The organism is Vibrio sp. R12-SG2-ISO1 (genome assembly GCF_059834045.1).
Window position 1 is genome coordinate 228,945 of record NZ_JCBDGO010000019.1, and the last position, 57,671, is coordinate 286,615.

Below are 57,671 nucleotides of genomic sequence, written 5' to 3' on the forward strand. Positions count from 1 at the left end.
TTAGGGGCCTGTGCAAAGAACTGACCAAACTGTTTCCCCTGCTCTTGAGTAATATTTCCGGAGATCACTGGTAAGTGGAAATAGGCTAAGCCCTGTTCTTTAGCCAGTCGTTCAATTTCTCTATTCAGAGGCTGACCATTTTCTTCCCCGTCAGGGCGGTTATTGACGATAGACTTAAATCCCATCACAGCAAGACGTGCTACATCGCTGGGCAGAATTTGTGATGAAACGGTAATTGAATCGGTTAGATAGATTGGTACCAGCATAACAGAAACTCCGCTTCAGACTTTATTCAATGGTATTTTCAGATAGCGCACACCGTTATTTTCTTCCGGTGGTAATTCTCCGGCTCGCATATTGACTTGAACCGAAGGCAAAATCAGGGTCGGCATATTCAGCGTGGCATCACGTCCTTCACGCATTTCAACAAATTGCTGCTCAGAAATACCCTGTTTGACGTGAATATTGTGTAAACGCTCATCACCGATCGTCGTTTCAAACAGATACTCTTCGCGGTGTGGTGCTTTGTAGTCATGACACATAAAGACGCGTGTATCATCAGGCAGAGCGAATAATTTCTGAATTGATTGATAGAGGGTCGCTGCATCTCCGCCGGGGAAATCGCAACGGGCAGTGCCGTAATCGGGCATAAATAAGGTGTCGCCAACAAATACACAGTTTCCAATCACATAAGCCATGCAAGCAGGTGTGTGGCCAGGAGTATGAATTGCCTGAGCTTTAATACCGCCAAGGGTAAAACTTTCATGATCAGCAAACAGGTGATCAAACTGACTACCGTCCATTGCAAAATCACTACCGGCATTAAACAGTTTGCCAAACGTATCCTGTACCACCGTGATTTTGTCACCAATTCCCAGTTTTCCGCCGAGTTTCTGTTTGATATAGGGAGCCGCGCTTAGATGATCGGCGTGGACATGGGTTTCAAGAATCCACTCAACCTGTAAGTCACTTTCCACCACAAACTCAATCAGTTTGTCGGCCATTTCGTATGAAGTTCTGCCTGATGCTGGATCATAGTCGAGCACTGAGTCAATCACAGCACATTGTTGACGGTTAAAATCAACGACGACATAGCTGTATGTGAAGGTTTTTGAATCAAAAAATTCGTAAACGTTGGGAGTCATGTTTCCTCCGTTGCTGTAAATATTGAGTTTCTCGGCATTGGAATGATGGGCACCGGAAGGTACCCGTTAAAATGTCATCTCAATATAGAGTGGGTGGAGCTTGCCGATTACAGCGTTTTTTTGCTGAAGTACCAGTCAACATAATTGTAACCTTGATCTTTACGCACTTCGGCTTCTTGAGTAGTTGCTGGTGGTGGAACAATCACTTCATCACCGGGAGTCCAGCTCTCCGGAGTTGCACAAACATTAGAATCTGTAGTTTGCAATGCTTTAACCAAACGAAGAATTTCGGCAACTGAACGGCCGTTGCTCATGGGGTAGTACAACATTGCACGTAAAACGCCTTCAGGATCGATAACGAAAGTGGCACGTACAGCAGAAGTATCACTTGCTCCTGGCTGAACCATGCCGTAAGCGCTAGCAACTTTCATATTCAGGTCGGCGATAATCGGGAAGTTAATTTCTACTCCAAAGTTATCTTTAATACTACGAGCCCACGCGATGTGCGCGTGAACACCATCAATAGACAGCCCCATCAATTCACAATTTAGTGTTTTAAAGTCATCACTGGCCTTCGCAAAAGCCATAAATTCGGTTGTACATACTGGTGTAAAGTCGGCAGGATGAGAAAATAGCACGAGCCATTTTCCTTTGTAGTCTTCCAACTTTAACGTCCCGTGTGTTGTCTTGGCATTGAATGCCGGTGCTGGTTTGTTTAACTGTGGCATTGCTACCATTTGTTTTTCATGTTCGCACATAGGTCACCTTTCATCATCTTACAATCGATTAGTTATCATCAGTTCAGTAATAACTGGCTAGTTAAAAAGCTATGGTTTAATCTGATCGATCTCTAATAATCACTTTAGGAACAAAGTGGACGTATTCGGCTCACTGTATACTGTTTAATAATCGACCAACCATACGCACAGTATACAACCCTCAATGACATAAAACTCACCAAAAAATGACAAGAAACTATCTCAACACGACAAGCCTTCAGCCAAGCGCCAAAGCATATATCCTTGATAGTGCAAAGCCCGTACTTATAGAAAAAAGGCAACTAGAAGCGGGTACTGGCGTTCCTGAACACCAGCATCCTAGAGGACAGTTTATATGGGCTAAATCAGGTACCTTCAGTATCCTTAGTAGTAACAAGGTATGGATAGTACCAACATCATGTGGGATATGGATTCCTAGTAACGTCTTTCATGAGCTATCCAGTGACACAAACACAGTGTTGTTGAGTTTATATGTTGATCCTTTTTATGACGTTCTTCCAGGAAATGAGCAAGCCGTCGTAATGAAACTCAGTAGTTTATTGAAAGATGTTATGGAAAGGCTTGTAAGTGATACGACTAATCAAAACTACAGTCGCTTATTGGGTCTTGTTGTGTTGGAAGAGTTATCTTCTTTAGAGCAAACAACTTATTGGATGCCATCTGGGGCAGACCCTCGTTTGAAAAAATTACTAAGTTTACTAATTAACGAATTTTCTTCTAACCATCAGTTGTTCTCCCTTGCACCTAAGGTTGGCGCAAGCCCGCGTACGATAGAGAGACTATTTGTTAAAGAAACAGGACTAACGTTTAGAACATGGAAAAGTCGGTATAAGTTGATTCTGGCGCGAGATCTTATAGAGCAAGGGATGACAAGCAAAGCCGTAGCACATCAAATCGGATATAAGAGTGTTCCGAGCTTCACTAGAGAGTTCAGCAAATTTTTTGGTGTTCCTCCTCAGCAATGTATCGAGTCCAAGCCCAATGATGGTTAACATGGTGTATCCGGCCTACTTGTACTAAGTAGAGCGGATACAATTAATTAGTGGCTAAATTCGTCCACAGCAGCTAGCGCTTGTGTTCCATAAATAACAGCAGGGCCACCACCCATCAAGATCGCAACATTTATGGTCTCAACCAGTTCTTCTCTGGAAGCTCCCGCTCTAACCGCTGATTCAACGTGGGAACCGATACAGCCATCACAACGGACATTGATGGCAATCGCAACTGCGATAAGCTCTTTATACTTGGTTCCCATAGCGCCCGGAGCAAAAGCTGCTTTGTGAAGGCTTAAAAAAGCGTTGAGAGTATCAGGGCTCTCTTTTCGAAAAGCGGAGCCTAGTTTGCGTTGTTGCTGATTAATTTCTGTATAATTTTTGCTCATAACTTTACCTTAATTGTATATTCAAATTTATTTACTCTGGTTTGCAGATTTCACCGTACTTTATGGCTTTGAGTGTATTAAATGAAAGCCAAAAAATTAGAAGGGTTAGACATCCTAATAGCACTATTCCAATATAGAAGCATTCAGGTAAGTGAACTAGCTCGGCATATCTAAATAAAGCAACATTAAAAGCTGCTACCGGAAATGAAAAAGCCCAAGATGAAAGATAAAAACCACCTTTTCTAAATTCATTGATATTTAGCACCAGTAAAATAGCGGTAAATAGTGCCACAGAAGCAAGTATTCTGGACAAGTCAGTCAGCTCTGGCACTAGTGAGCTATAGGACACAAAACCAATAGATGGTGGTGCTAACAAGATAAACAGCATAGGTTTAAAACGTTTTGGCAGAGCTTCATGAAAAATCAAACGGTTGATAATGATGGTTAATAGTACCATCCAAAAAACAATACCAACGCCGAAAAAGAACCAGCTTACCTCCATATATCCCAACTTAGTTCCAGTGATTGGAGCAATAATGTTACCAACAACCGGAATAAACCAACTAGGATTAGCGTGCTCTAGTCGATAGTGATCGTGGTGTATCCAGCTATGCATAACCAATAAAGTTAACGCTAACTGGACGGCCGCTCCTATACCCCATAAAAAATAGGAAAGCGATTCAAACTTATGCCAAACGACGGAAAGGAGTAATAGGCTGATTGAGAAAGCTGAAAAGAAATTAATCTTGACCGGGTGTTTTGTTTCTGCGATCACTGCATTTGGATAGCGAAAGAGTTTTAGTAGATAAAGGCTGCTCACCAGCAGCATAACGATACTTGCCAAAGCACTGGTGAATGTTGTCACCACAGGAAAAGACATCCCCAGAGCTTTTTGCCATGCGATTGAAAACCCACTCAAACCCATAACGATGGAATACATTGAAATAGGGAAATGTATTAATCGACTTTCTACCTTTGCAGAGGATGAGTGGTTTATGGATACGTTATTCATATCAAGCCTTTTCAGAAACTGACTTTAACTATTAGTTGCATCTTAATATAACCGCATATTAGTGACGCTTTTGACAAAAAATACGACAATTTATATTCCTAATACGACAGCCGGTATTTTAAAAAAAATTAATATTGTAAAGTAGTTGTTAGCCCAGTTTCAGCATAGGTAGATTCCCAAACTATATATCTTCGATAGAGATGCTGATACTTTCTCGCTGAGTTTTATTATTAATCAAGGAGTTACTATGGATACTATCAATATAGGAATTAATGAACTTGACCGTATTACTATTGCTGATGGCCTAAAACGATTGTTGGCAGACTCATACACCCTTTATTTACAAACTCACAATTTTCACTGGAATGTGACCGGTCGCCAGTTCCGCGAGCTTCATTTGATGTTCGAAGAACATTACACAGAACTTGCAACAGCTGTAGATGATATCGCTGAACGAATTCGTTCATTGAATATCATCGCTCCTGGTACTTATAAATCCTTAGCCGCACTAAGCTCCATTGAAGAAGTAGAGGAGATCCCGCCAGCAATGGATATGGTGAAAATTCTCACTCAAAGTCACGAACAAGTCATTAGGACTTGCCGTGAAATACTAACGATAGCTCAGGAAGCCAATGATGAATCATCAGCGGCACTGATTTCAGATAGAATGCGCGTGCATGAAAAAACGGCATGGATGTTAAGAGCTATTTCAGCCGAGTAAAGTAAATTAATTCGCGCCTAATCTGACACTTACGACTTTATCTTAGCACTGTCAGATAATTACTGGCTCAGCATTCTCTCGATTTAATACAACAGGTATCTGTGTCGTTTAACCGACAAATAGGAGTAACTATGATTGACATAGTTGATCTATCACGACTGCAATTTGCCTTTACAGCGATGTATCACTTTTTGTTCGTTCCATTGACTTTAGGTTTAGCTTTCTTGCTCGCCATCATGGAGTCTGTCTACGTAATGACAGGCAAAGAAATCTATAAGGACATGACCAAATTTTGGGGCAAGCTGTTCGGTATAAACTTCGCACTAGGTGTAGCAACCGGTTTGACTATGGAATTTCAGTTCGGAACGAACTGGTCGTATTATTCTCATTATGTCGGTGACATATTTGGTGCACCACTAGCCATTGAAGCCCTCGTTGCCTTTTTCTTAGAATCCACTTTCGTAGGCCTTTTCTTTTTTGGCTGGGACCGTCTGTCTAAGCGCCAGCACTTAGTTGTTACCTGGTTGGTTGCCTTGGGCTCAAACTTTTCTGCTCTATGGATCTTAGTTGCCAATGGTTGGATGCAACACCCTGTTGGTTCAGAGTTTAACTTTGAGTCCATGCGTATGGAAATGGTCAGTTTTGCAGAACTTGTTCTTAACCCAGTAGCTCAAGTTAAGTTTGTTCATACCGTAGCAGCGGGCTACACAACAGGCGCAATGTTCGTACTTGGCATTAGCTCATACTACCTCCTCAAAGGACGTGACATCCCTTTTGCACGTCGTTCATTTGCAATCGCATCATCATTTGGTCTAGCGGCGGTACTTTCGGTAATCGTACTTGGTGACGAATCTGGTTATGAACTCGGTGACGTACAAAAGGTTAAGCTGGCAGCAATTGAAGCAGAATGGCATACAGAACCAGCTCCTGCTGCATTTACTGTCATCGCTTTTCCAAATCAGGAAACGATGCACAATGACTTCGCAATCAAGATCCCTTGGGTTCTAGGTATCATAGCGACTCGCTCCCTAGACGGACAAGTAACTGGTATCGCTGATCTCAAGGTGGAGCATGAAGAACGTATACGTAACGGTATGCACGCGTATGAATTGCTTCAAAAACTGCGAGGTGGAGAAACCTCAGAAGAAAACATGATCGAATTCGATCATGTCAAAGACGATCTAGGTTACGGTTTACTTCTCAAGCGCTACACCGATGAAGTGGTCGATGCTACAGATGAGCAGATTGCGTCTGCAGTTGAAGATTCTATCCCAGCCGTGGGGCCATTATTTTGGTCTTTCCGCCTGATGGTCGCTATCGGATTCACGATGCTGTTCGTGTTTGGTGCCGCGTTTATCCAAACGTGCCGACAGAAAATCACTCAGAAGCCTTGGATTCTCAAAGCATCACTTTTGAGCATCCCTTTGCCTTGGCTTGCCGTTGAACTAGGTTGGTTCGTCGCAGAGTATGGGCGTCAACCTTGGGCTGTAGGTGAAATCCTGCCAGTTGACCTCGCGGTATCGGGCTTGACTGCCGGCCAGTTGTGGGGGTCACTACTTGCAATAGCAGCCTTGTATACCCTATTCCTGATCGTGGAAGTTTATCTGATGGTTAAATTTGCACGTAAGGGACCGAGCATCCTCAAGACGGGTCGCTACCACTTTGAAAAGAACGGTGAACTTGCACAAGACGAAGTTAACCGCCAAGTAGAAATGTAACAAGGGAGAATGACAATGTTTGACTACGAAGCTTTTCGATTTATTTGGTGGGTACTAGTCGGTGTGTTGCTAATTGGTTTTACCATTGCAGATGGTTTTGATATGGGTGTGGGTGCCCTAGTACCAATTATCGGTAAAACGGACAACGAACGCCGTGTGATGATCAACTCCATTGCACCTCACTGGGACGGTAATCAGGTATGGCTGATCACGGCGGGTGGTGCTCTGTTCGCAGCATGGCCACTAATATATGCAGTCTCATTCTCTGGGTTTTACTTTGCTATGATAGTGACGCTGGCAGCTCTTTGGTTACGTCCTATAGGGCTGGATTACCGATCTAAAATCGAAAATTCAAAATGGCGTAGTAACTGGGATATAGCTATAAGTATTAGTGGTTTTATCCCACCGATAATTTTTGGTGTAGCATTCGGCAACTTAATTCAAGGAGTACCGTTTACACTGAATGATCTGATGATGGTTACTTACCACGGTTCTTTCTTCGGTCTGCTCAATCCGTTCGCACTGCTTTGTGGTGCAATTAGTTTGGGTATGTTTCTGATGATGGGGACTACCTGGTTGCAAATGAAGACAACCGAAGAAGTTTATTGTCGTGCACGTAAGTATACGACGCAGTCGTCGCTGTCAGTTGCTGTTCTATTTGTTCTAGCAGGTTTTTGGGTTCAATTTATTGACGGTTATGTAATTGTTGGTGAGCTAAACACTCTAGCTGCATCTAACCCGCTGGCTAAAGAAGTAGTACGTGAGTCTGGTGCGTGGATGGGAAATTTTGCGGACTACCCTGCTATGTGTATCGCACCACTTTTGGGGGTACTAATGCCACTGTTGACCATTTTGGCAACCAAAGTTGAGAAGAACGGTTTAGCTTTCCTGTTCTCTAGCCTTACATCTACTGGAATTATACTGACCGCGGGCTTCTCAATGTTCCCGTTCGTTATGCCTTCTGATCTGGAACCAAATCACAGCTTGACAATGTGGGACTCAACGTCAAGTGAACTGACGCTTCAAATAATGACAGGTATAGCTGCTATATTCGTGCCTATTATCCTTATGTACACTTCATGGGCATACTACAAAATGTTTGGCCGTCTCGATAATGAATTTATTGAAAATAACAAGAATTCACTTTACTAGGGAGCAATTCACATGTGGTACTTTGCATGGATTTTAGGTGTGTTACTAGCGAGCTCATTCGGCATTATTAACGCTTTATGGTTAGAAAACTCAGAAATGATGGATGAGGATGGTTCATGAGCTGCCGAACACGATGCACCGTTATCGAAAGGCGTCGCAAAGGGAACGTAGAGATCCCAAAACATCTATCTCAGTAATTTGCTGTTCCTGCCCCTAGTCAAATCAAGTTCTCTGATGTGAGGTGTATTTGGCCCAGTCAGATCAGGATTTTTCTCGCTAGTGCCATCGTTCTATTCGCGAGAAAGCTAACTGGGTAGTATCGCCAGATCGCAAGTTTACAGGAAAGACATTCTCCATCGTGTTTGAATCACGGGGCAAGCCCAAAAGCATAAGCGTCACTGTCAAGGTGTACTGAATAGCCGCTCAAACTAGTAATACGGTGATGGATCTTAATATTTCACAATTGGTTATTGGCATATGCCAATAACCAATTGTATGGTGTCTTTTATACACAGATAAAGGAGAGCACTATGTTGTTTGCCATTCCCTGCCGCGGATCTTCTCTTTCCAATCATTTTGCTAAAGCCCCTCAAATTATGCTGTGGGACAACCAAGCAAATACCAAACGAATCCTTGAACTGCCTAAGTCATCATCGTGTTGTGGCCATAAGCACTTTTGGCGCGAGGTATTGCAAGATAATCAGGTTCATGCTGTTGTCGTTCGTTCAATTGGTTCTAATATGCTGAGTACACTGTTTAAGCTCAATGTTCGTGTTCTGAGTGCACCGCGTGGGTTCTCTCTGGAGAGCTTTGATGAAAGCCAGCTGACTCCTGTTACTCAAATTGAATTTGCTCGGCCGTCAGCGAATAAAAATAGAGCGAGGTGTTCAAGCCGGAGTACAATACGCGCTACTGCAATTGGTATGCGAGAAACATACAGTGAAGGAAAAGTTACAGGCCCTAGAATAATCACTAGTAAGCTTTCACCACAAACGATGAATCACTTGGTGAAAACGTTCAACTTACTCGATAAACAAGAGAAAAAATAATGATTTACCTAATCAGCTTTGCGACTTTTTTGGCCTTTGTGGTTTTCATGGCGATAGGCGTAATGCTAAAACGTCAGACTATACAAGGCAGTTGTGGTGGGCTGGCTAGTATTGAAATAGAAAGAGAGTGCAACTGCGTCGAAACGTGCGATGAACATGCGCGTACACTTCACCAAATACAGGAACCTCAAGCATCAGGCGATAAGGTTCTGGCTATCACTCTCGACTAAACATGAGTGCCTGACCATGAACTAAGCTCTGAGCTACTTTGGCACGAGCATGCTTTACGATATTGCCAAATGTTTGCCTAGAGACTCCCATACTAGCCGCAGCTTCTGCTTGACTGAGATCTTCGAGATCGGCCAATCGCAGAGCTTCGAGTTCCTCGGCTAACAACTCAACTTTATTGAGTTGAGCAAGAGGCACGCCATTAGGTTTAAAACACTCGTATGGCGCGCCTTGGCAAATGTTGCGCTCTTTTTTTGGTCTTGCCAATTTGTTTACACCTCTAGTCTTATCGTCTTTTCTAACCGAGTAGTATTTTATGTCTATTTATATACCCAAAAATCACCAACAATGTGCGGTTTGCAGCCAGCCTTTTTTCAACGATCATAGTGCCATCCACTTTGAGTTAACGGCTGACGGAGGTGTTTTGGGGCAAATTGTACCAACTAAAAAAGTGCAAGGCTATCAAGGTGTGATGCAGGGCGGTGTGATTGCTACATTGCACGATGCAGCAATGACGCATTGTCTATTTGCTCGTGATGTCTGCGCTATGACAGCTCGACTTGATGTTCGCTATCTCAAGCCAATCCCTCTCAATTCAGTAATTCAGGTTCAGGCTCATTGCTTCATGGAAAAGAGAGGTATGTATTTAATGCAGAGTCGCATTTTAATCGGTGAGGACTGTTACTCATCTGCTGAAGCTAAATTTATGTAATACCCGAGACATACTTGAGATGTCGATAATCGCTTTGTGATACGACTGACATCGTAGTAAACCTCCCTGTAACCATTCAAATGCCATTCTGTGGAGAGTGATTTCGCTTAGATAATATATACCAACTACTAGTTCCAGAATTATTAGCTAATCTAAATTGCTTTGGAGCACTTCTGAGCTGGGAAGTGGCTCTAGTACTAGCGATCTGCCGGTAAGTTTAAATTATGCCATAAATATTGGCCGAGATGCAGCAAAAGTCAGATTAACGGTAAGCAAAAAAAACAGCAGTCAGTGATAGGGTTTAATCGCCAAATAAATTCTACGCAAACTACCATTTTCATGCCGGGCTAAATGACATGGTTCAGCATGCACTCCCAAGGGCCTCAAAGGGAAGATTGAGCACCTTCTGCCCATTTTGTCAGCTTTAAATCGTCCAAAATAAGCAGCACGCAAGGCACAACAATTGACGCTAGTAACGTAGCCGAGACTAAGCCAAACGCAATACTGGCAATTAACGGGATCAGAAATTGCGCTTGCGTACTGGTTTCGGTTAACAGTGGAAGCAATCCTGCAAATGTGGTCAACGAGGTGATAAATATCGCTCTAAATCGGTCACGTACCGCCTCTCGACAAGCGTCTATCAAGCGCTCGCCTTGGGCGATATTCTTCTTAATAAAATTGACCAACAGAATGTTATCGTTAACGACGATACCCGCTAAGGTAGCAAAGCCAACCAAGCTTGGAATAGTCAAATCGAACCCCATGCCCAAGTGCCCCCATACCACACCAATCCAGCCCATAGGGATTGCCAGCAGCACAGCAATCGGTTGAGTGTAGCTTTGTAACAGGAACACTAAAATAAGATAAATCCCCACCACGCCAAGAGCAAAGAAGGTCGCCAGCGAGGAGCCCGTATCTGAGCTTTCTTTATCCTGACCTTGCGAGGTGAAGGTGATGTCTGGGAATTTGTGTTGAGTTTGCGAGACAAATTCGCTATTGAACTGCAGCATGATTTCACGCGCATTGGCAACCCGCGTATCGATATTGCCTTGCACAACCACAGTGTTCATCCCATTAATGCGGTGAATTCGCGAGAAGGCTTGTTTTCTGTCAAACGTCGCAACACTTGATAATGGAACTAAGGTTCCATTGCCTGCCGTCACCATCAAGTTATTCAACTCATACAGGCTAGCTTGGTGCGTAAACTCATCCAGTCTCACACTAATATCCACCAGCTCGCCTTGTTGGAAAACCGTCAGATCAGTACTGCCTTTTACCGCGCTGCGCAGCGTTTGAGCAATGTTGGAAGCATTAACTCCCATCACGCCAGCTTCATCTTTAAGGTTAACGTGAAATTCGGTTCTGCCCTCACGCAGATCGGTGGAGAGGTTATAGATACCGTCAAATCCCTTCAACCATTTCACCAGTGAGCGGCTGACTTGATTGAGCTCTTGTAACGACTCACCCTGAACCCGAATATCAATGCCATTGCCAGCAATGCCCCGTTCTTTATCGGTAAACTTGAGTGAAACCACATCCGCCGTAGGGCCTACTTTTTGTTTCCAATCTTGGATCAGATCTTTAATGCTCTGCTGCCTAAATTGCGCTGGCAATAGATCGGCACTGACGGTTGCCATATGCGGCCCCGACTCATTAGCATCAGCATTTGAGTTGAACATGATCGTGGTGCTCGCGACCAAAGGTTTTGAGCTTGGGTATTTCTCTGCGTATTCTTGGTTGAGTTCATCAAGCGCGTTTGAAACCTTCTCCACCACCGCCTCTGTCTGGCTCAGTAAACTGCCTTGAGGGAGCAAGATACGCGCCTGCAGCACATCACTTTCCAAGGCAGGCATGGCTTTGAATTTCAGCCAACCTGACGAAATGGAAGCGGTTGAAATCATCACCACCATCACCAATATCCCTACTGAAAGATAAGGTGCATTCATCGCCTTGACACTCACTGGCACAAAGAATCTGTCTCTGATGTTTTCAAAACCGGCAATGAACTTGTCCCGTATAGGATTAGAGCGAGATTCAGTATGGCTATGTGCCAAATGAGACGGCAAGATCAAGAAAGCTTCTATCAGACTAACAAACAAGGTAATCAATAACACGATGGGAATATAGCGTAGTACTTCCCCCATCTTGCCTGTGAGAAACATCAGCGGCCCTATCACCATGATGGTGGTAGCAAACGATGCAATCACACCTGGGAAGACTTGTTTGGTACCTTCAACTGCAGCGTCAAACGCGGGTAGCCCTTGTTGCCTCTTGGCAGCGATGTTTTCTGCAATGATCAACGAGTCGTCCATTAGCAGACCAATCGCAACAATCAGCCCGACCAGCGTCATCATATTCAGGGTATAACCGAGAAGTTGTATCGCAAAAATGGCGCCAAGGAATGAAACCGGCAGCCCCATGGTGACCCAAAAGCTAAAGCGAATATTAAAAAACGCCCACAACATCAAAAATGCCAGTGCTAATCCCTGTGCGCCATTGCTGGTGAGGATTCTCAGACGCTCAATAATATTGGTGCTGGAATCTTGGGTGATGGTTAAAGCGACGCCTTCAGGGGCTCTCGCCTGTTCTTTTTCAACGATGCTGACGATCGCATCTTTGACCGTTAAGGTATCTTGAAATTGCGTTTTGGACACCTGAAGCAAAGCGGCACGCTGACCATTGAACAGGATTTGATTTTCATCGCTAGTGAACTTCTGCTGAATAACGGCAACATCACCGAGGCGAACCTGAGTCCCCGTCTCACTGGATTTAATCACGATATTTTCGAAGTCTCTGACGTTGCTGCCTAAGTGGTCGAAGCGGACGCTGATCTCTTCCAAGTCATTACTAAATACGCCAGCAGGAGTGCTGATACTTTGCTGTTGTACTAGATTGGACAAGTCGGACACACTCAGGCCGTACTGCTGCAACTTCCACTGCGATACGCGAATTTCTATTTCTTGATCCGCAAAACCGCTCACGGTCACCTGAGCGATCAATGGGCTCTCTTTTAACTTGTGCTTAATTTGTTGGGCATAGAGATATAAGTCCCTATCTGACATATTGCCGGTAATCGCGACACTGGCCACCGTTGCCACTCGGTCCAGTTTCGATACCGTGATTTGCTCAACTCGATCCGGAAAATCACTGATGGCGTTAACCTGCTGCTGAATATCGCTGGTTAAAGTGTCAATGTCTTCATCATCGCCGATTTCCACATTGGCGATGACCAAACTCTCTCGGGCATCACAGCTTAACTCTTTAATTCCACTCAGCTTATCGAGAGAATCTTCCAACGGGTAACACACTGCTTCCATCATCTCAAAAGGTGACGCGCCCGGATAAACGATCCGAACCTCAATATTTTTGGTCGGCGTCAACGGAAAAGTGTCTTTCTGCAGTTTGGGCAAGGCAAAAGCCCCTAACAGCAGTACCGCCATCATCAGGACATTGGCGCCAGTGGTGTGCCGAGCAAAAAAAGCGATCATAATTTGCCCTCTTTCTGAATCGCGTTTAGGGCTTTAAATCCGCTCTGCGTATCCAACCAAAGGCCGATTTTCTCATCCGGTTTCGGTTGTAAAGCCATCCCCTCAACGGCAGGTGAAAGTTTACTTAGCACAACCACATCACCGAATTCCACGCCAGATTTGATCACCGCAACCTGCCCTTGGACGAAATCTATCCTGACAGGTTTGCTTTTCAGTTTACCTTCAGAGACAGTGTAAACTTTACCATCATGGATGGCGTTTATCGGTAGCAGGACTTGTTGCTCCATCATTGGTGCTTTAATCGTGACTTTAACGAAAGTCCCACGAATAAGTGGTGGCTTCTCCCCGGGAATGGCTTGCTGATAGGGCTGATTGATTTGTGCAACCAGACTTTGGCTTTGAGTCTGGGCATCGATTTCACCGCCGGAGCGGCTGATCTCGGCAGGCCAAGTAATTACTTTATCGCCTGCTTGGAGCTCGACTGTCGCGCTCAAGTTGCTATGAACATCTTCGTCAAGCGAGTCAAAGCGATTGGAAATTCTTAGCGGACGCATTTTACCAAGCGGAAACTGCGCGCGAACCTCAACGGCATCGATGTCATCCGCTTTGAGCAGCAATTCCCCCTTGTTGACATACTCGGCGAGTCCAACCAAGGTTTCGACAATGCGAATATCAAATGGGGCTTTAATTACGGTTTGTTCGAGATCTCGGTTTGCAAGTGCTAGTTCCGTTTGCAAAACCTTTTGCTGCGCTTGATTAATTGCCAGTTGGTTTTTCTGTGTCTGGAGCTGTTGCTGGCTACTGAGCAAGTCTTTGGTCGCGCGGTCTTTCTCTGTTTTGGAGATATGCCCGGTTTCACTCAATTTGATTGAGCGGGCATATTCTGACTGTTGTACCTCAAACTCTTTCTCTGCAATCTTGAGCGAATCGATAATGGTCTGATTCGTTAGCATTAGCACTTCAAGCTCAGCTTGCAAACGGGCAATAGTAAGTTGATAAGAGGTGGGGTCAATTCTAAGGAGTTCGCTGTCTTTGCGGATAATAGTGCCCGTTTTGTATTGCTCAGAAACCCACACAACCGCGCCGTCAAGTTCAGACTGTGCCTGCCAGTCTTGAACAGACTCGGTATGTCCATATCCGATGGCAGAAGGTTGGATATTTCGCGGCTCGACTTTCAACACCCGAACCACCTTTTTAGCAGCCGTATTACTCGCTTTAGGCGGTTCAGCCTTCATCCCTGGTGCGATCACCAATACCGCGATGCCCAACAAAACAGGAGGAACAAACAGAGCCCTTTGTAACCAGCTATACCTAGTCATAGCGATTCCCTTACTATATATTAGCTTTTCCTTAATCAAAAGGTAGCACACCAACATATGCGGATTTGCTTCCTTGATCTCAAAATAAGTCAGGCCTCACAAATGGAGGCCTGATTGAACTAAGCTACTGATTGTTTTTGCCTTTGCCCATGGTATTTTTGGGGTTCACCATGCCTTGATGAGCATTAAACTCTTGTAGAGAGATAGCGCGATCCGCGTTGCTATCTAACGAAGCAAAACTGTGGCTTTGATTGATATTTTTCAACGTACGTCCCTCTTCTGCTCGCTGGGCAATACGTTCTGAGCGTGCTTGATTGAACTCGGCTTCGGTTATCTTGCCATCACCATCGAGATCAAACTGTGAAAATACTGGGCGTGACATATTGTTATTCATGCCTTTATTCATTCCACCAGCCATTGCTCCGAAGGTAATAACGATACCGAGTAACGCGATTATCGTGCTTTTGATTTTCATGACGTTTTCCTTCTCTTTGTTTCACTACTTAAGAATATACTAATGTAAGTAAGATAACGTCATGTGATGTAAAGGCATGTAAAGATGGCCAAGTAGATATCGATTTATGTTCTTATCGGTTTGTAAGCGCAGCGCAACAGAAATTATGAAACTTATGCCGCTAGTACTCTGGTAAGAGTACAGGCATCTCATGTTGGTTTCATGCGCTCTAAACACGTCTTGGGGCAAAAATGAGTCACGCTACTGCCACACCAACCAAACATTTGAACTCCCCCACAAAAACAACGCATACCCCTCCTCCCTACCCGACTTCTTGATTTCACCCCGCCTTGCCTGCGCGGTGAGCTGATATACCTAGGGGCCGGTTGTTAACAATGATAATTATTATGCAGAAAGAAAAAATCCAGAGCATCGAACTTGGCCGTGTGGTGGCGATCATCGCGATTGTTGCTATGCATGGGCAGCCATTTCTCTCCTACTGGCTATCGGATGGCACCCCTTGGTTTGGGTACATTTTCAATCAGGCGACACGCTTTGCTGTGCCGCTGTTCTTTTTGATTTCGGGGTATTTGATAGCCCCTAAACTGGACGCCAACCCCATCGCAACGCTCAAAGCCTACAGCGCGCCACTACTGCGCATTTTTGTTGTGTGGAGTGTGATTTGTCTTGTGATGCCGTTTAACCTCAATGTGGTGATGGAACAAGGGTACTTGGCCGATCGCATGGGCTACTGGCAGTTTTTACTCTCTACACCGCTTAATACCTTGCTTGAAGGCGGACTGGTGCACTTGTGGTTTATCCCGGCGTTGGTGTTAGCGGCGGCGATTGCGGCAGGGTTGGCGCACCTTTCCCAATCCCAGTGGTTGATTCCGTTAGCGTTGCTACTGTATGTCTACGGCGTTTTGGCAGGCAGCTATCAAGGGGTAACGGATCTGTGGTCGCCGTTTATCACCCGAAACGGGCCGTTTTTCTCAACGCTCCTGTTCGCATTGGGCATCGTGATTCGCCGTCAACAATGGCACGTGAGCAGTGCACAGGCACTGACGATGGCGGCACTGGGGATGTTGATTCATTTCGCTGAAGCGTACGGATTGTCGTTTTATGACCAGCCTTTCAACACCAATGATTTTCTGTTTGGGACGGCGCTTTGGGGAACGGGCTGTTTTCTCTGGTTATTGACCAAGCCTTCGCTCGGCCAAGGTCATTGGCTGACGGGGCTCGCCCGCTACGTGTTGCCGGTTTACGTCGCGCATTTACCGATGATGATAGTGATGTTCAACATCGCCGGGGCGTTGGAATTAGAGGGGTTGATGCGAGATGCCAGTATCTTTGTGGGTACACTCACTTTGACGTGTCTACTGGTGAAAGCCGTGGACGGCACCAAACTCAATACTTGGTTGTTCCGTTGATACTCAAGCGCCGCTGATACGCGGCGCTCTTGTTATCTATCCAAGCAGTTTCGAGTACGGCAGCGCGATGAGGTTTAATACCATCAGCGCGGCCATGACGAAGAAGGTCAGTTTCATTCCAGTGATACGGTGCTTTAGCGTATCGGATAGAATCGCTTTCGCGTGCAGCACTCGCCCAATCACAAACGCGATCCCCGCCACATGAATAAAGCCGACATGCACACCGTTGTATTCTGCCAAGGCCATTAAAATCAGAGTGATAGGAATATAGTCGACCGCATTGCCGTGTGCGCTGCGAGCTAAGACCAGCGCTTCGACTCCGCCGTCAGCGTATTTAATGAGCTCTGCACGTCGTTGTTTGATCACTTGCCAAGCAAGCGAAATCAATAATCCGGCCAATATCACCGCATAAAGCGCTGTTACCATAGTGTGTCTCCTTGATTGATGTCATCTCTAACATAATGGGGAACGATGGATTATGCCAGCCGAAACAAAAGGCAGCGCCCAATGAACGCTGCCTTTTTCACATCACCGACCCAGGGTGGCTGTCACATGACTATGACAAGCTTGTTATACCACCTCACACTGATTCCAGTCATAACACAGCTCATGCCACTGCCCATCGCGTTGGTAACGCACGACCACGTGATCCGCTTGCCACTCAACATTAAGCCCTTGGTAGCGCCCGTCTAAAGACAAATCGTGCAGTACCGCAACCTGACACAATGCCGCTTGGCTTCTGAGCAGACTGTACGCCAAATCACTGGTGGCTGGGTTGTCTGGGGCGTAGCCCGTGAGCAAGCCTAGCGGCGTGTCGCTGGCGATGAATTGAGTGAATGTCGGCTGACTTTCAATCTCATAACGTAGCGTTAAGCCGCTTTGTTCTGCCAGCCACTGGGTGTCTGTCATGCGGGCTAATGGGCCTTCAAGTGGATTGTCGATGACCTCACCACGTTGCGCCAACTCGTGCTGACCGCGCACGTGATAGGTCAAGTCTAGCTGCTGTTGGTGCGGGTTATCGATGCGGTTAAGCTCGATCGCTGCATCGCCTAGCCAGAGTAAGGTACGACGAAAACGCACATCTTGGTACGCTTTGCTGTCCCAATGCTCCAGCGTGTGGCTATCGACTTGCGCTGGCGGCTCAGACCAATCCACTTGCGTATCAATCACCGTCAGCGCATCGCTCTGCTGATAGGCCAGCAAGGTCGGATTGATCGGAGACTGGTTTTTCTGGTTCACGACTAGGGTGTTGTGCGTCGCGCTGTTTTTGTAGTAGCCGTAGTGCAGCTCAGCGCCGTAACCTGTGGTGCCAAGATCTGGCAGAATCTCTTTGCCTGCGCGGGTTAAAATCATGCCAAGGCGGTCATAGTGATCGTGCTCACCACCATAGGGCGCGTGTTTAAGTAGCAAGGCGTTGTCTTGTTTGTCATCGTACACCAAGCTGATCCCAGCCTCTTTGGCGTGTACCGTGTGGCAGGCAAGCGGCGTCGCCTCCGGTAAGGTGTCTACGCCATAAAGCAGCGCATCAATGTTATCGCGCTCAATGTTTTGGTAGATGCTGCTGAGCATGCGTGCAAACGGCTCGCATGGGGTTTGTCGGTAAGCAAACTCAAAAATGTGCGCATGGGTGAGCTGCTCTTGCCCTGCGATACAGTCATTGAGACGCGGAAACGCGCCGGTGTTCATCACCAAACTGAGCGGGAAAGTGAGCAACTTGAGGTAGTTCGGGTTTGAGGCAACCGAATATGGCGTGTTGCACGCGATCTTCTCAAAATTCATTAACGCTTGCAGCGCGTAGTAGTGGTAGTGAATCGAGCCTTCGAACCACATCCCCTCACCCAAGCAGCCATGATCGAGCTGATAGTGCAGGCCATAATCAGTATTGAGCGCGAAATCGAGGTAACGCGGATCATCGAGAATCAGACCAATCACACCCACGGTGGCGTTGATTTTCATCTCATGGTTGTGCAGCTGCGGGGTACGGTATTCCATCAGGAACTCGGCACCTTCACGCAACAGGCGCGTCTCAATCACCGCTTGTTGCTCTGCGCTGAGCGCTTCGCGGATGAAGTCATAACCTCGTGCCATATCAATATGGCAGTTGGCCTCACACAGGGTTTGCGCGTTGGCTTTGCCTGGGCCGTTGTACGGAATGCCGCCGTGAATTTCGTAATCTGGGTAATACTTAGCGTATTCAAGCAAAATCGCCGTGACTTTCTCAAGGTAGAGCGGCTCTTTGGTGATCTGCCACAGTAAGCCAAGGTCGTAACACGCTTTGGCGTTCAGGCCATTCATCCAGCGCCACCATGCGCCATCGTATGGTTCGCCGGTAAACTCTTTGCCGTCCACTGGGCAGCAGTGTGAGAGCGGCTTGTCGCGATCCCACGTCAAACGCACACCGTGCTCTGGGCAGTAGTAGTAGAGGTTCCACGTTGCGCGGCCATCGCACGGCACGAGGATATCGTTCTCGAGCACAATCTGATTATTGGATTTGAGCGCGTCAATCACCTTAGGAGTAGCGCGCTCGCGGATGAGGTCCATGTCAGTGTGAGAAAATTGAATCATGAAGACGTCTCCATCTGAGTCGTTGAGAAGCTGAAATAGCGCTTGGCGTTGTAATAGCAAATGTTTTCAATCGTAGTTTTGAGCAGTGACTCATCGCAAGGAAGCTCACCCTCGCTGACCCACTTCGCCAACAGATCGCACAATACGCGGCGGAAATATTCGTGGCGGCTGAAAGAGAGCACATTGCGTGAGTCGGTCAACATGCCGACAAATCGCCCTAATGCGCCGAGGTTTTTCAGCGTCGTCAGCTGAGCCACCATGCCATCTTTGTGATCGTTGAACCACCACGCCGCACCGAACTGGATTTTACCTGCGGCGCGATCGCTGTCTTGGAAAGCGCCAGCCATGCAGCTCAGCACCGCGTTGTGGTTAGGGTTGAGATTGTAGAGCACGGTATTGGGCAGCTCGGCACTTTCATCCAGCGCACTGAGCAACTGCGCCAGTGGCTGAGCAATCGACAGATCGTTGATGATGCTAAACCCGGTGCCGCCACCCAGCGCCTGTTTGCGCCTTTGGTTGACGTTGACCAACACGCCGATGTGCAGTTGCATGCTCCAGCCATAGTGGTGATAACGTCGGCCAAGCTCAATAAACAGACGAGTGCGCAGCGCCACTTGCTCAGACTCGCTCAGCGCTTGTCCACTGAGCAAGGTCGAGAACGCTGCTTTGGCCTCTTCTGGCGTGCATGGTGTAAACGCCACCTGCGTTAACCCGAGATCAGACAAGCGGCAGCCGAGCGCATGGAAAGTCTCTATGCGCGCGTCTATGGCAGCAAGGTAGTCTTCCCATCGTGCGATTGGATTACCCGTCAGAGCCGCCAATTTACCGGTCACCGTCTGCAGCGCAGCAGGGGTATCGAACGCCAGCAGCTCATCGGCGCGAAACGTCGGCAGCACTTGTACGGAAAAATCAGACTGCTTGAGCGCGGCGTGCGCGCTTAAATCGCTCAGCGGAGAGTCGGTAGTACAGAGCGTTTTAACCTTGAGCGAGGTGAGCACCTCGCGGGTGGTCAACGGCTGAGTCGCCAGTCGCTGTTGGCAATGTTGCCAAATCGCTTGCTCGTTGTCAGGGTTTATCAGCAAATCACACTCAAAAAAGCGCTTTAACTCAAGATGCGACCATTGGTAGAGCGGGTTACCGAGCAAGTACGGCACAGACTCGCACCACTTGGCAAATTTCTCAGCATCACTCGCCGCACCGGTAATGAAGTGCTCATCCACGCCGTTGCTGCGCATCGCACGCCACACATAGTGATCGCTGTGCAGCCAAGCTTCGGCCAAGTTTTGAATGGGGGTGTTGTCTAAGATGTCCTGCGCTTCCAAGTGATTATGATAATCAATAATGGGCATGGGCGCGGCGTAGTTGTGATAGAGGTGCTGAGCGAGTGTCGAGTTGAGGAGAAAATTGTCGTGAATATAGTGATTGTTCATTGAACCAGCCTTAAGTGTTGAGCCTTAAGTTATGGCATCCCCCTTCCGCGTGTGCGAATGGGGTGAAAGCAACGAAAAGGCCAACCGATCGGCGGCTGGCCTTGGATTCGTCAGTCAGAATCAGTTCTTGTACTCTTCTGGTAGGTCTGCGATGTAGATTGCAGGTACACCTTCAAAGTCACTGGTGAACAGCACGCCATCGTCGTTTGGTGTGAACGATGGGTGTGGGTGAGTGATCTGACGGTCACCGTCTAACACGTCCCAAGAGGTACTGTGCTTAGCCAGTTTCGCAAAGCTCTTCTTCTTGGTGTTCATGATGTATAGGAACGGGTCGTTCTCGATGTTGTAGCTTTCTGCGTCTGCCACATCCACCGGCGCATCACAGCCGTCACCCACCATCAAAGAACCGTCGAAGTTACTCATTAGGTGAGAACATGGTGGCATCACCATCACTTCTTCATTCTCAAGCGTTTCTGGGTTCGCTTTGTAGATCACGCGATCCGTTTGACCTTTGAAGTAAGACACGTAAGCCATTGCGCTGCCATCTGGAATCCAGAATTCGTGCGTGCAAGATTCGCCTTCTTCATGCTCTTTGATCTTACGAACGTTTGAGCCATCTTCGTTCACTAGCCACATACGTGCGTCAACTAGATCGTGTGGACCTTCGTGACAGAAGCCAACGGTTGAATCATCAAATGGACGGTAGATTGGGTGGCCTAGCCATGCGTTATCTTGGTGAACCACTTCCAACTCACCCGTTTCGATGTCCACTTTGATTAAGCGACAGGTTGGGTTGGTGTGGTAAAACTCAGCGAATTTTTCCCAAGAAGTCAGTGGTTGCCAATCCGCTTTAAGGATCTCAATGCCCACCAGCTTAGTGCACTCTGAGTTTGCTACCCAAGTGCCGTAGCCTTTCCACTCTTCATCAACGGTGTAAACGACAGTTTCGTTTAGTGTTTCGAGGTCAACCTTCATCAGGTTAAGTTCGTTTTTCACGTAGAAGAAAGAGCGGTCGTCGTCAGAGATGAAACCGCCAAATGTGTTATCGCCCGCACCTTCTGTCAGCTGAGTCGCTTGCTGAGTTTTTAAGTCCAATAGGTAGTAGTTGCGGTTGCCGTCAAAATCGCCAGCAAATAGGAGCTTTGTGCCATCCTTGGTGAAGCATTTCTGGTAGAAGTAGTTACGGTGACAGATCACATCAGTCGGTGTCAGACGCGTTACCTTCACTTGGGTATCGCTATCAACGAAGGTTTCAAAGCCTAGTTGAATCACATTACCTTTGGCCATTTTAAATTCTCCTAAATTCTTAAGTGGTATAGCCACCTCCGAGGAGGTGGCTAATCATGATTTAAACGTGATTAGTTGGTTTGCTCAGTGAGCTTTTTTTCGTCACCGACCTTAGCGCTTTGCTTCAGTGCGTAACCAACAGCAAAGATGGCAGCCGCACAGCAGGCAAACACGAAGCGTCCCCACAGTGGGTTTGGAATCAATACCATCAAGCTTAAGCCACCCGCCATGAACATAACCAATGTACCTAGCTTGTTGCGCTGCATGCGGTCAACAATGTCTTGACCTTCAGACGCGACTACTTCAGTTTCAACGTCGTTGAAGAACTTCTCAGTTTCTGCCAACTGCGTGTCTGTCTCTTCTTTGTAGAACAAGGTGGTTGCCCAGAAGAAGCCCGCGGTTAGGACTAGGTGCGCGGCGATAGTGATCATCGTACGCATTTCAGAGATTTCACGACCTGTTAGATCCGTCATGCCGAACCAGCCGCCAACCACTTGTGGTGTGAACACGTTGATCACAGACCAAGAGACCAAGCCACCGAATACTACGGTTGCCCACGGTGCCCATTTTGGCGTTCTACGGATAATCATACCGAAGAATAGAGGAACAAGAATTGGACCTTGTAGCAAGGTAGACACTTGCATCATTAGGTCAAATAGGCTGAGTTCTTTTAGAGATGTGAAGAACTGCGCCATCATGATAACCATTAGGCCGTTCGCGACACACACTAGCTGACCCGCGCGTAATAGTTCTTTGTCAGACGCTTTACCTTTACGAACGATCGTTGCGTAGAAGCTGCGGACAAAGATACCTGAATTACGGTTTAGAGCTGAGTCCATTGAAGACATGGTCGCAGCAAATAGACCCGCCATCAGTAGGCCAACAGTACCCACAGGCATGATTTCACGAGCAAACACTAGGTATACCGCATCGCTGGCTTTCGCGCCAAGTGCTGGGTATTGAGCCGCTGCATCTGGGAACACAATCGCAGTTACCCAAGGTGGGATGAACCAAATCACCGCACCTGCAAGCATCATTGCGCCTGCCATCAACGCCGCTTTAGTTGCGTTGTTTGAGTCTTTTGCGTTTAGGAAACGGTAAGAGTCTTGCATGTTGTTGATACTTTGTAGCTGTTTCACCACAAAGAACAAGAAGGTACATACCATCAACAGCGGGTAGTTCATGTCAGGACCAATGAAGAAGCCTGATGGGAACTCAGTAATGATCTCACCTGGACCACCGATGTAAACCAGCGCCACGATAGCACACGCAATCGAGATGATCGCGATAACCAAGGTTTGAATGAAGTCTGATGCCACTACGCCCCAAGCACCACTCAATAGAGAGATGATCAGAACCGCAATACCGGTTGCCCAGATAGTGGTGATGATGTCAGCGTCAAATACCGCTGAAGCGAATACGCTCAGACCGTTTAGCCATACACCGCCGTTGATCACACTAAGAGGGATGATAACCCAAGTGAAGAACTGCTCGTTGGTGTTACCAAAGCGACGACGAATACCTTCCGTTGGGGTATCGACGCGCATGTTGCGAAAACGCTTAGCAAAGTAGAGGTAAGCCACGACGTACGCCATGATGTTACCGAAAAATACGCCCAGTACCGCAAAACCATCGTTAAAGGCTTTACCGGCTGCGCCTGTGAACGTCCAAGCAGAGAACTGCGTCATAAACGCGGTTGCACCTACCATCCACCACAACATTTTACCGCCCCCGCGGAAGTAGTCACTGGTGCTGTTGCTCGCCATCTTTTTGAATAGCAAACTGATCGCCACCATTAGGCCGAAATAGCCCACGATGACAAGATAATCAAATTCCATAGTAGAACCTCGAAACACTGTTTTAATTTAAGTGTATTGTAGTTTTGTATTACGTTTAGTTCCGTGACCAAAATCGAAACATCGGTTCATAAACAAAATAATCGCGTCAAACATGATCTAGATCACTAGCTATCCGACGCTAATTAAGTTTTTTATTTATCAATAACGGTTAAAACGTCATCACTTGATGTCAAAGGTAAGACAAAAGGGGCGGCGATACCCCTTATTCAGTCACAAATGTGGCTTATTGCATGAGTTTTTTCAGCTCAAGTGCTTCAGCCATGCCTGGTACCGCTTGCTGAGTATCCACCACGCTTAGGCGACGCATCTCAGCCAGTGTTGCCATATCCACCGCTTCACCCGCTGCGTTTTTCGTTACGCCCTCTTGGATGAACAGGTTGTCAGTAGAGAAGTCACTGTTAACCACATCGTCATAGCGACTTTCAGTTTGGAAACGGTAAGAAACGTTGCCAGTAAACTCGCCTTGCTTGATGCTGTCTGAGTATGGGCTCTTACGGAACAAGTAGTTGAAGCGCTTGTTATCAATCGCTAGGTTGTTGCTCAGCGTGATCGCACCTGGGTTAAAGTTGTCCGTAAAGCCGTCCATGTTGTTGTTGAACGACAAGCTGTTCTTCACGACGTGTGGAACAGGGATACCTTCACCACCCAACTTGAAGCCGTTACCGATGGTGCCGCCTTTGTTTGGCACATCAAGGGTACGACCATTGTTGAACGCGATAGAATCGATAATGGTCACGGCACCATTCGGGCCATCTTCAACCTTGTTGAACAAATCCCAACCGTCATCGATGTTGTGGTGAGAGATACAACGAATGAAGGTGTTGCCATCACCGATACGCATTTTCGCAGCAAAGCCGTCCGCGTTGATTTGTGATGGGTCCATGTTGTTGTAACTTTCACTGTCGATCACTGTGTTGTAGCTCGCCCATAGCGCGCGACCAATGTTCTCTGGTGAGGTGATTTGGAAACCGGTGTCTGGCGCGCTGTGCGTCACGACTTTCTCAAACGTGTTGTGGCTGCCGTGAACAATCAAACGCGCACCCGCCACTTCAATGCCTTCTACGTGCCAGTGGCTCGCGTCATGGTTGAAATCACCCACAAAGCGAACTTTGCCTTCTGGCGCAGTGAGGTACTTCATTTTCTCAGCGGTACCGCTGACCGTGATTGGCAGAGTGATCTCTTGGTAGTCACCCGGTAGCAGCGTAATGGTGCCACCTGCTGGAAGCAGCTCAACTGCGCTCGCCAGATCCAATGGTGACGCTTGAGTGCCCTTGCCGTTCGCTTTGCCATTTGGCGCAACAACAATCTGCTCTGCGTTAGTGAGCGCTTGCTTAGCGACTGTGAAGGTTTCAGTCATTGCTTCTAGCGATGGGCCTTCGATTGGCGTGTACGTCAACGTGAATTCAGTGTTCGCCGCAGCCAGTTTTACCGTGTGGTTGAACAGCTGACCCGCTTCGACTTGCGCAGAGGCAATCACTTTGCCCGCTTGCGCTAGCTCAAATTGGCCAGTGTAGTTCGCACGCGCTTGCACTGGGTAAACGTCGCTGGCTGTACGTGGTGAAGACGCCACTTCTAGGCGCGTTGCCACTTGCTTGGCTTGGTAGGCTGGCGCATCAATGGTTTGCGCAGGAGAAAGTGCGAGCTCAACGTTGCTAACGTGAATCTTCGCATTACGTGAAGCAAAGAAACCGACAAATTGGCTCTCGCCATTTTGCATTTCAACAATGTTCGCATTGGCACCTTTCACGTCATACTCTTCTGAGATATGACCGTTTTGGTAGCCCACTTTGAAGCCTTCGTTGGTACGAGTCAGGCTCATGCGGTACGCATCTTTGCTCACGTAAGGCACGCCTTCCACGTAATCCACGCGGCTCAGGCGGTTACCTGCAGTGCCCCAAGGTTGGTAGACACCTTCACGGAAAGACGCGTTGATGTTGGTCATACCATCGTTGGTGCGCGTGTGTGAGCGCATGAGGTTCATCACCATGTTTGACGCCGAAGGGAACTCTTCGTGGCCCTCTGGTTGTGGCATCAGACGCTCTGCGCCTACGATGTCACGAACCATGATGCCTGCGCCTTCCTGGCGGTTAGGTGTTGCGCCCGTCTCTGGGCCTAATTGTTCAAGTTCGATGTCAGCAGTCAGGGTGAAATTGTAATCGGTTGGAATTTCCGTGTAGTAGAAAGTGATCCCTTCATGCGAGTTCGCCAGTTTGCCGCCACGGCTTTCCACCGTAAATTGGTCAGCGACTGGGCCCGGTTGAACTAACTCGCCGTTAACTGTTACTTGGTTCACGCCGACCTTCTCAGGCAGGATAGTCGAACCAAAGTTCAAGTCTGTCGACTGACCAAAGGTCGCCGCTTTCCAAACCAGTTGGTCAGCAGTCAGTTCACTCGCAATCGCTTGTGGTGCCAACGCCATGGCAACGCACAGGGCAAGAGTCTGTTTTCTCATTTTATTCACCAATATTGAAACATTGTTTTGATTTAGGGTTTCTGGCGCACACTTTACTCGTTCTAGAGAGGGGTGAGAAGCAAAAAACCAATAAAATGTGATATTAGAAACGGCGTTTCATTTTTATATAAACACCACTTATCAGTGGCCAAAAGACATAAAAAAAGCACCCATTCATCTGGGTGCTTATTTAGCTAGATTCGCTGGGAATGGTAGAGCTCAAAGGCTCTCCTCTTCCCTTAGCAATCTGTGATTAGTCGATTAGAGACTTCACGTATTCTGCGATTTCTGGCACTTGGCAGTTAGAGAAGAAACACTCTTGGAACTGCGCGCTGCCCACTGCTTGCTTAACAAGATCTTGGTCAATCGCACGTAGAGACTCAACTACGTCTTTACATACTGCTGCTTTCACGTTGTTTAGGATAGCCGCGTTTGCTTGCTGAGGTGCAGCACGCTCGATTGGGTAACCTTCGCCACGCGCGCCAGTGAACGCTTTTTCGAAGATGTAACGAACGTTCAGTTCACCAGCCCAACCAAAGCCTTTTGCGAACGCTAGAGAAATCGCGTTGCCGTTGTTGATTTGGTTGAATAGGAACGCGTCAGATGGCTCTAGGCAGTAACCACAAACAACACCTGGGTGTAGGTTGCTTGCCATTAGTGCGCCTTGACCTGTACCACAACCCGTTACGATGAAATCCACTGCTTTAGAGTTCAGTAGGATGCTCGCTTGGATACCTAGGTGGATGTACGTTAGGTGATGATCGTTTTCGTCAGTCATACCTACGTTGAATACTTCGTGACCTAGACCACCAGCAACCGTGTTTAGCTCAGCAGCAACCATAGCGTTTTTAGGTGCTTGGCTGTTTTCCATAGTTAGTGCAATTTTCATTGGATTCTCCTGCGGCGAACCGCGTAACTAATTTTAAAACTTATACGAAATCTTTGCGCATTGGCGTGAAGTTATCAATCAACACACCCGCTTCTAGACACACACAACCGTGCTCAATGTTTGGCTCTTTGTACATGGTGTCGCCCGCTTCAACGATTTTCTTCTCATCGCCGATAGTGAATTCGAACTTACCAGACAGTACGTAAGTCAACTGCTCATGTGGGTGGTTGTGCATTGAACCAACAGCACCTTTTTCAAAGTGCACTTCAACGGCCATCATGTTGTCACTGTGCGCAAGCACTTTACGTGAGATACCGTCACCTAGGTCTTCTAGTTGGATGTCTTTGTTGTATACGAACATGGGTCTTCTTTCTCTTCGTTATCGACAAGCTTCACTTTCTTTTGCTCTCTGAGCAATTTTGCTGTGGTCATTAAGTTAACGCTGATCAGCGTCATTTCCAGCAGCGTTCCACCAATCGATCCTATGATGAAATTATTGGTCAGCCAGCATAACGCCCCGACCAAAAAACCGATTCTCATCGCCACGCCCTTGAGGACAAACACCGAGAATGTCCCGATGACAGTGCCCAAAATTGGCCAGACGTCCTGTGGCGACTCCATAATATAGAAACCACTGGCCATACTTATGGCGATGAAGATTGCTGCGACTCTTTTCGATGAAACGTAAATCGCGGTAGCCGTTCGAAGCGCTGAAAGCACTGAACTGACCACCGATACTAAAGAGCCAAGCAAGAAAAAATGCAGTAGATGGTTTAAATGAAAAACCAACATCAAAATCTTCAGCTTCTTATCGTCTTTCTGATAAAAGGTACACACCCCTAAGAAAAAGCTTAAGAATCCAAGAATTTGTGCAATCGTGTTTTGTTCCACGCGATCTACTCATTTTTCAGCGCCTAACCAAGGTTAGGCGCTAGATTGCTAATTAGCGAGCTAACCAACCACCGTCTACAGCAACAGTGTAACCGTTGATGTAAGAAGCAGCGTCAGACGCTAGGAATACACATGGGCCAGCAACGTCTTCTGGTGTGCCCCAACGGTCAGCAGGGATACGCTCTAGGATAGCAGCGTTGCGATCTTCATCCGCGCGTAGTGCTGCAGTGTTGTTTGTCGCCATGTAACCAGGTGCAATTGCGTTCACGTTGATGTTGTGACGAGCCCATTCGTTTGCCATTGCGCGAGTGATACCCATAACCGCACTCTTAGATGCAGTGTAAGAAGGTACACGGATGCCGCCTTGGAAAGAAAGCATAGAAGCAATGTTGATGATCTTACCGCCAGTGCCTTGAGCAATAAACTGACGCGCTACTGCTTGAGACATGAAGTAAACCGTTTTCGAGTTGATGTTCATCACGTCATCCCAGTTTTGCTCTGAGAAGTCGATCGCATCTTCACGACGGATGATACCTGCGTTGTTTACTAGGATATCCACTTTACCGAATTCAGTCACAGTGCTGTCGATGATGCTTGGGATATCGTCTTGTTTTAGTAGGTTAGCGCGAACATCTAGGAACGTGTAACCTGCTGCATTCATTTTTTCGATGGTTTCAGTTGGTTCAACGTAGTTAACACCAACAACTTTACAACCTGCTGCTGCAAGACCTAGTGCCATACCTTGACCAAGGCCAGTGTCACAACCCGTTACGATAGCAACCTTACCTTCTAGGTTAAATGAATTAAGAATCATGTTTATTCCTCAAAAGCTGTCAAATTAACGTTCATTACGATGGCTCGCCATCCTGTGACGTTAATATAGCAATTTTTAAAACTGCATTTCAATTATTTTTAAAACAGACTTTCAAAAAGCATGACCTAGATCGTCTTTTTGTATGACAAATAGCTGCGCGGTTTCAAAATTTTAAAAACGTTTTTTGAAATAATATGGCGACTCATCGTCTCATAGGTATAATCACCCCTAGACAACTATAACTAGGGTAAAGAGATGGAAAAGAACACCCAACCTGAAGCCGTATCCTCGGTTCTCAAGGTATTTAACATTCTTCAAGCATTGGGCGAGCAAAAGGAAATTGGTGTTTCAGAGCTGTCACAGCGTCTGATGATGTCGAAAGCGACAACGTACCGATTCCTGCAAACCATGAAAACGTTAGGCTATGTGGCACAAGAAGGTGAAGCAGATAAATACTCCCTCACCCTGAAGATGTTTGAGCTCGGCGCGAAATCACTCGAATACGTCGATCTGATTGAACTGGCCGATAAAGAGATGAAGTACATCTCGCAGCAAACCAATGAAGCGCTGCACTTAGGCGCTCTTGACGAAGACGGCATCATCTATATTCACAAAATCGACTCCAACTACAACCTACGCATGCAATCACGCGTCGGTCGTCGTAACCCTCTCTACAGTACTGCGATTGGTAAGGTATTGCTGGCGGAGCGTGATGAGAGCTTCGTACGCGATCTTCTGGCGGATGTGGAATTTGTTAAACACACAGAACGCACGCACGAAAACGTTGATCAGCTCTTATCTGAGCTTAAAAAAGTGCGCGAACTGCATTTTGGTCAAGATAACGAAGAGCAAGAGCCAGGTCTGCGCTGTATCGCTGCGCCAATCTACGACCGTTTCGGCACGGTCATCGCTGGCGTTTCGATTTCGTTCCCGACCATTCGTTTTGATGAAAAGCGCATGTCTTACTACATTGAGCTGCTACACAATGCCGGCCGCAATATTTCTGAGAAGTTGGGTTTTAACGGCTACCCTGTGAAATAGTCCCCGCTACAGACAACAAACAGCGCCCACTCGATTTACACATCCTGTGGGCGTTTTTGATCGCAGCGTTCGTCACTGCAACACTCGGCACGCAAAAAGCGGATCACCTGATCCAAACATTCATACTCCGCAACGCAATACAAAGTGCGCCCTTCTCGGCGCTGGCTGAGCAATCCCGCCGATGCCAAACTAGAGATATGATGAGACAAAGTAGAGCCCGGGACAGACAACCGCTCCTGAATCGCGCCCACAGCCACCCCTTGATAACCCGCCTTAACGATGGTTTTGTATATCGCCAATCGAGTCGGATGGCCCAATTCTTTTAGCGCTTTGGCAACCGATTCCAGTTCCATAATTCACTCCACAGAAAAACATTTCCATTATTGTGGAACTATTGCGTATTTGCAATCGCAAAAAAGGCAGCGAACGCTGCCTTATGACTGAAATAGCGACTAGCACTACAGTGCTCGACTGCGGGTCGGTAAGAAGACCTCACCCAGCATGCAGCGTACGCTGCCGCCACCGATGGATTCGATGGTCGAAACATCAAACGCCAGCACCTTACCGTGGCTAGAGAGTTGCGCCAGTTGCGCGGGCTCAAACGCCTGATAGGCCGATTGCGACATGGCGATCACCTTGTCGCCATTGACGGTTTCAAGCTGAAGAAGGTTGCCACAAAACTGGTTCATCTGTTCCAAGCTGATGGAAATCACCTGTTTGTCTTTTGCCAAGGATTTCAAAACAAAACGGCGCTCGAACTCAGGGATCACTTCATCACAGATGACGCAAAAGCCTTCACCAATCGCCATCATCACATTGGTGTGATAGATAGGATTACCTGACGGCAACGCGGTTTGAAATGACACCACTTTGGGGTAACCAATACGCTCCGCGTAATCCTCCAACACTTCACGATCGCAGCGCTGCGACAATGCCGCATAAATGGTGCGATTGATGTGATCCATCACCATGACACCCGTACTTTCAAGGTGCGCGCCATGCTCAAGGTAGCTCACTAAGCTATCTTGTTGAGTCACGCTTCTTCCCGCAGCTTGCAGCGCCTCGACCAGCGCTTTGGGTCTTACTTCCTGTTGGCGATTTTGGCAAGCCATTGGGAACGTATAGAGCGTGCCCTCAGCTGTGGTGCTGAACCAGTTATTGGGAAAGACCGCATCTGGCGTCTCAATCTCCGAGGTGGGGTAGTCAAACTCAATCACCTGAACGCCCGCAGCACGAAGCTTCGCCACCATAGCGTTAAACTCCGCCATCGCCTTGCGGCGAATCGCGCTCGTTTCAGCCTGGATGACATGCTGAAATTCATTGTCTTTGGCGGTTTGCGCGTTAAAAGCAAACTCTTTCGGTGGCACCATCACAACGCAGTTCGCGTTCTGTGCCCGTAACATGTCGTTATTCGCTAAAGAATTCACTACAGATTGCTGTTCCAACATGATGACCAACTCGCATTTTTTCACTTGATGAAGCCAATTGTAGACATAATGTTAAACAAAAAATCACTGAAATCAGGCAGCAAAATGAGTGTAAATCAGTAATATTTGCTGATTATAATTTTCAATGCAGCAAATATTACTGCCACCAGCGCCACTCAGAGTTTCAGCATGAATAATATGCACAAATAAGAATATCGCACTGGTTACATTCTGATTACTAACGCGTTACCATTGCGTATCCTTTCATATTGAGCCATTTTTGCCTTTAGGAAACACGCATGTTTAACAAGTTTGAGCAGTGGACACACCCTTTTCCACGTCAAGAGCCCGACCAGCCGCCAATGGGCATTTGGGCCTTTTGCCGCCACTACACCCGAGGCTTTGAAAAGCCACTGCTGTTCATGTCAATTCTGTCAATGATCGTCGCGGTGGTAGAGGTATCGCTGTTTGGTGCGATGGGCAATCTCGTCGACTGGTTGACACATAGCGACCCTGCGACATTCTGGCAAGAGAACCAAACGCAGTTGCTGTTTTACGCGGCGCTGCTTCTTATCATCATGCCATTGCTGATCTTGGCGCACTCTTTGGTCATCCACCAGTCACTGCTGGGTAACTACCCTATGGCTATCCGCTGGCTAGCTCATCGCTATTTACTCAAACAAAGCCTGACCTTCTATCAAGATGACTTTGCCGGCCGAGTGGCAACCAAAGTCATGCAAACGTCCCTTGCGGTGCGCGAAACCGTGATGAAAACCATGAACGTGTTTGTTTATGTCGCGGTCTATTTTACCTCCATCGTCGTGCTCCTCGCTCAGGCAGACTGGCGCTTAATGATCCCGATGCTGATTTGGTTATGCTGCTACGTGGGGATTCAGCTCTATTTTGTACCAAAGCTGAAAGACATCGCGTCACACCAAGCCGATGCGCGTTCCACCATGACAGGACGCATCGTCGACAGTTACACCAATATCGCCACCGTCAAGTTGTTCTCCCACAGTCAGCGGGAAACCGACTACGCCGAAACCGGGATGCGCGGCTTTTTGGATACCGTCTATCACCAGATGCGTTTGGTCACAGGGTTCAATGTTGCGGTGGAAATCACCAACTATGTGTTGGTCTTTACTATCAGTGCGCTCTCAATCGTACTGTGGATGAACGATGCCGTCAGTGTCGGGGCGATCGCCATCGCCATTGCCCTCGCGCTGCGCATTAACGGTATGTCGATGTGGATCATGTGGGAAGTGGGCGCGCTGTTTGAAAACATGGGCACCGTGGTGGATGGGATGAAAACCCTCTCAAAACCGGTGGATATCCAAGATGCGCCTGACGCCAAAGCGCTCACTGTCACTGACGGTGAAATCAAGTTTGATAACGTGAGCTTTCATTATGGTGATAAAACTAAAGGGGTGATCTCTCACCTTAATCTGACCATCAAACCGGGTGAAAAAGTGGGTCTGGTGGGCCGCTCTGGCGCAGGAAAATCCACCCTAGTGAACCTTCTGCTGCGTTTTCATGATGTCGAAAGCGGGCAAATCACCATTGATGGCCAAGCGATCAATGCGGTAACCCAAGACTCGCTGCGCAGTAACATCGGTATGGTGACGCAAGACACCTCCCTGCTGCATCGCTCTATTCGTGACAACATCGTTTACGGCAACCCTGAGGCCAGCGAGGAAGCGCTGTTACGTGCCACTCAACAGGCGCACGCGCATGAGTTTATTGAAACCCTGAGTGACCCTTTTGGCAATACGGGTTACGACGCGCAAGTCGGTGAGCGAGGGGTGAAACTGTCTGGCGGGCAACGTCAGCGTATCGCTATTTCTCGTGTACTGTTAAAAGACGCGCCATTACTGATTTTAGATGAAGCCACCTCGGCGCTTGATTCGGAAGTCGAAGCGGCGATTCAAGAGAGCTTGAATGAGTTGATGGAAGGAAAAACCGTCATCGCTATTGCGCACCGACTCTCAACCATCGCTGCGATGGATCGCCTTATCGTCCTCGACCAAGGTCAAGTCGTCGAGCAAGGCACCCACCAAGAGTTGATCAGTGCCGGAGGGATATACTCGCAGCTGTGGGCACATCAAACCGGCGGATTTATTGGCGATAATGACACGCTTGATGCGGCCTCATCACAATCACTCGCTCATTGATTCTCTTTGCGACTTATTCCCTAGCGGACCTTATCTTTTACGGGATGTGTCTTTAACGGGATTTCGATTGCTTATCTTGATACATGCGCTTGTCGGCCAGTTCGACAAGCTCTTGTATCGACAGTTTAGCGTTAGAACTGGCAGAGGTAATGCCCACGCTAAACTCTATCGCATAGGCATGACCGCTGCGTTGATTGTGCGCCTCTATCGCCTGCTTAAACCGCTCTATCACCACACCCGCAACCGGCTCTGACGCGCCAGACATCAACACAACAAACTCATCACCGCCAATACGAGCAAACACATCGGACTCACGAAAAGAGTCTCGCATTGTCGCAGCAAACGCTTTGAGTAGCGCATCCCCGGCACTGTGACCGTGGGTATCGTTGATGTGCTTGAAGTTATCGAGATCAAAATAGGCCAGGGAGAGGGGTAACTGCGCCGCGCGGCAGTAATCGACCGACTTTGCGCCCAAGGCAAAGAATCCGCGCCGATTTGAGATCAGCGTTAAAGGGTCTAGGGTCGCGGTTAAACTGTTCGACAGCTCCTGCTCGGCAATTTTGGCCAAATCCAGCAAGTCGTTGATCTCATCCGGTAAGAAGTGTCGCGGTTTGGTGTCGATAATGCACAGAGTACCGAGCTTGGTGCCATCGTGATACACCAAGGGCACGCCAGCATAAAAGCGAATATGGGGCGCATCGGAGACCAAAGGGTTATCAGCGAATCGCTCATCTTGCGTGGCATCTTCAATCACGAACGGCGCATCGCCCAAAATCGCATGACCACAAAAAGAGACATCACGCCCGGTTTCTTTCGCCTCCAAACCAAAACAAGATTTGAACCATTGACGGTTCACATCCACCAAGCTGACCAAGGCCATCGGCACGTCAAACAGTCTTCGAGCTAGGCGCGTCACGCGGTCAAAACGCTCCTCCGGTTCCGTGTCGAGAATCTGAAGCTGGTGAAGGCTTTGGATGCGTTGCTGCTCATCGGGTGGTAAATCAGGCGCTTTCATCTCTGGCTCGTGTCTTATTGATAAATGAGTAAGGTACCTTAAAGAATAGCACCGAAAGTTCGCCTTGCTTGCTCCGCGACAAACCCGTGGTTCCCCCAAGCGAAATACTAGCGCTTGACATGGCCCAAGGTGAGCTTCTCTTGCCATCTAAATGGCACAGTTAACCGCGGCACCAACATGTAAATCAACGCGGCCACCGCCACAGATCCAACAAGGTCAATGGGTCGATGCATACCAAGCCACAGACGGCTGTAAGCGACCGCTAGCGCCCAAATCAACACACCCGCAGCCAGAGCATAGTGCTTACGCTCAGCAAACAGGCCGCCAAAAAAGGCCACGCACACCGCGACAAACAGCGTATGGCCGGAAGGAAAAGAGTAATCTTTCTCGCCATGCCAATGGCGCGTACGCCAATCACTCACCCGAGTATCCAGGGCATCAATCACCTGATCTTTTTGCTCGGCATCGAGCTTATAAAAGTGCGCGGGCTGGGGAATCAACAGCTGATGACTTAACAGTTCCGTGTAAGGACGCGGGCTTTCTGTCGCGAGCTTCAAGCCACTTTTGGCAACAAAGGCAAACACCAGCAGCAGCGCCAGTTGCGCCGCTTTTCCTATCAGCGACACACCAAGCTGACGACGAGGTGAAACGCTTGGACGAGGTGGAACGCTTGAGTAATCCGTGGTCAAAAGAGAACGATGAGAAAAAGAATACCGAGAAGAAGCCGTACGAATGACCCAAAGAGCCAAACCCACTAGCAAAGCGAGAGTAACGAGAAAGCCTTGCGATCCCGCGGAGTAAGTCAGCCATGTCATCCCTTGCCCGATGGGATCTGAGACGTCACTCAGCAAATCCACTGAGCTAAACATCAGGCTCATCAGCGCAATGGCACCCGACAGCACCATCAACAGCCCTAACCCTTTTTGCTTCTCACTAACTCTATGTTTCACACTCGCCTCTCACCTCGACTCTCGAGAGATGATCTTAGGCGTGTGGCGTTAATGATTTTATCAACCGCGTGTCAATTCGCTGCAAGTTCGCATCATGCCAAATTATCGGTGTGCAACAGTTGATAAGGGCAAGCGCATAACTAAGACCATCGGGTCATAGGCACCACGTTTCCACGCTCTCTGAGGTACGCTTCTGGAGCAAGCAATTTGGCTAGCGCCTCTGCATTTACCGGTTTAGTGAGATAGAAACCTTGGCCAATCGCGCAACCCATTTTGAGTAGATCCCGCTGATGGGCAGCGGTTTCAACGCCCTCAGCAACCACAGAAACACCAAGCTCGTTGCCAAGCGAGATAATGTTTTTCAGCAATACCGACGAGGTGGCATTATTGGCATAATCGATAACAAAACTGCGATCGATTTTGAGCGTTTGAAACTCGAAATCTTTCAAGTAAGAGAGTGATGAAAAGCCGGTACCGAAATCGTCCAATGCCACGCGCACACCCAGTTGCTGTAACTCTTTGAAAATCACCTGCGCGAGTTCGGTATTCTCAATCATCACGGTCTCGGTGATTTCCACCTCTAAGTAGCGTGTCGGAACGCCGGACTGAACAATGACCTTTTTCAAACTGTCAAAAAAGCCCGGATGCTTTAAGCTCTTCGCGGAAATATTCACCCCCACCACCCCAGTTTCGACGCCGTCATCTAACCACTTTCTCTTGGCTTGCAGCGCTTTGCGCATCACCAACAAATCAAGCAAGCGAATCAAACCGGTGGATTCGGCCACGGGAATAAAATCATTGGGGTACAACCGCCCTTTGGTGGGATGGTTCCAACGCACTAAGGCTTCAACGCCGACCACTTTCTCATCGTTCAACTGCCATTTGGGCAGAAAGTGCAGCTCGAATTCATCACGCTCAATCGCTTTATTGAGATCGCTCTCGGTCTCTTTTTGCGACATCGCAATGCGGTTGAGCTCTTTGGAGTAAAACTGAAAATTGTTTTTGCCCATCGCTTTGGCGTGATACATGGCGTTGTCCGCGTAGCGTAGCAAGCTGTCTTGCGTCGCACTGTCTTCGGGATAGAGCGAAATGCCAATACTGGCGGACACATTCACCGCCACACCCTCTATATGAAACGGCTGCTGCAAGGTATCTATCAACTTGGAGGCGATACGGTTGGCGACACTGATTGCGCTATTGACGCTGTTTAAGTGACTCAGTACCACCACAAACTCATCGCCACTGAAGCGCGCCGACAAGTCGGTGATGCGAATGCTACTCTCAATCCGCTTTGCGACTTGCTCAAGCAAGCGGTCGCCCATCTCATGCCCATAAAGATCGTTGACGTCTTTAAAATGATCTAAATCGATGAACAGTAAAGCAAACGGCTTTTTCGAGCGGTCCGCGTTGAGGATAGATTGGCCTAGTCGGTCTAAAAACAGCGCTCGGTTTGGCAACCCAGTTAAAGGGTCGAAGTAAGCTCGGTTGTGCAGTTGCTCATTTTTCTCCTCTATTGCGGCTTTGGCTTGCGTGAGAGAGTGGAGCAATTGATCGCGGTTTTTCTCATAGCGGTGCTGCAATCGTATCGAGTAGGCAGCAATCACAATCACCGCAATAATCAGGGTGATGCTGGTTTGCGTGTAATTGGAAATCCCAGATTCATAACTGGCTTTGATCACGCGCTGGATCTCATCCGCTTGGCTGGCAAACTCCAAAAATTGCTCGTCGCGTCCGGCGCTTAAAAACGCATCCGCTCGCTGCGCCTGAATTTTTTGGTAGGTGGATTCCACATGAAGGCGAAATTGCGCCAGCGTTTTGCGAAGCTCAACCAGACGCTCACGTAATTCGTTGTCCGTGACTGGCTCATAATTGCCCATGATGCTCTCGCCGCCTTCAAGCAGCGCGACCACATGCCAATCGGCGATTTCTAAATAGTACCACACTTCCTGAATCGACTGAGCGGTATCGCCCGACATGATCTCATCAAACCAAAGGTAGGCCAGCGTACCGTTGACTTTAATTTCAGCGGCCGCTTCCGCAAGCGGGGACTTTTTCACTAAAAGATGGGTCGCTTGGGTCACTAGCGCCGACGTAAACGTGATCACCAACAAGGCGAGAATGGAAGTAAAAATGAATTTGCGCTTCATAGCATCACACGAACGTTTACCCACGTATTTTGCGGGCAGGAATAAAAACATAGGCGAGTCAGCCTAGTGAAGAAATGTTACAACCCCATGAAGATATTCAGCATAGTTATTATTGGTGAGTAATTGATGAATCTTTAGTGACAGTCCACGTGAAGATATTGAGCTCAAAAGTGCTAGCTCGTATAGTCGCGGTATGTTGATTCTTCCTTTGTGCTCAACCATGACTTTTCGATTGCGTTCGACTGTTCTTGCTTCTGTATGCCTAGCGCTGATGAGTACCACGGCACACGGGAAAGATCTGATCAAAATTGAAGGGTCGAGTACCGTGTACCCGATCACTCAAGCCGTCGCCGATCACTTTATGCGTGCCGAGCGGCACAACACCCAAGTGGTGGTGGGCATCACTGGCACAGGTGGCGGATTTCGCAAGTTTTGCCGAGGCCGCACGGATATTTCTAACGCCTCTCGCCCGATTAAAGAGAAAGAGCGAGCGCTGTGTGAGATCAACCACATCGACTATATTGAGCTCCCTGTCGCACTCGATGCAATAACCGTGGTGGTGAACAAAGAAAATCAGTGGATCGATGCGCTCTCTCTTGATGAACTGAAAACACTCTGGGAAAGCACCGCTGAACGCACGATAACTCACTGGCAGCAAGTCAATCCGCACTTCCCTGATCGCCCCATCGTCCTGCACGGCCCTGGATCAGATTCAGGCACTTATGACTATTTTGTTGAGGTGGTGCTTGATGGCAAAGCGAGTCGACAAGACTACACCGCGAATGAAGACGATGAAGCCTTAGTCGCCGAAGTGGCCGCCGACCCCAACGCTATGGCGTTTATCGGCTTTGCCTACTATTTGCAAAATCAAGACAAGTTGAAAGCGGTCGCCATCTCTCCCTCTGGCTTCAACGCGGTCAAACCCAGTGTCGAGAACGTGATTATGGGACGATACACCGCACTTTCCCGCCCTCTGTTTATTTACGTGAACAAACAGGCGCTAGAGAAGCGGCCATCACTGAAACGCTTTGTCGATAGTTATATCGACAGAGACAACATCAACAAAGTTGTCTCCCACTCTGGCTATATTCCTCTCTCCAATGATCGCTATGACGCGGCGCGTTTTATTCTCAACTCTAGCCGCTCTGGCTCGGTCTCGATGCCCAAATAGGGCCATGTGATGTGACTGCACACCATCGCGATTAACGTACATTTTGGTGACCAGAGAAAAAGTGGTGCACAGGCCCATGTCCTTGACCAATAGAGAGTTCATCGGCATGCGCGATGGCTTGTGAGATGTATTGCTTGGCCAAATGGACCGCTTTGTGCAGCCGATACCCTTGGGCAAGATAGGACGCAGTGGCCGATGACAACGTGCAACCCGTGCCATGAGTATTATGAGTGGCGACTCGTTTAGCGCGAATCAATTCACTGCCAGTCGTTTCAATCAGCAGATCGTTGCTGCTTTCGCCCTCTAAATGCCCCCCTTTAAGAAGCACTGTTTTGGCGCCCAAGGCGCGCAGGGCGTCAATCATCGCTCCCATCTCCTCTTCCGATGTCGGCGTTGCTCGCCCAGTCAGCGCCGCCGCCTCGGGTAAGTTTGGTGTGATCATATCGGCAAGCGGTAGCAGTTCTTTCTTGAGCGCCCCCACCGCACTGGCGTGCAGTAAGCTGTCACCACTGGTGGCCACCATCACCGGGTCCACCACTAGAAACTTGGGCTGATACGCCGCCAAACTTTGTGCCACGACACGGATGATTTCAGCGTCAGCCAGCATGCCAACCTTCACCGCCACGACATTGAGATCGCTCAATACCGCATCGAGCTGCGCTTGAACATGGTCGATAGGGATAGGATGAATGGCGTGAACGCCACGGGTATTTTGCGCGGTAATGGCCGTAATAACGGAGCAGGCGTAACTGCCTGTTGCACTGATCGCTTTGATGTCGGCTTGGATGCCCGCGCCGCCGCCACTGTCGGAGCCAGCGATGGTTAGGACAATCGGAGTTTGAGGGTCATAAAATGCGGTTTGGTTCATCGGTGTTCCTCACGCACGCGTCAGGAACTGTGTGCAGAGCGCGTTGGCCAAGCACAACACATAACGGGCGAGATTGTGGCGACCCCACGACACCGCGTTATGAATAGTTCCCTACGTCAGTGCTAACTGAATCAGGTTCAACGGGTCTCGCGATGCGATCTCAGCCTTCCTTCTATGCTTCTACGACAGGCTCGTTAATCAAGCTATCGTTATGATTCGAGCAGAAGGAACGCTCCCCGACTATGTCGCCAACCTTAACCCTGTGGTAGCGCAGATGCAACCTATTCAGATCACTTAAATAACCCGAGTGAATCGAGGAGTGGGCGATACGAACGCGACGTTTGGCACACAGAACATTATCGTTTACTCTTAATTTTATAAATTTTCGTTATTGATTTGACGGTTATGCTCAATCCACTCTGGCTCAAAACGTTTCAAACCTTGGTCGAGACCGGCCACTTTACTCATACCGCAGAAAAGCTGTTCATGACTCAGCCCGGTGTCAGCCAGCACATCAAAAAGCTCGAACAGGCTTGCGGCTACCCACTGATTGCGCGTCACAACAAGAGCTTTGAAGTAACGGAACAAGGCAGACAGGTCTATCAGTACGCAAAGCAGCGCGCCAAACAAGAAACAGACCTGATTGCTTCGTTATCTCAGGATGACGCGCATCGAGGTGAAGTGTCGGTCTCTTGCTCTGGCGCGTTGGCGCAGCTTATCTACCCGCATCTGCTCGATTTACAGTGTGAATTTTCACAACTGGTCGTCAAGCTGGAAGTCGCCCCCAACCGCAAGATCATCGACGATTTGGCTGAGGGACGCGCCGATTTGGGCCTTGTCACCCACATTCCGCTCGACCCGAGAATCGAAGCGCAGGAGATAGGTCAAGAAACCATGTGTTTGATTGTACCGGCAAACGTCGACGAGCCTATCACCCCTGAACTTCTCCTTGAGCTCGGTTTAATTCGCCACCCCGACGCGGAGCACTATCTCTCGCTCTACTTTTCGCAGTGTGGCGACAAAGCGCTGGCGGGGATTGATATTCGCGCCCTGCGCACCTCGGGCTACATCAACCAACTCAGCCAAATTCTTCTGCCAGTTGCCAAAGGGCTCGGTTTTACGGTGCTGCCACACAGCGCATTCAGCTCTTTCACTTTGCGCGATCAACTTGCTGTGCATCAGCCAAAGAGAGCCGTCGTCGAGACCCTGTATTTGGTGAGCAAGAAACAAAGAGCGTGGCCAGCCCGTTTTCATACGGTGGTGGATAAGTTGACGGACGTGATCTCGCTATAACGCAACGCACTGCCATAGCCAAAATTTTCGATAGGCTTGAAACGCAAAATGGAGCCCAAGGCTCCATTTTTGCTGCTGCTTCAACGCTCATTATCGTCGTTTATTTGAGGTCATGCCTCTAAGACGTCTTCGCCAGCGAGTTCAGATATAATCAGTAGATCGGACTCATCCAGTTTAAGCCCCAGCATAGGGAGACCATGCTGAGCACTCCAACAACATAAGAAGACCACACAACCTAATGCTACCCAAAGTAGTGATACCATAGCCTAACCTCCTCCTCCTCAGTTATCATCACCGTACTTGATAACCTAAAGGTGCCACTTCTCTCATCAGAAGGCGCTCAGATAGACTTTATTCTTTTTACGTTGGGGCGTCTGAACCAATAGAAATGGGGTAGATTCGCCGGGTCAATCGCTCAATGTCGTATTGTTATCTGGAGTTTATTCGGATTAGAACACCTTAAGGTTATGCTGAGTACTCTTTCAATATAGGGATTGCGATTGTGAAGCGCAACACTCTTTGCGGTGAACACACGAAACCTTGACGTTTTTTATGCGAGCGATCGCATAAATATGCCAATGTGGAGATCGGCAATAGAAAATGGGCGCTCGTGGCGCCCATCTTGATGCGAATGATTGTTGATGCAAACAGTGAGACAGCTTAAGCGCCAATAACGCCGCCATCTTCACGGGTAATGGCAACAATGGTGGAGCGAGGCTTGCTGTCACCACCACCTGGGTAGTGAGAAGGCGCACCTTTCTCGCCCGGATGCTGAACACCCACAAACATAGTTTTGTAGTCGGCGGAGAAGGTCAGCCCCGTGATCTCACAAGCAATTGGCCCCGTCAAGAAACGTCGCACTTCACCAGTATTAGGATCGCCGCACAACATTTGGTTGTTCCCTTGACCTGCAAAATCGCCCTGATTTGAGTAGTTTCCGTCCGTTTGAATCCACAAACGACCGGCTTTATCAAAGCCGATACCATCCGGGCTATTAAACATGTTGTCGGCGTTGATGTTGTCACTACCCGCGTAGAGCGAATCTTTGTGCACCGTTGGGTTACCCGCAATCAGGTACAAATCCCAATCAAACTCTGCTTGGGTGTGATCGCCCGAGGTCGGTACCCAGCGAACAATTTGTCCGTAGTGGTTCTCAGCACGAGGGTTAGGACCACCGACAGGTTGGCCCTCTTTTACGCCGCGGTTTTTGTTGTTGGTGAGGGTACAGAACACGTGTTGGTTGTCTGGGTGCACCGCCACCCACTCTGGGCGATCCATCGTAGTCGCGCCAACTTGAGTCGCCGCGCGACGTGCAAAAATCATCACCTCGGCTTGATCGTTAAAACCGTTCTCTTTAGTCAGACCATTTTTGCCATAAGTCAGTTCAATCCACTGGCCTTTGCCTTTCAACTCGTTGTCGTCCATCTCGAACTTGGCGACATACAAGGTGCCCTCTTCAAGCAAGTTGCGATTGGCAGCATCATTGCCCGGTTGGTAGCGATCGCGAGAGACAAATTTGTAAATGTGCTCCCCGCGCTCATCATCACCTAGGTACACCACGACATGACCATCATCGTTGATCAACAGTGCCGCATTCTCGTGCTTAAATCGCCCGAGTGCAGTGCGCTTAAGCGGCGTCGACGTCGGATCGTTTGGATCGATCTCCACAACCCAACCAAAACGGTGTGGTTCATTCGGATGCTTAGCGACATCGAAACGCTCATCGGTATCATGCCACTGGTAACTGCTCTTCGCTGCTTTGATTCCGTAACGTTTATGATCGTCGCTCAACTCTGCCGTCGTACTGGTGCCAAAATAGCCGTGGAAGTTCTCTTCACAGGTTAAGTATGTGCCCCAAGGCGTTTGACCGTTGGCGCAGTTATTAAAGGTGCCGAGTGGCGCTAAGCCTGAAGGATCCAATTTGGTTTTCATCAACGCATGACCCGCCGCTGGGCCTGTCAGGCGCATTTCTGTGTTAGCGGTAATACGGCGGTTGCGTTTCCCCGCTTTATCCACTTTCCACTCTCCGCCAGATTTGACGATTTCGAACACCGTCACACCGTGTGCCGCTTGCGCTTTTAATACGTCGTCCGCCGTCATCGCGTTACCGCCATGTTCGAATAAGTATTCGTAATTGGTGTATTCGTTGTTCACCGCAATAACAGCGCGATCGTCACTGATAGGGAATAGGCTCATCCCGTCGGTGTTGTCACCAAACTGACGCGCTTGCGCGGCTGAATCTTGCTTACCGCTTTGATCAAACTCTGGCGCATCAGCAAAAATAGGATCACCCCAAGAGAGAAGCGGCGTGGCTTTATAACCTTTGGGTACGATGATCGCATCTTTTGTCGAGGCAGGCACTGCTTCGAAGTTGAGCAAACGACTATCACTCGATGCCGCTATCGCTTTCGCGATCGGGTTGAGGGAAAGAAACGCCCCTGCACTGACGGCAGCGGTTCCGGCTAAGAAACGACGACGAGATAGTCGCGCTTCGATCATCTGGCTGAATTGTGAATCCTGTTCATCACGATCCCACATTGCTGACTCCTTGCTGAATTATCATTATATAAGCGAGCAAATGTTAGGCGAGCAAAGTTACACATCAGTTAAGGTTTTGTTTAATAAATACAAAGTAAAGATGATGCTTTTACTTCGATTACATGACAAGACCAATAAATGGCGATCTCAGTCACATGTAAATTAGAAATTACGCCAATTTCGCGAAAAATTTGTGATCAAAACACTGGTGTTTCGCGCATTTCGCCGCTAAATTGAAATTGTTCATGAGGAACTAGATTCACATCTGCTCAATGAAGAGCATGGTATTTAACGTGAGGGATTATCATGAAGAAAATGAGAAAAGCACAATTGCATCGTGTTCGTATTCAATACTGGAAAGATTCGAACAAAAACACGAACAGCAAACCTCAATAACTGTGCAACCCCAACAAAGCTGGCTTAACCGCCAGCTTTAGTAGTTTTATAGGCCCCCGTTTTTCACCCACTTGAGCATTACGCTGCTCTATGATGACTGGGAAACAGTGATGCCAAGCCATTCACCACGCCCAACGTCTCTTTCGAATAAATGTGCTTGTCTTTGTAACCGACAAATTGCACTAAGCGCACCTTGCCTGAAAGCAGCACTTGGCGTAACACTCGATTGACCATCTGCACTTCGATCAACGTATCGGATTCCAACCGCGTTACGGGCTGTAAGCTGGCGAGATCAATATTGATCACCACGTCGTCACAATGCGACAAGTAGTGGCTCAACTGCTGCTTCACAGTAAAACGAGAGCGAAAGTGGCACTCGTTGACGGACAACCAATCACAGCCGAGATCTTCTGCATAATCAAGTAGCTTCGGATCTTGATTGTCCGAGTCAACACCAAGGCAGAACAAGCGGCTTTGCTGACTGCGCTGCAAGACAAAATGAAACAGCGAGCCTTTCTCAGGCTCTAGAGTCGGTTTGATATCCAAGCTGCGGCTGATATGGATAAACCCCAACTCTCTGCCTTGACTCGCCACCATCGGCAGCGCATGCAGTAAGCTTTCACCGTCATTGGCAAAGAGCACAGGTAAACTGGCCGATTCCATCAACGCGGCAACGGTATCAAGCAAGCGATGTTTGGCCGCTTGTTGGAGATTGAAATGACCGCCATAGCCAATATTGGTCGAGACTTTGTCTGCCAACCAATCGTAGAGCTCTTCCAAGCTCTGGTTGGCCATATCAAACTCTACTTGGCTCATCGGTTTGATCTGTTCACTGACACTGAGCAAGGTGAGTTTGTCGCAACAGAGCCCAGTAATACTGTGTAGCTTGCGCCGTTGAAATAGCCTAAACATATCCTTTACCTTTCAGGAGGCAGAGCTCTCGCTGCCTGCAATACATGAAGTACAATTTTTTGCTCGTTCATCTCAACGCGATGAGCCGGTGCCATCACCGACACAGCGCCAACAAGTTTGCTGCCCTTTAACACCGGCGCGCTGATACCAGACACCCCGGGATCAATTTCAGAGGTACTGACCGCATACCCTTGGGCTCGAATCGCGTCCAATTTGGTCTGCCAAGCGTCCCATTGCGACTCTTGGCCAAAATAACGCAATATTTTCTCGCAGCGCGCACTCGGCATATACGCCAACATCACTTTCGATGAGGCGCCATGCAGCAGCGGCTGACTCTGCCCTTCGACATAACTGCACCTAAGCGCTTGCATGCTCTCTTTTCGGCTGACGCACAGAGCACGATAGCCAACAGGCACCATGTAAGCGGCCATTTCGCCCGTCTGCTTTTGTAAGCGTCTGAGCACCGCGGACACTGACTCCAGCTCACTTTGACTCGATTGGTAACTGCGCATCAACATCAAAGCTGCCGGACCGATGATCAAGGTCTTGTCGTGCGTACTCTCTTCAATCAGATTCCACTCTTTCAACATTTTGAGGTGGCGATACAAACTGCTCAGTGGTGTCCCGAGCTGATGACTCAAGATTTTGGCGGTCACCGGCTCGTCGTTGACCGCTACCTGCATGAGCAGTTGTAAGATTTTCTCGTTCACTTGGCCGCTGCCGTTTTTCATGGTCAATTCTTTTCTAACTGGGTCATAGAGTGAGTTCAAATTATATTCTTATAAGGCGAGAATAGTGAGCACAAAGAGCACCTACATTTTCACTGAGTGATAAAAAGCACGCCCTACGCAACCTATTCAAACCATCAATAAAACTTTACTTAACGGTAAAGTTAAAATAATCTATGTTGCATAATCATCTCGAGCCGCCCAGCGGCCATCTCGTTTTGGGATCAACGACCACAAGGTTTAGGGATAACATGAAGCCTCTAGCACTTACCCTCAGCGTTCTGTTTGGCGCGGCGGCCACTCTCAGTGTCACCTGCCAACTGTCGAACGCCAGCGAACGTTATCAATCCAACGCGTATCAAGTTCAGTTGCCGATAGAGAAGCAAGCGATCCGGCTCGAGAAGCTCTCCGGTGAATTCCAAGCGTCTGAATACACAAAAATTCTGTCGGATCAGGAAGGCAAGATTACCAATGTCTTGGTCAACGATGGTGCGGTGGTTAAAAAGGGCACACCGCTGTTTGAATTTAATACCACCTTTGCTCGTTTAGCGGTTCAAGCCGCCCAAGAAGAATACCAACGGGCGCTCGACAATATCCTTGATTTAACGAAATCCGGCGTGACGCGCGGCGAACGACTCGACGGCGCTCGGCAAGCCATTGATGCGACGAGAAAGAATCTGCTTGTCGCCCAAGAAGCGCTCGTCGATACCACCATCGTCGCGCCCTTTTCAGGTAAAGTGGGGCAAATTCTGGTCAGTGCCGGGAACTTCGTCACCAAAGGTCAGGAGTTGACGGAGTTGATCGCCGTCTCTGATGTGGAGCTCCATTTCAGCGCGCCCAATGACGTGCTCTACCCCTACCTAACGACACTGAGTAATCCCGCAGCGCAAACGCCACCGACAGTGTCGGTAAAAAATGCCCACGGTCAATTTATTGATGGCACGCTCAGTTTTGTCGACAGCAAAACCACCGAACAGGCCCAGACACTCTCCGCCTATGCGACCTTTACTAATTCTGATAATCAGTTACTGGTGGGAAGTAAAACCGAGCTCTACCTTAACGCCATAGAACGTCAGGCGACCCTGTTTGTCCCTAAACAGGCGGTGCATACCAAAGAGACCCAAAGCTTTGTCTATGTCCTTGATGGGGATAAGAAAGTGCTAGAAGTGCCGGTCGCGCCGCTGATGGTCAAATCTGAGATCGAGGGCTATCTCGCGGTCACCGGGTTAGAGGCCAACCAGTTTGTCGTCAACGATCCTTACGCGTATGAGCTGGTCGGGCGCAAGATTGAGCCCATTGTGAATCTGGTTGAAGGGCTAAACCAAATCCTTAGCCGCGGATAATCTCGGCAATAGAGTGTCGCAATGTTGAGTCAGCTCTCAACTCTCAGCGACGGGCATACTGGTAGGACCATGCTTATGGTAGCGTTAACACAATGACCACATGGAAGAAATTAGAACACTGCTCTGACCTTTGTATGGATAAAAGAAGTCAACGAAGCGAAAAAACTCGGCAGAATATTATTCAGGCAGCAATGGCGTGCTACCAGGATTTTGGTGTGCAAGGCGCCTCGCTTGAAGCTGTCGCCAAATGCGCCGGCACGTCAAAGCCCACCATCTATGCCCATTACGGCTCGAAAGAGAAGCTCTATCAGAATGTCGTCGAACATATTTTGCACCAAGAGCAAGAGACGCAAAAACTGCCGCCATTTGATCCGACCCGTAGCATCAAATCTCAGCTTTTTGATATTTTCGATCAGCAGTTGGATTTTGTCTTGAGCTGCGAGCGCCGCCGCCTGTTGGTGGCCATCACGATTGAAGCCATGTGCCATGGCAGTTGTCATCTCAACGATCTTGAACAGATCAAAACTTGTCCAATGGAGCATTGGCTGAGCGACGCCATGGCACACAACACACTGCCGCAGCAAAATGCGCGAGAACTGGCGACGAATCTGCTGGCCTTAGTGAAAGGTCGCACCTTCTACCCTACATTCCTTGGTATGAATGACGATAATATCGAGCAGCGCCGGGCCAACCTTCACTCCGCGTTGGATTTCTTCCTCCAGACGCAGCAAGCACAATAAGAGGCGCAGCAACGCCCCTTGTTTCTATGTTCCGATGTTTGTGTGCTTATGTGCTTCTCAGTCACTCAATCTTCTAAGCAATCCGTCCTAAGGATGCCGAATACTCCGGCATCCTGCTGACTTCATCACTCTTGAGCCAAGAGGGCCTGCCCATTGGTTTTGATGACCTCTTGATACCAATAGAAGCTCTTTTTGCGCAGGCGCGTCAAGGTACCCGAGCCGTCATCGTGGCGATCGACATAGATATAACCATAGCGCTTGCTCATCTCTGCGGTAGAGTTCGCGACTAAGTCAATTGGCCCCCAGCTGGTAAAGCCCATTAGCTCGACGCCATCTAGTATCGCCTCATGCGCTTGCACCAAATGATCACGTAGGTACGCAATACGGTAGTCGTCGATCACCTCACCTTCCTCAGTCACGGTATCACGCGCACCGAGACCATTCTCAACGATAAACAGTGGCTTTTGGTAGCGATCATGGAGGAAGTTGAGCAGAATGCGCAATCCTTTAGGGTCAATCAACCAGCCCCACTGACTCTTTTCCAGATAGGGATTTGGGACACTGTCGACGATATTGCCCACCTCTTTTTGCTTAGGATCGGCACTCGCACACCCACTGGCGTAATAACTGAAGGAAATAAAATCGACACTCGCCGCCGCCAGGGTCTCGATGTCCCCCGCTTCCATCTCGATGGTGATTCCGTTATCACGGAAATAACGCAACATATAACCTGGGTACTTGCCTCGAGTCTGCACATCGCCAAAGAAGAGCCACTTATTGTTCTCATCCATCGCCGCCAAAACGTCATCAGGATTACAGGTGTAGGGGTAGTTAATCGCGCCGAGCAACATGTTGCCGATTTTCGCGTCAGGGATGATGTCATGACAGAGCTGCACAGCTTTGGCGTTGGCCACTAGCTGATGGTGGATCGCTTGGTAGATCGCCTGTTCGCTCGCATCTTCTTGAAGTCCAACCCCAGTAAACGGCGCATGCAACGACATATTGATTTCATTAAAGGTAAGCCAAAGCTTCACTTTCTCCTTGTAGCGCGTAAATACGCTGCGCGCATAGCGCTCAAAGAAGGTAATCACTTCTCGGCTACCCCACCCGCCGTAATTTTCCACTAGGGCGTAAGGCATTTCGTAGTGTGAAAGCGTGACAAACGGTGTCATCCCGTGGGCCGCCAGTTCGTCAAATAGTCGGTCATAGTAGGCGAGCCCTTCTTCACACGGCTCGGTTTCATCGCCTTGCGGAAAGATACGCGTCCAAGCAATGGATAGACGAAGGCAGTTGAACCCCATCTCCTCAAACAAAGCGATGTCTTCTGGATAACAATGATAAAAATCGATGGCAAGATCTTTGATCCCCTCAGTACGCGCTTCGCGGGTCTGATGTGGGTTTAAGATCCCTTTTGGCAGCATGTCAGCGGTGGAAAGCCCTTTGCCACCAGTGAGGTAAGCGCCCTCTACCTGGTTAGCCGCAATGGCTCCGCCCCAAAGAAAATCGGATGGAAAGGTCATAGTTCATTCTCTTTATTTATGATTCTAGCTTGAGTGTACTCGAACCATTAGGCACTAAATAAGGTTAGATATTTATCAGGATATTTCCCATTTTTAGGCCAGAGCGCAACGACAAAAATCGGCAAAATCTAAATGATAGATCGGTATTTTCAAGCTATTACGAGACCTATCCGACACATCTTTTTCCACAGAAATACTATGCTTATAGGGTAAACAATGACGTAAGAGGGCGTGGTTATGAAATACAAACATATCCTAGTTGCACTAGAGCTGTCTGAAGAGAGTAACGTTCTCATTGAACGCGCCGCGTCTCTCGCTGAGATAGTGGGTGCACAAGTCTCGTTCATCCATATCGATGGCACACATGGGGAAATCTACCCAGATTTGGTCGATATTCAAGCCGATCCTAGCCGTCGACCTTTGAACGAAAACAACAACCAATGGCTAGAGAAATTTCAAACCGATTCACCTGTCCCGATCAAGCACTTCCTTGTCGGCACCGGCGATCTCAGTGAGAAATTAACGTACACCATTAAAGAGCACGGCTTTGATCTGTTGATTTGTGGCCACCATCAGGACTTTTGGAGCAAAATTGTCTCCTACTCCCGCCACCTCATCAATAAGTCACCGATTGATATCCTCGTCGTGCCGATCAAAAGCTAACTGAGATAGCCGCCCTAGGCGGCTATCTTTTTTACAGCTCGGTCAAACGACGAATAATGCGATCGGGCTCAACTCCCCACGGATCAAAAGGCACATCCACGCTACGCTGCAACCAGACGGTTTTAAGACCGGCTGATTGCGCACCCAGCACGTCAAACGGATTGCTCGAAACTAAATGGGTGTCGTTGTCTTGGGTGACCGATAGAAGATGCTGATAGACAGATGGGTTGGGCTTAAAGGTTTTCACATCTTCACAGCTGATTATCTGCGCAAACTCGTCCCGAATGCCCGCGCGGCGCAACAACGTCTCAACACTGTGTTGTTCACCATTAGAAAAAGCGATCAGCCGATGCCCTTTCGCGACCAGTGAGGCTAGGCTCTCTTTGACATCATCAAAACAGGGCAAGCGAAGATAGAGGTCGAGAAGCTGCGCTTTCTGCTCTGGTGACAAGGTTGTTTGATGGGCGGCGCATGTGTAATCCAGCGCTTGTTCGGTGCAGGTTGAAAACGGCACATACTCGTTCATCAACCCGCGTCGAAACGCGTATTCGAGCTGCTTATTTCGCCAAGTCACACTCATGGCCTGACCCAGCCCCGGACGCCACGCTTCCAGTTGAGTCGCCACAAAATGTGTGTCAATCAAAGTGCCATAGACATCAAACGCATAAGTCTTCGTCATTGTTGCCATATCCGTTGTGGAGAGTGTCTTACTATCGTAGACAATGGTGAACGAGTGTTCAATAATGGGACACCCATTCTGAGCGAAAGAAGCGATTAAGCGAATGACCGACTCGATAACAGAAACCCTCGCCAGTTTCACCTCTATCGAACAGGCCTTGGATTATTTTGAGATAGGCTATGACCGCACGTTTATCGAGCAGAATCGTACCGAGTTGGTGAAGCGGTTTGGGGGTAATCTTATTTTACAAAAGCCTGATGATTGGTTTTCAGCGCGACGTGCGCTAAAAAATGCTTATTGTAAAGTACAGCGCAGCAAGCTGGATAAACACACTCGCTCGGCCTGCCGCGGCTGCACATCTTGTGAACGTCGTTAGGCTTCTTGTTCGATATCCTCTTCTTCGAACATAGATGAGCATTTGATTTCAAACTGATTGAACGAGAAGATGCTAGGGCCGTGGATGCGCTTAGTGATCACTTTCTCTTCCCCATATTGCACCGTAACATGGGTGAACACCTTACCTTTTACCTCGATGGTGTTGTCTTCGAGTGCAGAGGTCAATTCCGCTTCATTTCCATCACGGGCACGTTTGACTTTCTCAAGGTGTGCGTTGCTCTCTCGTTTGAGCGTTTCTACCTCTTCTTCTTGCTCTGGCGTCCGTTGAGATTTCGGAATTTTTTTCAACTCCAGCTCTTTACGCACCACCGCCATGGTCGCTTCTTGTGCTTGAGTATATTGTTCTTTGAGTTTAGCTTGGCGCTCTTTGTACATCTGAAAGCGCGCAAACGCCTGAACATGTGTCGCGGTGTCGCCTTCCACACCCAGCTCGACGCAGGTGATTTTTCCACCCACCTTGGCACTGCCGCCACTTAAGGTGCCGTGTTTTTCGCTGCTATCGGCGACAACGAGGTGGCGACCACAGCGAATGGCGTTGTTCATACTGTGGACATTGAGAATAATATCTTGTCCAGCTTGTAACTCACTGAACTGTGCATAATTGGCCTTTATGCTGCCGCCCGACTTCACCACACAGCTCTTTTCTTCGCCTTCAGAGACATTGTGACCAATGATGCCTTTGGCAACTTCAATGTCACCTTGCGCTTGAACATCCGCCGATTCAATAAATCCGCCCACCGTGAGTGATCCGGTTGCCCGAACGACCATATCCGATTCAATGTTGCCAAACACCACCACGTTGCCTTTGAATTTAACATGACCCGTCGCCACACCTATGGTCGGTAAGCAAAGTGCATCTTCCACTTCCACGCTGCGCTCTTTGAGCACCGGCATACCGGATACCTCAGCCAGCAATACATTGGGATTGTTGGGATCCACTTTCGTGCCTTTGCCCGCTTTGAGCATGGCATCGTTACCCGGCTTAGGCGGAATCACCTTACCTTGTACTGTCATGCCTGGTGTCCCTTTCGTCGCAGGTACACGTTTCATAAGGCGATCATTTGCTGAGACGGTGATGGTCTCACCTAAGTTGAGCATGTCCACTTTGCCCCCATCTTGATCAGATTCTTTGGGAGCGAGCACTTGTCTAGCAGGGTCTTTGACTAAAGGAACAAACTTGGCGTCTTTGCCTTGGATGGGATTTTTGCCTTTGGCGACAGGTTGAGTGAAGGTTTCACCGGGTTTGAGTTGATGGCTCATCACCAACACTTTTTTCAGTGCGAGCTTATTGATGCCTTTAGTGACATGGGATTGCGCCAAGGCATGCACGATTTGCGGTCCTTTCAGAGGTTGGCCTTTGTAAGCGCCGGTCACCACCATACTGGCCAGCATGTCGTGTTCTGAGAGCACCACTTCCACCGTCGCGTCACGCACTTCAGCGATAGGAAAGCCCACATACGCTTCACTTTTCGCTTCTCGCGCACACTTGATAAAGCGGTTCACCGCCTCTTCCATCAGATAAAAATCACTGGCGCCAATATTGGCTAACGCAGCATCTAATCCACGCGTATCGAAATTTCCATCCACACTGATGTCTGGCAATAGCTTCGCGACCACTCCCTGCTCATCTTCTGACAGAGATACTAACTTGTCCCACATAACTGACCTGCTTAACCCACGTAACCTGTCCAGTCTATTCAATTTGATACTGACACAGTATGGAATGTGTGACAAATTCAGGCATAGGTCACTGAACTTTTGTTGTAGAAACGTCCATCAACGCTATTTACAGTGTAAAGTTTACCAGTTCCGTTTATCGGCCCATCTTATGGTTGAGTGCGCCATCCACTCATTGGGTGGATAATCAGTCGGCCGCTATGCTTCTCTTCAGGCTCCTCTGCGCATCATGCGGAAAGCGGAAAATGGTGCGGCGCGTTTAATGAATAGATCGCGGTCACTTTGCGCCCTTGTTCGCTATATTGCAGCGAGTCACACAGTTCTGTGGCCAGCACGATACCTCGGCCATAGGTGTGCCCGTCTTGAACTTGCTGGCGTTTTTCGTAGTCAAACCCCTCGCCGTTATGAAACAAAATCATGGTGACCTTCTCACTGTCAGGCTGATAATCGAGCTCAAGTTTGACCCACGCACTGTCTTCAAGCTGCTTGAGTTTGTCCTCTCGCTGCTGGTAATAGGTAAAGAAGCCGTCGGGGTCATCTTTTACGGAGGAATCAAGCTTGAGCAAACCATGCTCGATGGCATTAGAAAAGAGCTCGGAGGCCACCGAGCAAATCAGATCCAGATGTGGACCGCCCGATAACATTCCCTGTAAAAATTGCCTAACTTCGGCCATTACCGACAGGTGGCGCAGCTTATGGCCGTCAAATTGCAGACTGGCATGTATCGGCACTTGACGTCTCTGCTGTTCCACCGTTTGACAAGCCTCTTCTTCCGCGACGGTAATGGGGAAATGCATGGTCAAAATGGATAAATCGTCACGCACCTCTTGATTGCTAAAGGCTTGTACCGCTTCATACAGCGTTGGGATGACCGCGCGCTGACCTGTGAAACAGGCCTCAAGGCGCTTGGCGCCAAACTGTTCATTGTTGGGGCTGGCGGCTTCAATCACGCCATCGGTGTAGCAAACGATCTGCTGATCAGGCTCCAGTTTGTAGTGCACAATGTCGGCTTCAAACTCGTGCGGCTCAAGCACGCCCAACGGCATGTGGCTTGAGACTAAACGGCTGACAATCTCGCCTCCAGGATCGACAATATACCCATCAGGCAAACCGCCTCCCCACCAAGAGACTTCAAAGCCATTGGCTCTTACTTCAAACACGCTGGCGGCAAGCATCATTCCCATCGGAAGAAAACGCACCAACACTTCGTTGATTTCGGTGACAATTTCCCCGAGCGGTAATCCTTTCGCCGCCATCGTAAAGAATGCACGCGTCGCAGGCAGCGCGGAGATCGCCGCTGGTAAGCCGTGTCCTGTGGCGTCAGCGATCATCACATAAACACCACCGTGTGGCCGCTTTGCAAGCACAATCAAATCACCGTTAAAGATGGTTGAGGGGGTCGACAAATAATGGATGCCGTACACATTGCTGACCTGGCGGCTCATCTCTTGAGCGAGATTGGCAAAAATCGACTCGGCAATCGAATAGTCGTACCGTACTTGCTCATGAAACTGGCTCAGTTCATCACGCTGCTGCATCACTTCATTGTGCATTTTGACAATCCGATAGTGCGCTTGCACTTTGGCAATGAGGACATTGCGCTCCACCGGTTTGAGGATAAAGTCATCACCAAAGGCGAGGCAGCGCTCAAAAGAGGCGCGATCATCCAAAGCGGTTAAGAATATGATCGGAATGTGGACGTTAGGAAAGGCTTCTCTGACTTCTTGCGCGGTAGTGAACCCGTCTTTCACCGGCATCATGACATCCAACAAAATCAGATCCGGCATCGAATCCATCTGTTGCATCGCCTCCACCACCCCTTGGCCATTTTCAAACATGGTAATGCGTTCGGTGATGTGATCGAGAATAAAACGACACAGCTCACGGTTGGTGGCGTGGTCATCGATGATCATGACATGCATAGGCAGTCCTTACTCTATCGAGAACTTCTTATCGAAACGGGAAATGGCGAGGATTTTTCGCACCTGTGGCAAGGTGTTAGTGATGAGAATCGCCCCATCGGGCTGCCCAAGATAATTGTGCATGTTTAACAGCATCCCAAGCCCTGCACTGTCGATATAGTCGACTTTGCGTAAATCAATGGTAAACCGATAACTGTGTTTGTCTGTATAGCAGCGCCGAAAATCTTGAACGAGGTTAAACCCAAACGCCCCTTCAATGGTAATGGTCACCTCACGTGAGCCTGAATTCACTGTAGACTTAACCGACATATTGCCCCCTTGGTGGATTAGAACAGCTCAACTTCGCCTTCATCAATGTTTGCTTGCGTTGCCGCCGGTGAACCTCTTTGCTCAACCTGTTCAAGCAATGCGTGCAGTTCACTCGCAAACTCAGCGTCACTGAGGGTGCGTTCTGTCCATGCCAGCGTCAGATCGGCCAGCTGTTGGATAAACGACACGCTACCTTGCGCGTACTCCCCTTGCTGCGTAATGATGTCAGCAAATTGCAGGGCGCGAATGCCGTTGGCAACCTGAACACTGAGCAGATCACCGCTGTGCTTGATTTTGTGGACTTCTTGTTCAACCGACACATTGAGCTGCTGCACGCCTCGCAACATGTCATCGACTTTTTCCTTCGACTCGATCGCTTCCGTCATATCGATAGAGGCCATCTCCCCAACGGTTTTGTTGGCCTCCTGTACCGTGGCTTGCGCGGTGTTAATTTCGCGCTCAATTTGGTTATTCAGCTCTTCCGCTTTGACCGAAAGGTGGCGTACTTCATCGGCAACGACGGCAAACCCGCGCCCGGCCTCACCCGCTCGCGCCGCTTCAATCGCCGCATTGAGCGCCAGTAAGTTGGTCTGCTCGGATAACCCGCGCACTTGGTTGAGTAACTTAAACACCGAATCGAGCTTGTCTGACATATCGTGAATGCTGTGCACCGCAGAAATACTTTTTTCCGAAACGATCACTAAGGTGTCCACAAAGTGGCGAATAATGGCTTCGGTTTTCGGTAACACTTGGCTGATGTCATGATCGCTGCCGTGATTGCCTAGCAAGGTTTCCACCAACTCACTCGTCACTTGACTCTGCTCTTCCGCCAGCTTTTGCAATTCAAAATAGCTTTCGTTTAAGGTATCTACTGATTCATCTACCACGCTGCGTTGATGGCTAAGCGGCTCCGATAATTGAGGGATAACACGTTGTAAGATGTGCCCCAACGCCGCTTCCCGAGCAGGGTTAGGATCATCGCTCGATGGTGGCTGTGAAGACGCAGCGCTCTCTGTTGGCATCGGGCGTGACTTGGCTAAGACAATCCAAGGCACCGCCGCCACGGCGATCATTAAGGCAAGTTGAAGCTGAGACGGTGCATAACTCACCCCCACACCCAACAGCAGCACTTGAATAAGCACCGCGAGCGCGCAGCGTACGCGATGACTCAGTATTCTCTTTTTCTTCATAGGCTCACCAACTGACAAATCTGTTTCGGTATTTTATGCAGCCCGAGAACGTACTCCGCAGCGCCCAAATACACCGCGGCGCCCGGCATACCCCACACCACTGAGCTCAACTCATCTTGAGCAATGGTCGGCGCGCCTTGCTGCTTCATCTTCAACATGCCTCGCGCACCGTCTTTACCCATACCAGTGAGCAAGATACCGATCGCGTGCTCGCCTAACGTCTCGGCAACGGCATCAAACATGACGTCCACGGAGGGTTTGTGGCGATTGATCGCTGGCCTGTCGTCAAGTTCTGCGTACAACTGCCCGCCACGTCGGGTAACGACCAAATGCTTATCGCCGGGGGCTAAATAAGCGCAGCCTGATTTCAGCGCCTCACGAGTCTGGCCAAGTTCTGTCACCTGTATATCCGAGTTCGCGTCGAGCCTGCGCGCAAACGAGGCGGAAAACATCGCGCTAATGTGCTGGGTAATCACTATCGGCGGCAAACCGGCAGGCAAGGTTTTAAGCACCTGATTGACCGCTTCCGTCCCTCCCGTCGAGGCACCGATGGCAATCAGCTCAATGTGATTGGTTTGGCGTATAGGGTCGAGTTTTTGCGTATCAGGCGCCACTGTCTCTCGTCCTACGTTAGCGCCTGCGGCGACTTTGATCTTTTCATTCACCAGCTTTTTGTAATTGACCATCTCGGCGGTGTTTTGCACCGCAGGCTTGGGAAAGTAGTCCACCGCCCCGAGTTCCAGTGCCGCCAGCGTCGGCTCTGCGCCGTGCTGCGTTAACGTGGAGATCATCACCACAGGCATCGGCCGTAAACGCATCAGATTTTTTAAGAACTGAACGCCATTCATTTTTGGCATTTCGATATCCAGAGTCAGCACGTCGGGATTGTGTTGTTTGATCAAAGCCCGAGCTTGATACGGATCTTCTGCACTGGCGACCACCTCAAGATCCGGATCGCTGTTGATCAGCTCAGTCAAGATCGCGCGGAATACCGGCGAATCATCGACCACCAATACTCTGATTTTTTTCATATAAACAGCTCCGCGTCATCGCCATTGTCACGTTCGTGCTCCAACTTATAGGCATAGGTCGATTCTTGTTGATGCACCGTATGCACTTCACTAAAGGGCACCCGTTTCAGCCACACTTTTCCAATCGAGGGATCAAAGAGTATCTTTCTTGGCTCCATTCCCCCAAGATCTTGCGCCACCACATCCAATTGCTCGCGCTCAACATAACTCAGAATAAAACTGACGTTTTTCTCCCCTATCATCGATTCTTTGCCGAGCATTTGCGCCCCACCAAACAGTTTAACCACCAAGCGATGCCGACGCGCACCCAAACCAATCAGTTGATTGATCAACATTTCCATCGCATAACAACCGTAGCGAGAAGCACTCGAATCCAACGCGCTCGGCTGCCAAGATTTGATTTGGCTGCGATTCTCAAAAGGCAGGAGAAAGTGATTCATGCCGCCGATACGTGTGACGGGATCCCACATGCAGGCTGAGATGCATGACCCTAGACCAGTCACAATCAACTCGTCACTCGCCTCACTGCAATAAACGCCGCCGGGGTACACTTTGACAAAGTGCTTTTCTCGGATAGGGTGATAAAACCGACTAACATGACAAGCCCCATTTTGCGGGTCGACGTTCGGGCCATGGTATGGCGTCATAACCGCTTCCTACTTTTTGACATAAATTGTATGACCGAGGTGATGAAAGCAATCCACTCCATCAGGTAAGCTCTCCGAGTGGCCTAAAAACAGCACCCCATCAGGGGATAGCTGTTGATAAA

General features: G+C 48.7%; 55 protein-coding genes and 1 riboswitch (2 of these 56 cut by a window edge). Of the genes, 17 read left to right on the top strand and 38 right to left on the bottom strand.

Features of this window, described 5'->3' with window-relative positions; all coding sequences use genetic code 11:
* From AC6R10_RS14330 to AC6R10_RS14340, 3 genes are all read right to left on the bottom strand, one after another.
* A protein-coding gene (locus AC6R10_RS14330) for a protein tyrosine phosphatase family protein (RefSeq protein ID WP_500630949.1) crosses the window boundary here: on the bottom strand, window positions 1-266 show its 5' portion. Its footprint begins 145 nt before the window's first position; the window shows 266 of its 411 coding nt (coding positions 1-266); it begins with the start codon at window positions 264-266; its stop codon lies off the left edge, out of view.
* 15 nt (window positions 267-281) lie between these two features.
* On the bottom strand, window positions 282-1,145 hold the full coding sequence (locus AC6R10_RS14335; protein ID WP_500672651.1) for an MBL fold metallo-hydrolase: 864 nt from the start codon (window positions 1,143-1,145) through the stop codon (window positions 282-284).
* A gap of 107 nt (window positions 1,146-1,252) precedes the next feature.
* Window positions 1,253-1,903, bottom strand: a complete 651-nt coding sequence (locus tag AC6R10_RS14340; RefSeq protein ID WP_500630951.1) for a peroxiredoxin — start codon at window positions 1,901-1,903, stop codon at window positions 1,253-1,255.
* A gap of 206 nt (window positions 1,904-2,109) precedes the next feature.
* On the opposite strand from AC6R10_RS14340, the gene AC6R10_RS14345 reads away from it, so the two are divergent.
* Complete coding sequence (locus AC6R10_RS14345; RefSeq protein WP_500672652.1) at window positions 2,110-2,916, top strand: AraC family transcriptional regulator; 807 nt, start codon at window positions 2,110-2,112, stop codon at window positions 2,914-2,916.
* A gap of 47 nt (window positions 2,917-2,963) precedes the next feature.
* On the opposite strand, the gene AC6R10_RS14350 is transcribed toward AC6R10_RS14345, so the two are convergent.
* Window positions 2,964-3,305, bottom strand: coding sequence for a carboxymuconolactone decarboxylase family protein (locus AC6R10_RS14350; protein ID WP_500672653.1), 342 nt, complete (start codon window positions 3,303-3,305; stop codon window positions 2,964-2,966).
* Window positions 3,306-3,336: 31 nt separating this feature from the next.
* Window positions 3,337-4,317 carry an SLAC1 anion channel family protein gene (locus AC6R10_RS14355; protein WP_500672654.1) on the bottom strand — a complete coding sequence of 327 codons (981 nt, stop codon included), beginning with the start codon at window positions 4,315-4,317 and terminating at the stop codon, window positions 3,337-3,339.
* 247 nt (window positions 4,318-4,564) lie between these two features.
* Here AC6R10_RS14355 and AC6R10_RS14360 point away from each other — a divergent pair, with 247 nt between their 5' ends.
* The 6 genes from AC6R10_RS14360 (at window position 4,565) to nqrM (ending at window position 9,187) form a co-directional block, all read left to right on the top strand.
* Window positions 4,565-5,038, top strand: a complete 474-nt coding sequence (locus tag AC6R10_RS14360; protein ID WP_500672655.1) for a Dps family protein — start codon at window positions 4,565-4,567, stop codon at window positions 5,036-5,038.
* Between the two features lie 131 nt (window positions 5,039-5,169).
* Window positions 5,170-6,756, top strand: coding sequence for a cytochrome ubiquinol oxidase subunit I (locus tag AC6R10_RS14365; protein WP_500672656.1), 1,587 nt, complete (start codon window positions 5,170-5,172; stop codon window positions 6,754-6,756).
* 15 nt (window positions 6,757-6,771) lie between these two features.
* Complete coding sequence (gene cydB / locus AC6R10_RS14370; protein WP_500630957.1) at window positions 6,772-7,908, top strand: cytochrome d ubiquinol oxidase subunit II; 1,137 nt, start codon at window positions 6,772-6,774, stop codon at window positions 7,906-7,908.
* A gap of 12 nt (window positions 7,909-7,920) precedes the next feature.
* Window positions 7,921-8,028 carry a cytochrome bd-I oxidase subunit CydX gene (cydX, locus tag AC6R10_RS14375; protein ID WP_203514106.1) on the top strand — a complete coding sequence of 36 codons (108 nt, stop codon included), beginning with the start codon at window positions 7,921-7,923 and terminating at the stop codon, window positions 8,026-8,028.
* A 410-nt stretch (window positions 8,029-8,438) separates the two neighbouring features.
* The gene (locus AC6R10_RS14380) at window positions 8,439-8,957 is read left to right on the top strand and encodes a NifB/NifX family molybdenum-iron cluster-binding protein (protein WP_500672657.1); all 519 of its coding nucleotides are present in this window, start codon (window positions 8,439-8,441) and stop codon (window positions 8,955-8,957) included.
* The gene (nqrM, locus tag AC6R10_RS14385; RefSeq protein WP_500632503.1) at window positions 8,957-9,187 is read left to right on the top strand and encodes a (Na+)-NQR maturation NqrM; all 231 of its coding nucleotides are present in this window, start codon (window positions 8,957-8,959) and stop codon (window positions 9,185-9,187) included. Before AC6R10_RS14380 ends, nqrM begins: the two co-directional genes overlap by 1 nt.
* On the opposite strand, the gene AC6R10_RS14390 is transcribed toward nqrM, so the two are convergent.
* Complete coding sequence (locus AC6R10_RS14390; RefSeq protein WP_372068609.1) at window positions 9,174-9,452, bottom strand: DUF134 domain-containing protein; 279 nt, start codon at window positions 9,450-9,452, stop codon at window positions 9,174-9,176. The genes nqrM and AC6R10_RS14390 overlap by 14 nt on opposite strands.
* A gap of 49 nt (window positions 9,453-9,501) precedes the next feature.
* Between AC6R10_RS14390 and AC6R10_RS14395 the strand changes: the two genes are divergently transcribed.
* Window positions 9,502-9,897 (top strand): PaaI family thioesterase, encoded by a 396-nt coding sequence (locus AC6R10_RS14395; protein ID WP_500657088.1) that lies wholly within the window; start codon window positions 9,502-9,504, stop codon window positions 9,895-9,897.
* Window positions 9,898-10,280: 383 nt separating this feature from the next.
* Here the strand turns inward: AC6R10_RS14395 and AC6R10_RS14400 are convergent, their stop codons facing one another.
* The 3 genes from AC6R10_RS14400 to AC6R10_RS14410 all read right to left on the bottom strand — a co-directional run bounded on the left by AC6R10_RS14400 (window position 10,281) and on the right by AC6R10_RS14410 (window position 15,179).
* Window positions 10,281-13,385 carry an efflux RND transporter permease subunit gene (locus tag AC6R10_RS14400; protein WP_500672658.1) on the bottom strand — a complete coding sequence of 1,035 codons (3,105 nt, stop codon included), beginning with the start codon at window positions 13,383-13,385 and terminating at the stop codon, window positions 10,281-10,283.
* Entirely contained in the window at window positions 13,382-14,704 is a 1,323-nt protein-coding gene (locus tag AC6R10_RS14405) for an efflux RND transporter periplasmic adaptor subunit (RefSeq protein ID WP_500672659.1), read from the bottom strand. The genes AC6R10_RS14400 and AC6R10_RS14405 overlap by 4 nt, the downstream gene beginning before the upstream one ends.
* A gap of 124 nt (window positions 14,705-14,828) precedes the next feature.
* Window positions 14,829-15,179 carry an EF-hand domain-containing protein gene (locus tag AC6R10_RS14410; RefSeq protein ID WP_500672660.1) on the bottom strand — a complete coding sequence of 117 codons (351 nt, stop codon included), beginning with the start codon at window positions 15,177-15,179 and terminating at the stop codon, window positions 14,829-14,831.
* 386 nt (window positions 15,180-15,565) lie between these two features.
* Between AC6R10_RS14410 and AC6R10_RS14415 the strand changes: the two genes are divergently transcribed.
* Complete coding sequence (locus AC6R10_RS14415) at window positions 15,566-16,588, top strand: acyltransferase (protein ID WP_500672661.1); 1,023 nt, start codon at window positions 15,566-15,568, stop codon at window positions 16,586-16,588.
* Window positions 16,589-16,624: 36 nt separating this feature from the next.
* Here the strand turns inward: AC6R10_RS14415 and AC6R10_RS14420 are convergent, their stop codons facing one another.
* The 10 genes from AC6R10_RS14420 to kduD form a co-directional block, all read right to left on the bottom strand.
* Window positions 16,625-17,014 (bottom strand): MAPEG family protein, encoded by a 390-nt coding sequence (locus AC6R10_RS14420; protein ID WP_487902496.1) that lies wholly within the window; start codon window positions 17,012-17,014, stop codon window positions 16,625-16,627.
* Between the two features lie 144 nt (window positions 17,015-17,158).
* Window positions 17,159-19,153 carry a heparinase II/III domain-containing protein gene (locus AC6R10_RS14425; RefSeq protein WP_500672662.1) on the bottom strand — a complete coding sequence of 665 codons (1,995 nt, stop codon included), beginning with the start codon at window positions 19,151-19,153 and terminating at the stop codon, window positions 17,159-17,161.
* Window positions 19,150-20,583 carry a glucuronate isomerase gene (gene uxaC / locus AC6R10_RS14430; protein ID WP_500672663.1) on the bottom strand — a complete coding sequence of 478 codons (1,434 nt, stop codon included), beginning with the start codon at window positions 20,581-20,583 and terminating at the stop codon, window positions 19,150-19,152. The genes AC6R10_RS14425 and uxaC overlap by 4 nt, the downstream gene beginning before the upstream one ends.
* A 120-nt stretch (window positions 20,584-20,703) precedes the next feature.
* Complete coding sequence (locus AC6R10_RS14435) at window positions 20,704-21,870, bottom strand: oligogalacturonate lyase family protein (RefSeq protein WP_334553086.1); 1,167 nt, start codon at window positions 21,868-21,870, stop codon at window positions 20,704-20,706.
* Between the two features lie 71 nt (window positions 21,871-21,941).
* Window positions 21,942-23,708, bottom strand: a complete 1,767-nt coding sequence (locus AC6R10_RS14440; protein WP_500672664.1) for a sodium:solute symporter family transporter — start codon at window positions 23,706-23,708, stop codon at window positions 21,942-21,944.
* A 244-nt stretch (window positions 23,709-23,952) separates the two neighbouring features.
* A complete protein-coding gene (locus AC6R10_RS14445; protein ID WP_500672665.1) occupies window positions 23,953-26,181 on the bottom strand; it encodes a right-handed parallel beta-helix repeat-containing protein in 2,229 nt (742 codons plus the stop codon).
* 253 nt (window positions 26,182-26,434) lie between these two features.
* On the bottom strand, window positions 26,435-27,070 hold the full coding sequence (locus AC6R10_RS14450) for an RpiB/LacA/LacB family sugar-phosphate isomerase (protein ID WP_334553081.1): 636 nt from the start codon (window positions 27,068-27,070) through the stop codon (window positions 26,435-26,437).
* Window positions 27,071-27,110: 40 nt separating this feature from the next.
* Entirely contained in the window at window positions 27,111-27,431 is a 321-nt protein-coding gene (locus tag AC6R10_RS14455) for a cupin domain-containing protein (protein WP_487902490.1), read from the bottom strand.
* A complete protein-coding gene (locus tag AC6R10_RS14460; RefSeq protein WP_487902489.1) occupies window positions 27,401-27,961 on the bottom strand; it encodes a YgjV family protein in 561 nt (186 codons plus the stop codon). The genes AC6R10_RS14455 and AC6R10_RS14460 overlap by 31 nt, the downstream gene beginning before the upstream one ends.
* A 52-nt stretch (window positions 27,962-28,013) precedes the next feature.
* Window positions 28,014-28,775, bottom strand: a complete 762-nt coding sequence (gene kduD / locus AC6R10_RS14465; protein WP_334553078.1) for a 2-dehydro-3-deoxy-D-gluconate 5-dehydrogenase KduD — start codon at window positions 28,773-28,775, stop codon at window positions 28,014-28,016.
* Window positions 28,776-29,030: 255 nt separating this feature from the next.
* Between kduD and kdgR the strand changes: the two genes are divergently transcribed.
* The gene (kdgR, locus tag AC6R10_RS14470) at window positions 29,031-29,816 is read left to right on the top strand and encodes a DNA-binding transcriptional regulator KdgR (protein WP_500627912.1); all 786 of its coding nucleotides are present in this window, start codon (window positions 29,031-29,033) and stop codon (window positions 29,814-29,816) included.
* A 35-nt stretch (window positions 29,817-29,851) separates the two neighbouring features.
* Here the strand turns inward: kdgR and AC6R10_RS14475 are convergent, their stop codons facing one another.
* Window positions 29,852-30,169, bottom strand: coding sequence for an ArsR/SmtB family transcription factor (locus tag AC6R10_RS14475; RefSeq protein ID WP_500627315.1), 318 nt, complete (start codon window positions 30,167-30,169; stop codon window positions 29,852-29,854).
* Between the two features lie 105 nt (window positions 30,170-30,274).
* Window positions 30,275-31,264 (bottom strand): arginine deiminase-related protein, encoded by a 990-nt coding sequence (locus tag AC6R10_RS14480; RefSeq protein WP_500672666.1) that lies wholly within the window; start codon window positions 31,262-31,264, stop codon window positions 30,275-30,277.
* A 278-nt stretch (window positions 31,265-31,542) separates the two neighbouring features.
* On the opposite strand from AC6R10_RS14480, the gene AC6R10_RS14485 reads away from it, so the two are divergent.
* Window positions 31,543-33,414 (top strand): ABC transporter ATP-binding protein, encoded by a 1,872-nt coding sequence (locus AC6R10_RS14485; RefSeq protein ID WP_500672667.1) that lies wholly within the window; start codon window positions 31,543-31,545, stop codon window positions 33,412-33,414.
* 52 nt (window positions 33,415-33,466) lie between these two features.
* On the opposite strand, the gene AC6R10_RS14490 is transcribed toward AC6R10_RS14485, so the two are convergent.
* From AC6R10_RS14490 to AC6R10_RS14500, 3 genes are all read right to left on the bottom strand, one after another.
* Window positions 33,467-34,429 (bottom strand): GGDEF domain-containing protein, encoded by a 963-nt coding sequence (locus AC6R10_RS14490; protein ID WP_500672668.1) that lies wholly within the window; start codon window positions 34,427-34,429, stop codon window positions 33,467-33,469.
* A gap of 107 nt (window positions 34,430-34,536) precedes the next feature.
* Complete coding sequence (locus tag AC6R10_RS14495) at window positions 34,537-35,379, bottom strand: phosphatase PAP2 family protein (protein WP_500672669.1); 843 nt, start codon at window positions 35,377-35,379, stop codon at window positions 34,537-34,539.
* Between the two features lie 140 nt (window positions 35,380-35,519).
* The gene (locus AC6R10_RS14500) at window positions 35,520-37,526 is read right to left on the bottom strand and encodes a putative bifunctional diguanylate cyclase/phosphodiesterase (protein WP_500627320.1); all 2,007 of its coding nucleotides are present in this window, start codon (window positions 37,524-37,526) and stop codon (window positions 35,520-35,522) included.
* Window positions 37,527-37,746: 220 nt separating this feature from the next.
* On the opposite strand from AC6R10_RS14500, the gene AC6R10_RS14505 reads away from it, so the two are divergent.
* On the top strand, window positions 37,747-38,697 hold the full coding sequence (locus AC6R10_RS14505) for a PstS family phosphate ABC transporter substrate-binding protein (RefSeq protein ID WP_500672670.1): 951 nt from the start codon (window positions 37,747-37,749) through the stop codon (window positions 38,695-38,697).
* Between the two features lie 31 nt (window positions 38,698-38,728).
* Here the strand turns inward: AC6R10_RS14505 and thiD are convergent, their stop codons facing one another.
* Window positions 38,729-39,565, bottom strand: a complete 837-nt coding sequence (gene thiD / locus AC6R10_RS14510) for a bifunctional hydroxymethylpyrimidine kinase/phosphomethylpyrimidine kinase (RefSeq protein ID WP_500672671.1) — start codon at window positions 39,563-39,565, stop codon at window positions 38,729-38,731.
* Between the two features lie 91 nt (window positions 39,566-39,656).
* Window positions 39,657-39,814, bottom strand: a riboswitch (TPP riboswitch).
* Between the two features lie 156 nt (window positions 39,815-39,970).
* Between thiD and AC6R10_RS14515 the strand changes: the two genes are divergently transcribed.
* Window positions 39,971-40,858: a LysR family transcriptional regulator gene (locus AC6R10_RS14515; protein ID WP_500672672.1), complete on the top strand. Its 888-nt coding sequence runs from the start codon at window positions 39,971-39,973 to the stop codon at window positions 40,856-40,858.
* 110 nt (window positions 40,859-40,968) lie between these two features.
* Here AC6R10_RS14515 and AC6R10_RS14520 read toward each other — a convergent pair whose 3' ends face one another.
* The 4 genes from AC6R10_RS14520 to AC6R10_RS14535 form a co-directional block, all read right to left on the bottom strand.
* On the bottom strand, window positions 40,969-41,121 hold the full coding sequence (locus tag AC6R10_RS14520) for a hypothetical protein (RefSeq protein ID WP_334553060.1): 153 nt from the start codon (window positions 41,119-41,121) through the stop codon (window positions 40,969-40,971).
* Window positions 41,122-41,518: 397 nt separating this feature from the next.
* A complete protein-coding gene (locus tag AC6R10_RS14525; protein WP_500672673.1) occupies window positions 41,519-43,396 on the bottom strand; it encodes a PhoX family protein in 1,878 nt (625 codons plus the stop codon).
* Window positions 43,397-43,870: 474 nt separating this feature from the next.
* Complete coding sequence (locus tag AC6R10_RS14530) at window positions 43,871-44,704, bottom strand: arginase (RefSeq protein WP_487902477.1); 834 nt, start codon at window positions 44,702-44,704, stop codon at window positions 43,871-43,873.
* 5 nt (window positions 44,705-44,709) lie between these two features.
* The gene (locus AC6R10_RS14535; RefSeq protein WP_500627326.1) at window positions 44,710-45,435 is read right to left on the bottom strand and encodes an IclR family transcriptional regulator; all 726 of its coding nucleotides are present in this window, start codon (window positions 45,433-45,435) and stop codon (window positions 44,710-44,712) included.
* Between the two features lie 248 nt (window positions 45,436-45,683).
* Between AC6R10_RS14535 and AC6R10_RS14540 the strand changes: the two genes are divergently transcribed.
* A complete protein-coding gene (locus tag AC6R10_RS14540; protein WP_500672674.1) occupies window positions 45,684-46,775 on the top strand; it encodes an efflux RND transporter periplasmic adaptor subunit in 1,092 nt (363 codons plus the stop codon).
* A 134-nt stretch (window positions 46,776-46,909) separates the two neighbouring features.
* Window positions 46,910-47,515, top strand: a complete 606-nt coding sequence (locus AC6R10_RS14545; RefSeq protein WP_500672675.1) for a TetR/AcrR family transcriptional regulator — start codon at window positions 46,910-46,912, stop codon at window positions 47,513-47,515.
* A gap of 125 nt (window positions 47,516-47,640) precedes the next feature.
* Here the strand turns inward: AC6R10_RS14545 and AC6R10_RS14550 are convergent, their stop codons facing one another.
* Window positions 47,641-49,035, bottom strand: coding sequence for a glycoside hydrolase family 1 protein (locus tag AC6R10_RS14550; protein ID WP_500672676.1), 1,395 nt, complete (start codon window positions 49,033-49,035; stop codon window positions 47,641-47,643).
* A 237-nt stretch (window positions 49,036-49,272) separates the two neighbouring features.
* Here AC6R10_RS14550 and AC6R10_RS14555 point away from each other — a divergent pair, with 237 nt between their 5' ends.
* Window positions 49,273-49,698 (top strand): universal stress protein, encoded by a 426-nt coding sequence (locus tag AC6R10_RS14555; RefSeq protein WP_334553049.1) that lies wholly within the window; start codon window positions 49,273-49,275, stop codon window positions 49,696-49,698.
* Window positions 49,699-49,729: 31 nt separating this feature from the next.
* Here AC6R10_RS14555 and AC6R10_RS14560 read toward each other — a convergent pair whose 3' ends face one another.
* On the bottom strand, window positions 49,730-50,377 hold the full coding sequence (locus tag AC6R10_RS14560; RefSeq protein ID WP_500672677.1) for a haloacid dehalogenase type II: 648 nt from the start codon (window positions 50,375-50,377) through the stop codon (window positions 49,730-49,732).
* A 103-nt stretch (window positions 50,378-50,480) separates the two neighbouring features.
* Here AC6R10_RS14560 and AC6R10_RS14565 point away from each other — a divergent pair, with 103 nt between their 5' ends.
* On the top strand, window positions 50,481-50,753 hold the full coding sequence (locus tag AC6R10_RS14565) for a nitrogenase-stabilizing/protective protein NifW (protein WP_487902471.1): 273 nt from the start codon (window positions 50,481-50,483) through the stop codon (window positions 50,751-50,753).
* Here the strand turns inward: AC6R10_RS14565 and AC6R10_RS14570 are convergent.
* The 7 genes from AC6R10_RS14570 to AC6R10_RS14600 all read right to left on the bottom strand — a co-directional run.
* The gene (locus AC6R10_RS14570) at window positions 50,750-52,432 is read right to left on the bottom strand and encodes a flagellar assembly protein A (RefSeq protein WP_500672678.1); all 1,683 of its coding nucleotides are present in this window, start codon (window positions 52,430-52,432) and stop codon (window positions 50,750-50,752) included. The two genes, AC6R10_RS14565 and AC6R10_RS14570, sit on opposite strands and share 4 nt — an antisense overlap.
* Before the next feature lie 245 nt (window positions 52,433-52,677).
* Window positions 52,678-54,372 carry a SpoIIE family protein phosphatase gene (locus AC6R10_RS14575; RefSeq protein WP_487902469.1) on the bottom strand — a complete coding sequence of 565 codons (1,695 nt, stop codon included), beginning with the start codon at window positions 54,370-54,372 and terminating at the stop codon, window positions 52,678-52,680.
* Between the two features lie 9 nt (window positions 54,373-54,381).
* Window positions 54,382-54,681: an STAS domain-containing protein gene (locus AC6R10_RS14580; protein ID WP_500672679.1), complete on the bottom strand. Its 300-nt coding sequence runs from the start codon at window positions 54,679-54,681 to the stop codon at window positions 54,382-54,384.
* A 17-nt stretch (window positions 54,682-54,698) separates the two neighbouring features.
* Window positions 54,699-55,871 (bottom strand): methyl-accepting chemotaxis protein, encoded by a 1,173-nt coding sequence (locus AC6R10_RS14585; RefSeq protein WP_500672680.1) that lies wholly within the window; start codon window positions 55,869-55,871, stop codon window positions 54,699-54,701.
* Window positions 55,868-56,902: a protein-glutamate methylesterase/protein-glutamine glutaminase gene (locus AC6R10_RS14590; RefSeq protein WP_500630976.1), complete on the bottom strand. Its 1,035-nt coding sequence runs from the start codon at window positions 56,900-56,902 to the stop codon at window positions 55,868-55,870. Before AC6R10_RS14590 ends, AC6R10_RS14585 begins: the two co-directional genes overlap by 4 nt.
* Window positions 56,899-57,549, bottom strand: a complete 651-nt coding sequence (locus AC6R10_RS14595) for a chemotaxis protein CheD (RefSeq protein WP_487902466.1) — start codon at window positions 57,547-57,549, stop codon at window positions 56,899-56,901. Before AC6R10_RS14595 ends, AC6R10_RS14590 begins: the two co-directional genes overlap by 4 nt.
* Before the next feature lie 9 nt (window positions 57,550-57,558).
* Window positions 57,559-57,671, bottom strand: the 3' end of a protein-coding gene (locus AC6R10_RS14600; protein ID WP_500656464.1) for a CheR family methyltransferase. 739 nt of this gene lie beyond the right edge of the window; only the last 113 of its 852 coding nucleotides appear in the window; its start codon lies beyond the right edge, outside the window; the stop codon is at window positions 57,559-57,561.

Coding starts and splice junctions, on each gene's coding strand:
- AC6R10_RS14335 (WP_500672651.1), bottom strand. CDS start 1,145: ATGACTCCCAACGTTTACGAATTTTTTGATTCAAAAACCTTCACATAC.
- AC6R10_RS14340 (WP_500630951.1), bottom strand. CDS start 1,903: ATGTGCGAACATGAAAAACAAATGGTAGCAATGCCACAGTTAAACAAA.
- AC6R10_RS14345 (WP_500672652.1), top strand. CDS start 2,110: ATGACAAGAAACTATCTCAACACGACAAGCCTTCAGCCAAGCGCCAAA.
- AC6R10_RS14350 (WP_500672653.1), bottom strand. CDS start 3,305: ATGAGCAAAAATTATACAGAAATTAATCAGCAACAACGCAAACTAGGC.
- AC6R10_RS14355 (WP_500672654.1), bottom strand. CDS start 4,317: ATGAATAACGTATCCATAAACCACTCATCCTCTGCAAAGGTAGAAAGT.
- AC6R10_RS14360 (WP_500672655.1), top strand. CDS start 4,565: ATGGATACTATCAATATAGGAATTAATGAACTTGACCGTATTACTATT.
- AC6R10_RS14365 (WP_500672656.1), top strand. CDS start 5,170: ATGATTGACATAGTTGATCTATCACGACTGCAATTTGCCTTTACAGCG.
- cydB (WP_500630957.1), top strand. CDS start 6,772: ATGTTTGACTACGAAGCTTTTCGATTTATTTGGTGGGTACTAGTCGGT.
- cydX (WP_203514106.1), top strand. CDS start 7,921: ATGTGGTACTTTGCATGGATTTTAGGTGTGTTACTAGCGAGCTCATTC.
- AC6R10_RS14380 (WP_500672657.1), top strand. CDS start 8,439: ATGTTGTTTGCCATTCCCTGCCGCGGATCTTCTCTTTCCAATCATTTT.
- nqrM (WP_500632503.1), top strand. CDS start 8,957: ATGATTTACCTAATCAGCTTTGCGACTTTTTTGGCCTTTGTGGTTTTC.
- AC6R10_RS14395 (WP_500657088.1), top strand. CDS start 9,502: ATGTCTATTTATATACCCAAAAATCACCAACAATGTGCGGTTTGCAGC.
- AC6R10_RS14400 (WP_500672658.1), bottom strand. CDS start 13,385: ATGATCGCTTTTTTTGCTCGGCACACCACTGGCGCCAATGTCCTGATG.
- AC6R10_RS14405 (WP_500672659.1), bottom strand. CDS start 14,704: ATGACTAGGTATAGCTGGTTACAAAGGGCTCTGTTTGTTCCTCCTGTT.
- AC6R10_RS14410 (WP_500672660.1), bottom strand. CDS start 15,179: ATGAAAATCAAAAGCACGATAATCGCGTTACTCGGTATCGTTATTACC.
- AC6R10_RS14415 (WP_500672661.1), top strand. CDS start 15,566: ATGCAGAAAGAAAAAATCCAGAGCATCGAACTTGGCCGTGTGGTGGCG.
- AC6R10_RS14420 (WP_487902496.1), bottom strand. CDS start 17,014: ATGGTAACAGCGCTTTATGCGGTGATATTGGCCGGATTATTGATTTCG.
- AC6R10_RS14425 (WP_500672662.1), bottom strand. CDS start 19,153: ATGATTCAATTTTCTCACACTGACATGGACCTCATCCGCGAGCGCGCT.
- uxaC (WP_500672663.1), bottom strand. CDS start 20,583: ATGAACAATCACTATATTCACGACAATTTTCTCCTCAACTCGACACTC.
- AC6R10_RS14435 (WP_334553086.1), bottom strand. CDS start 21,870: ATGGCCAAAGGTAATGTGATTCAACTAGGCTTTGAAACCTTCGTTGAT.
- AC6R10_RS14440 (WP_500672664.1), bottom strand. CDS start 23,708: ATGGAATTTGATTATCTTGTCATCGTGGGCTATTTCGGCCTAATGGTG.
- AC6R10_RS14445 (WP_500672665.1), bottom strand. CDS start 26,181: ATGAGAAAACAGACTCTTGCCCTGTGCGTTGCCATGGCGTTGGCACCA.
- AC6R10_RS14450 (WP_334553081.1), bottom strand. CDS start 27,070: ATGAAAATTGCACTAACTATGGAAAACAGCCAAGCACCTAAAAACGCT.
- AC6R10_RS14455 (WP_487902490.1), bottom strand. CDS start 27,431: ATGTTCGTATACAACAAAGACATCCAACTAGAAGACCTAGGTGACGGT.
- kduD (WP_334553078.1), bottom strand. CDS start 28,775: ATGATTCTTAATTCATTTAACCTAGAAGGTAAGGTTGCTATCGTAACG.
- kdgR (WP_500627912.1), top strand. CDS start 29,031: ATGGAAAAGAACACCCAACCTGAAGCCGTATCCTCGGTTCTCAAGGTA.
- AC6R10_RS14475 (WP_500627315.1), bottom strand. CDS start 30,169: ATGGAACTGGAATCGGTTGCCAAAGCGCTAAAAGAATTGGGCCATCCG.
- AC6R10_RS14480 (WP_500672666.1), bottom strand. CDS start 31,264: ATGTTGGAACAGCAATCTGTAGTGAATTCTTTAGCGAATAACGACATG.
- AC6R10_RS14485 (WP_500672667.1), top strand. CDS start 31,543: ATGTTTAACAAGTTTGAGCAGTGGACACACCCTTTTCCACGTCAAGAG.
- AC6R10_RS14490 (WP_500672668.1), bottom strand. CDS start 34,429: ATGAAAGCGCCTGATTTACCACCCGATGAGCAGCAACGCATCCAAAGC.
- AC6R10_RS14500 (WP_500627320.1), bottom strand. CDS start 37,526: ATGAAGCGCAAATTCATTTTTACTTCCATTCTCGCCTTGTTGGTGATC.
- AC6R10_RS14505 (WP_500672670.1), top strand. CDS start 37,747: ATGACTTTTCGATTGCGTTCGACTGTTCTTGCTTCTGTATGCCTAGCG.
- thiD (WP_500672671.1), bottom strand. CDS start 39,565: ATGAACCAAACCGCATTTTATGACCCTCAAACTCCGATTGTCCTAACC.
- AC6R10_RS14515 (WP_500672672.1), top strand. CDS start 39,971: ATGCTCAATCCACTCTGGCTCAAAACGTTTCAAACCTTGGTCGAGACC.
- AC6R10_RS14520 (WP_334553060.1), bottom strand. CDS start 41,121: ATGGTATCACTACTTTGGGTAGCATTAGGTTGTGTGGTCTTCTTATGT.
- AC6R10_RS14525 (WP_500672673.1), bottom strand. CDS start 43,396: ATGTGGGATCGTGATGAACAGGATTCACAATTCAGCCAGATGATCGAA.
- AC6R10_RS14530 (WP_487902477.1), bottom strand. CDS start 44,704: ATGTTTAGGCTATTTCAACGGCGCAAGCTACACAGTATTACTGGGCTC.
- AC6R10_RS14535 (WP_500627326.1), bottom strand. CDS start 45,435: ATGAAAAACGGCAGCGGCCAAGTGAACGAGAAAATCTTACAACTGCTC.
- AC6R10_RS14540 (WP_500672674.1), top strand. CDS start 45,684: ATGAAGCCTCTAGCACTTACCCTCAGCGTTCTGTTTGGCGCGGCGGCC.
- AC6R10_RS14545 (WP_500672675.1), top strand. CDS start 46,910: ATGGATAAAAGAAGTCAACGAAGCGAAAAAACTCGGCAGAATATTATT.
- AC6R10_RS14550 (WP_500672676.1), bottom strand. CDS start 49,035: ATGACCTTTCCATCCGATTTTCTTTGGGGCGGAGCCATTGCGGCTAAC.
- AC6R10_RS14555 (WP_334553049.1), top strand. CDS start 49,273: ATGAAATACAAACATATCCTAGTTGCACTAGAGCTGTCTGAAGAGAGT.
- AC6R10_RS14560 (WP_500672677.1), bottom strand. CDS start 50,377: ATGACGAAGACTTATGCGTTTGATGTCTATGGCACTTTGATTGACACA.
- AC6R10_RS14565 (WP_487902471.1), top strand. CDS start 50,481: ATGACCGACTCGATAACAGAAACCCTCGCCAGTTTCACCTCTATCGAA.
- AC6R10_RS14570 (WP_500672678.1), bottom strand. CDS start 52,432: ATGTGGGACAAGTTAGTATCTCTGTCAGAAGATGAGCAGGGAGTGGTC.
- AC6R10_RS14575 (WP_487902469.1), bottom strand. CDS start 54,372: ATGCATGTCATGATCATCGATGACCACGCCACCAACCGTGAGCTGTGT.
- AC6R10_RS14580 (WP_500672679.1), bottom strand. CDS start 54,681: ATGTCGGTTAAGTCTACAGTGAATTCAGGCTCACGTGAGGTGACCATT.
- AC6R10_RS14585 (WP_500672680.1), bottom strand. CDS start 55,871: ATGAAGAAAAAGAGAATACTGAGTCATCGCGTACGCTGCGCGCTCGCG.
- AC6R10_RS14590 (WP_500630976.1), bottom strand. CDS start 56,902: ATGAAAAAAATCAGAGTATTGGTGGTCGATGATTCGCCGGTATTCCGC.
- AC6R10_RS14595 (WP_487902466.1), bottom strand. CDS start 57,549: ATGACGCCATACCATGGCCCGAACGTCGACCCGCAAAATGGGGCTTGT.